Below are 57,671 nucleotides of genomic sequence, written 5' to 3' on the forward strand. Positions count from 1 at the left end.
TGATTTCTCAGTCCAACTAATGGGGAGCAGTTCAAAGTGGTTAAGAGCTCTTTTTGTATTGAAAGGGAGGAAAGGGGAGGGGAGGGCAGCGCAAACCGCCCGCTTACAGCAGGCCGGTGTTGCGCAGAGCCTGCTCCAGTCGGTCGATGTCAGCGTCCGTATGGAGCGCTGTAATGGTCAATCGCAACATTGCCTCACCACGGGGAACCGTCGGGTAGCGAATCGCAGGTATGTACACGCCTAGCTCCGCCAACCGTGCTGAGGCGTCCATCGCTTCGGCTTCGTCGCCGACGGGCAGCGGGATAATCGCAGATGCGGGGTCGGCCTGTGCACCAACCAGGGAGCGGACGCGCGCAATATTACGCTGCAATCGCTTGACGACGTCTCCAGCCTCCAACTGCTTCAACGCTGCACGGATAGCTGCGACGGAACCGGGGTTCATCGACGTTGAGTACACGAAGCTACGGGCTTGATTGCGTAACAGTTCGCCAACTGGTGCCGAGCAGAGAACGTATCCTCCTTCGACACCGAGAGCCTTGCTCGCGGTGCCGACCACAATGTCCGGGTGAATGCCCAGGTGCGATGCGGTGCCACGGCCTTGCTCTCCGATAACGCCGACGCCGTGGGCGTCGTCAAGCATCAACCATGCGTTGTGACGGCGACAGGTGCGCTCGAGTGCGGGGCCGTCGGTGACTTCGCCTGACATGGAGAACACTGAGTCGGAGATGACAAGCTTGTGGCGAGCGCTCGATGTTTCGAGGAGACGGTCGAGTGCCTGGTAGCCAGCGTGCGGAAAGACCGTGACTTTAGCTCGGGCATTGCGGCAACCGTCGATGATGGAAGCATGGTTGGCGGCATCGGAGAAGATTTCAACATCGGCGGTGGCAATGGCGGCGATGGTTGAGTGGTTCGCCTGGTAGCCAGTCGCAAAGAGAACGGCATCGTCGAAACCGAAGAACTGCGCCAGTTCATTCTCAAGTGCGCTGTGGATGCTAGTGCCGGTGGTCAGGCGAGAGCCGCCGGACCCGGTGCCGAAATGTCCAATTGCCTCGGTGGCAGCTGAGATGAGTTCAGGGTGCGTGGACAGGCCGAGGTAGTCCGAAGAAGAAAACAGTAGATAGTCGGTTCCGTCAATTCGGCTGTGTGGCAGTTGTCCGGTTTCGAAAGTGCGCAGTGTGCGGGCAAGCCCTTCAGCGGCCCAGGCCGAGTTCCTTTGGGCGGCGATTGCTGAGAGGTCGCTGTTGGGGGCGGTCACGTCCGGCGAGGAACTGGCGTCAGCTGGGAGCTCGACGTAGACCGGCGCGTTCTCCAGGTAATCGATTAGCTCGGGGATATCGGTGCCGGGTTCAACGATGAAGATGCGAGTACCAAGAGTGCTGCCGTGGTCCTTGATATTGGGGATACGGTGAAAGATTCCGTCCAGCGCCAGATATCCCCGCGTGTAAAAGGGGTCATCGGAGAGGCAGATTTCTGCGACGATACCCGGGGCGCTGTGAACCTTAGATGCGAGGATGAGCGCCTCGTGAAAATGATCCTTGGTGCAGTCCTTACTGGGGTGCGAGATGGCATCAAAAGTGGAAACCCGTACACCACGGGCAGGATTTGGGTCGAGCCGTTCACCGGAGGAGGCATCGATAAGAGCGGCACCGCGGAGACCTGTGAGTGAATAGGCCATTTCGACGGCGATGTCGGCTGCCTGTATGCCTGCAGCGTGTAGGCGTTGAGCAATGAGATTGCGTGCGTCCTCAGGGCTGGGGTTCGACTCTAGAAAGGGAGTCAACGCGGGCACGGTGCCGATAGCTGACTCTTCAACCTTGTCCACAGTGATGTGAATTGTGTCGGCTCGACCCTTGTCGTGGTGAAGTGCACGGCTAGTCATTGCAGAAGCCAGCTGAGGTAGTTCGACAACCGGTGCAAGACGCTCAGCGCCAGAGATATGGCAGCCATCGGCGCTGGATCGCATGCGGATACTGTAGGTACTCACAGAGCAAAACTTTAACACTGTTCAAGTTTTGTCTGGGAAAATTGGGTGGAGCACAGTGAGGGGCGTGGGCTCAGAGGGGAGGGGGCGCTGGGATCGTCGTCAAGCGAAAAGAGGTGATTGGCGGGGCGCTGTACTAACGGTGATATGGAGGTGTATTGCGACGATGTGGAGAAACGCTGGTAGACTCACTACGTCAAATACTGTCAATTAAAGGTTTGAGGAATACGTCATCCGCGTTGCTTAACTAAAACGGGAGACTACTGGCGGATAAGCGGGTAAGTCTTTCGGGAAAAGCGTGGGAGAAGCGGATTTCTTGACCTCGGGAGGATGCACGTGGCTTCCGGTCTCATTGCGGCGTTGCGCGATCCCGATTTGCGTAAGAAGATCTTCTTCACTCTGACGATGATCATTCTGTACCGAATCGGCTCGCAGATTCCAACCCCTGGTATCGACTACCAGTTGGTCAACGCGCAGCTCGAGCAGATTTCGAAAGATCAGTCCAGCGTTTACTCGCTGATTAACCTGTTCTCAGGTGGCGCTCTGCTGCAGATGGCGATTTTCGGCATCGGCATTATGCCGTACATTACGGCCTCGATTATCGTCCAGCTGCTCACGGTGGTGATTCCACACTTCGAGCAGTTGAAGAAGGAAGGGCAGTCGGGTCAGACAAAGATGACCCAGTACACCCGCTACCTCACAGTGGCGTTGGCGTTGCTGCAGTCTGCAGGCATTGTGGCCATGGCAGACCGAGGTGCCCTGTTGGGTGGCTCGCAGTCGCTGCTGGTTAAGGATGCGGGTGTCTTTGACCTCGTGGTGATGGTCGTTGTGATGACCTCCGGTGCCGTGCTGGTCATGTGGATGGGTGAGCTCATCACTGACCGAGGCGTCGGCAACGGTATGTCGCTGCTGATTTTCTCCGGTATCGCCGCTGGTATGCCGGCGCAGGGAGCGAACATTCTGCGCTCCACTACCGGTGTCGTGTTCGCCACCGTGATTGTTGCCGTGCTGATTCTCATCATCGGCGTTATTTTCATTGAGCAGGGACAGCGCCGTATTCCGGTGCAGTACGCAAAGCGCATGGTTGGTCGTCGCCAGTACGGCGGATCTTCCACCTACCTGCCGCTGAAGGTGAACCAGGCCGGTGTTATCCCTGTCATCTTCGCGTCCTCTCTGATTTACGTGCCGGTTCTGATTACCCAGATTGTTCAGTCCGGTCAGTCGAATCCGAACATGGACAACTGGTGGCAGCGCAATGTCATTCAGTACCTGCTGGCGCCGTCCAGTTGGCAGTACATTCTGCTGTTCTTCCTGATGATCATCTTCTTCTCCTTCTTCTACACCTCCGTGCAGTACGACCCGCACGAGCAGGCGGAGAACATGAAGAAGTACGGCGGATTCATTCCGGGCTTCCGCCCGGGCCGTCCGACTGCTGAATACCTGTCCTACGTCCTGATTCGCCTGCTGACTGTCGGCTCGCTGTACCTGGCGCTGATTGCTGTTCTGCCAAATGTCGCTCTTGATATGGGGCTTGGCGACGCGAACTCCGGTACAGGCGGTATGTTTGGAGGTACAGCCCTGCTGATTCTGGTCAGTGTTGCGCTGACGACGGTCAAGCAGGTTGAAAGCCAAATGATGCAACGTAACTACGAAGGGTTCTTGAAGTAATGCGACTCGTACTTGTAGGTCCTCCCGGTGCAGGCAAGGGCACTCAGGCAGCTATCCTCTCGGAGAAGCTCGGTGTCCCGCACATCTCCACCGGTGACCTGTTTCGCGCAAACATCGGTGAAGGCACTCCGCTCGGCATTGAGGCGAAGTCCTACATCGACGCCGGCAACCTTGTTCCGGACGACGTGACTGTGCGTATGGTCGAGTCCCGTCTGAATGAGGACGACGCTGCCAAGGGGTTCCTGTTGGATGGCTTCCCGCGCACTGTTGGTCAGGCAGAAGAGCTGAAGCGTCTGCTGTCCAACCTCGGCACTGAGCTGGATGCGGTCGTACAGTTCGACGTTTCTGAGGATGTCGTAGTCGAGCGCATGCTGGCCCGTGGTCGCGCAGACGACACTGAAGAGGTCATCCGCAACCGCATGCATGTGTACACCAATGAGACCGCTCCTTTGCTGGATTACTACTCGGAGAAGATCATCAAGATTGCCGCTGAGGGATCCGTTGAGGAGATTAACGAGCGCACGATGGCTGAGCTGGAGAAGCTGAACTAGGCTCCTGGCACACCGGGTAACTAGACGCTCTAGCTTTTTCGCTGGCTGGGGCCGATGGGTTTGCCGGTTGTAGATGGTTGTTGAAGCCGCCCTTTCGAACCGTTGAGGTTTGGAAGGGCGGCTTTTGTGTGTGGCTGTTGGGGCTGGGGTGGGGCAGGGGGCAGCCGATAGTGAGGGCTACTGGAAGTCCTGAATGATTTCGTCGATAAGCGGTTGTGCGGCCTCGGCGCCAATATTCGCGAAAACGAACTCTTGGTAGATGCGGTTATCCTCGTCGATAACCATTACGAAAGGGGACCCCTTGTTGATGCCGCTAAATGCGTGCTTGCCGGGTAGCTCGTATGGTGCGTAGTTTTCGACGGACTCAGCCTTTTCGTTAATGCGCTCGACAGTGGCCGGGTCCTCGGCCGTACTGAGCATTGCGGTGCCACCGTCGCCAACTGCCATTACGCAGGTGAAGCCATGTACGCTCTCGCTGCCAAAAATGACGGGTTTAGAGTCATCCGACTCGACGCAGCTGCCAATCGCCTCCTTAATTGCATCAGGTGTGAAGTTTTGGATCGACTCAGGCAGTGCAGAGGCGCCCATGAAACCCGAGGTGCTTCCAGGGGCCTCCGGCGATTCCGTGGCAGGGGAAGTGGAGGGGACAGTCGGCGCTGGCGACGGTTCGGGGTTGCTTGAGCATGCGCCAATCAGGAAAAGCGAGCTGGCAGCAATAACAACGCCCGCAGTCTGCGCGGACTTCAACAGTGAATGCATGCCAGTTATCGTAGGGCAGCTCATCTTTGGGTGTAAATTTCTCGGAAGTGGCAGCGATCCGAGCGGCGCCCTCGTAGGTGGCGGGGTACAGCTAGCCGGTGGTTCCCTTCTGGGGCAGAGTAGACTCAACCAGCGTGATGAGTTTTCGACGCCGCCGCAAAGTAGTTCCTGCCCGCACCGAGGGAGAATTGGATGCGATGCAAGCGGCCGGCGAGATCGTCGGTCGTGCATTGCTAGCCTGCCGAGACGCCGCTAAGCCAGGGGTCACCACGGCAGATCTCAATGAGATTGCGCACCAGGTCATTATCGATGCTGGCGCAACGCCGTCCTTCCTTGGCTACGAAGGCTTCCCGGCATCTGTCTGCGCATCAGTGAACGAAGTAATTGTCCACGGCATTCCGTCTTCGTCTACGGTTCTCGCCGATGGTGATTTAGTCTCAATTGACTGTGGCGCAATCCTGGATGGCTGGCACGGCGATTCGGCACTTACTTTCGGCGTCGGAAAGCTGAGTGACGATGTCGAAAAGCTGAACATTGCGACATCAGAGGTCCTCGCCGAAGGTATTAAGGCCATGGTGCCGGGCGCTCGCCTCACCGATATTTCGTATGCGCTTGAAATGGCCACCCGTGAGGCTGAACTGCGCCACGATATTGAACTCGGCATCGTCGATGGATACGGCGGGCACGGCATTGGGCGCGAGATGCACATGGATCCCTTCCTTCCCAACGAAGGCAAAGCAGGAAAGGGGCCCCGCATCGTCGAAGGCTCCGTATTGGCCATTGAACCGATGCTCATTCTCGGCGGCGAGTGGGGTAGTGATGAGCTTGACGACGGCTGGACGGTCGTCAGCGCCGATAGAATGCCGGCCTCCCATTGGGAGCACACAGTTGCCGCCACAGCGGACGGCCCCCGTATTTTGACTCCTCGAAATGAATAACTAGTGCGGGAGGGGCTACGCGAAAGGTCAGAATGTTGCCATAAAGGCTGCGATGAATTCTGAGCGCGGAGAGAGAGTCCGCCCGCCATCGCTTGCAGGCGGTCCCATAGTGGTCGTATTTGGTAAAAACGCAGGTCGCGTGTAAAGTTGGGCGATGGTGTGGGCGCAGTGTCGCTGCAGTGATGATTATCCCTGCACGGAACTGCTAAAACACCAGGCAGAGTAGAGATTTCCCAACTGGTGCCGGGATTGTCCCGGGTATCCGCCAGAGAGACGTGGAGGACATGGCTAAAAAGGAAGGCGCAATTGAGGTTGAGGGTCGCGTCGTCGAGCCCTTGCCGAACGCGATGTTCCGAGTGGAGCTGGACAACGGGCACAAGGTGCTCGCCCATATCAGTGGCAAGATGCGCCAGCACTACATCCGTATTCTCCCGGAAGACCGAGTCGTAGTGGAGCTTTCTCCGTACGATCTCGAGCGTGGGCGAATCGTCTACCGCTACAAGTAAATCGACCTGACCACTGTTGGTAGTGGTTATGGGCTTATTTACTAACTAGACAGAAACTCCACCGTCCTAGCTGCTTCTGGTGACGGCCGCGTGATGTTGAGACCTGGTGTCTCAGCAGTTCGGCGCGGCGGTTCTTTATGAAAGCTTTTCCACAGAAGTAAGCGAGAATACCTCCGGCAACGGTGGCTGGAGCCTTTCTATAACACTTGCGCGACTCGGCGTCCGACCGAGTAAGCCGGGTCTGGGAAGGATGGCAGTGGAGTAAACCACCGCATCAACCGGAAGGAAATTGCCGTATGGCACGCCTTGCTGGAGTTGACCTGCCACGCAACAAGCGTATGGAGGTCGCTCTTACTTACATCTATGGCATCGGCCCCGCCCGTGCCAATGAGCTGCTGGAGAAGACCGGCATCTCTCCGGATCTGCGCACCGACGCTCTCACCGATGAGCAGGTTGCTGCGCTGCGTGACGTGATTGAAGCTACCTGGAAGGTCGAGGGTGACCTCCGCCGCCAGGTTCAGGCTGATATCCGCCGCAAGATTGAGATTGGTTCCTACCAGGGTCTGCGCCACCGTCGTGGCCTGCCAGTCCGTGGTCAGCGCACCAAGACCAACGCTCGTACGCGTAAGGGTCCGAAGAAGACGATCGCCGGAAAGAAGAAGTAAAACATGGCAGCTCCGAAGTCCGCACGCGGCCGTCGTACCGGCCGTCGCGTTGTAAAGAAGAACGTGGCTCAGGGCCACGCATACATCAAGTCCACCTTCAACAACACCATCGTGTCCATCACGGACCCGAAGGGCGCTGTTATCTCGTGGGCCTCCTCTGGTCACGTCGGTTTCAAGGGCTCTCGTAAGTCCACTCCGTTCGCTGCTCAGATGGCCGCCGAGAACGCTGCTCGTAAGGCCATGGAGCACGGTATGAAGAAGGTTGACGTTTTCGTTAAGGGTCCGGGTTCGGGCCGCGAAACCGCCATCCGTTCCCTCCAGGCCGCTGGCCTTGAGGTGTCCTCGATCTCGGATGTGACCCCTCAGCCGCACAACGGCTGCCGTCCGCCGAAGCGTCGTCGCGTCTAGGAATAGGGTAAGGAGAGAACAGAAATGGCCCGTTATACCGGTCCCGCAACCCGTAAGTCCCGTCGTCTCCGCGTCGACCTCGTCGGTGGCGACATGAACTTTGAGCGTCGTCCCTACCCTCCGGGGCAGGCTGGCCGCGCTCGTATCAAGGAGTCGGAGTACCTGCTCCAGCTCCAGGAGAAGCAGAAGGCACGTTTCACCTACGGCGTGATGGAGAAGCAGTTCCGTCGCTACTACGCCGAGGCTCACCGTCGTCCGGGCAAGACTGGCGATAACCTCGTCGTCCTGCTGGAGTCGCGTCTCGACAACGTTGTCTACCGCGCTGGTCTGGCTCGTACCCGTCGCCAGGCTCGTCAGCTGGTTTCCCACGGCCACTTCACCGTTAACGGTAAGAAGATCAACGTGCCGTCCTTCCAGGTAAGCCAGTACGACATCATCGACGTGCGCCCGAAGTCGCAGAAGATGATTTGGTTCGAAGAGGCACAGGAGAACCTGGTCGACGCTGTCGTCCCGGCATGGCTTCAGGTTGTTCCTGAGTCCCTGCGCATCCTCGTGCACCAGACCCCGGAACGCGCACAGATCGACATTCCGCTTCAGGAACAGCTGATCGTCGAGTTCTACTCGAAGTAATAACCAACTTCGCTTGCATCCATTCATTCCCTATGGCGTCATATAGCGGTCGCCACCTGGAGGATTTTCGAAAATGCTCATTTCCCAGCGCCCAACGCTGACTGAGGACTACATTGATTCCTCTCGCTCCCGGTTCGTTATCGAGCCGCTGGAGCCGGGTTTCGGTTACACCCTCGGTAACTCCCTTCGTCGTACGTTGCTGTCGTCCATTCCGGGCGCTGCAGTCACCAGCATCCGCATTGACGGTGTGCTGCACGAGTTCACCACTATCCCGGGCGTGAAGGAAGATGTCTCCGATATCATCCTGAACATCAAGGGTCTGGTGCTCTCGAGCGAGTTCGATGAGCCGGCTACCGTTTACCTGCGTCGCGAAGGTGCAGGCGCGGTGACCGCTGCAGACATTGAGTGCCCAGCAGGTGTGGAGATTCATAACCCGGACCACCACATCGCTACTCTCAATGATTCCGGTCGCTTGGATATTGAGATGATCGTTGAGCGTGGTCGTGGCTACGTGCCGGCGACCCCGAACTCCGGTGGCGAAATCGGCCGCATTCCGATGGACCAGATTTACTCGCCAGTTCTGAAGGTCAGCTACAAGGTGGAGGCTACTCGTGTTGAGCAGCGCACCGACTTCGACAAGCTGATCATCGATGTCGAGACCAAGAACTCGATCACCGCCCGCGACGCAATGGCGTCGGCAGGCAAGACTCTGGTTGAGCTGTTCGGTCTGGCACGTGAGCTGAACGAGGCTGCTGAGGGCATCGAGATTGGACCGAGCCCGCGCGAGGCTGAGGATGTCGCTGCGTACCAGACTCCGATTGAGGATCTGGACTTCTCTATGCGCTCCTACAACTGCCTCAAGCGTGAGGAGATTCACACTGTCGGTGAGCTCGCTGCTCGTACCGAGTCGGATCTGCTGGATATCCGCAACTTCGGTGACAAGTCCATCAATGAGGTCAAGGAGAAGCTCGCTGAGCTTGGCCTCGCTCTGAAGGATTCCCCGAACAACTTCGACCCGGCTGCTGTCGCTGATTTGGACGCTGCCTCGGGCGATGACGCTGACTGGACTGATGGCGCAAGCGCTGGCTACGACGAGTAGTTCACCGACGCGACTTCATTAAAACGAGGAGATACCTATGCCTACCCCTAAGCAGGGTTCCCGTCTCGGCGGCTCCGCTTCGCACCAGAAGAAGATTCTGGCCAACCTCGCGAAGCAGCTCATCGAGCACGGCAAGATTAAGACCACCGACACCAAGGCCAAGCTGCTGCGTCCGTACGTTGAGAAGCTGATCACCAAGGCAAAGCGCGGCACTCTCGCAGATCGCCGCAACGTTGCAAAGCTGCTTAACGACAACTACGCAGTTAAGAAGCTGTTCGACGAGATTGGTCCGCAGTTCGCTGATCGCGACGGCGGCTACACCCGCATCATCAAGCTGGGTAACCGCAAGGGCGACAATGCCCCGATCTCTCTGATTGCTCTGGTTGAGGAAGAGACCGCAACTGCTGAGGCAACTCGCGCAACTCGCGCTGCTGCTTCCAAGCAGGCTGAAGAGGCAAAGGCCGAAGAGGCTGAGGCTACTGAGGCTGAGGCTGCAGAGGAGGAGTAATTCTCCTCGCTGACGGCTTCTGACCGTCACAGCTTTGAACCCCCGTTGAGCAGTTCATATCTGAACGCTCTTCCGGGGGTTCTTTGTGCTTGACGACGGTGCATAGCGCCCGACTCCAGTTCTGCCTCCGGTTACACCGACGGATTACGCACCAACATTGAGAGCAATACGGAGACCCTGCGGTGGAAACTGCTGATTATCTAATCCGGGGTCCCGGCTACAATCTGTTAACCGTGACATCACTTACTCCAACGACTCCGGATACCCCGTGCGATTCTCCCGATCGAGCCGCTATGGGGAGCACCGACTCCGACCTGGTTCGGTTGCGTTTTGACATTGCCTATGACGGGACCGATTTCCATGGTTGGGCTGCTCAGCGCGATAAGCCTACTGGAGAACCGGTGCGGACTGTGCAGGCGACGTTGGAATCCACTTTGGAGAAGGTGTTGCGCACTCCCGTGCAACTGACTGTGGCCGGTCGTACAGATGCCGGTGTTCATGCCTCCGGGCAGGTGGCTCACGCAGATGTTCCTGTCTCCTGTTTAGACACACGTTCTATCGCAGGGGACCCGAGTAATTTGGTTCGTCGTGTAGCGCGACTATTGCCCGCGGACGTGACGCTTCGGGGCACCTCGTTTGCGCCCCCGGGTTTCGATGCCCGCTTTTCCGCGTTACGTCGGCACTATGTCTATCGCGTCACTAGTTGCGTCAGTGGCCCGCTTCCTACCCGTGCTCGCGATACGGCCCACTGGCGGCGGTCAGTGGACATCAACCGCATGCAGGTGGCGGCTGATGCCCTACTGGGGCTCAATGACTTTGCCGCTTTTTGTCGACACAAGCCACATGCGACGACCACTAGAGATCTACAGCGGTTCCAGTGGTTCGACGTATCTACGCGGGAAGAACCAGAGCTGTACGAGGCCCATGTGACTGCCGACGCGTTCTGCTGGTCTATGGTGCGCTCACTGGTTGGGGCCTGCCTTAGTGTCGGTGAGGGGCGACGTGCGGTTGGATTCACTGAACAGTTGTTGAGTGAAGAGAAGCGTTCCCCGTTGGTCCCGGTGGCAGAGGCGCGTGGGCTCAGCCTGGTAGGTGTTGATTACCCCGGCGATGCTGATTTGGCGGCCAGGGCGGAGCAGACCCGCGAGCGTCGTGATGCCCGGACAGATGTGGACGAGGCTTAAATGTACAAGCTCTCGGTAATATTCCCTGAAGAAAGTGACCGTAGGAGGAGTGTTCGGTAGTGGTGTGGGCAATTGTTAGCTTGGTTGCGCTGCTCGTAATCCCCGGCGCTGTTGTAGTGAGAGCCAGCGGCGTTCGTACTCCGTGGGCGCTGGCCCTCGGTCCTGCGGTGACGTTTGGTATCGCAGGTACCGCAGGGTGGGCGCTCGGCGCTATCGAAGTGCGCTTCACCTTGGTCAGTGCGTCTATCTGCTGGGCCGTGACACTACTTCTCGCGCTTTGCTGGAGTGGCGGCAGCGCTTTGATTCGGCGGCGGCGCGGTAGTGTCGATCGCTCAGTGTCGGCCGAGACGCAGCCGCCCGCCGCAAGTCGATGGCGCGAGTTGGGCTATGGGCTAATCGCAAGTATCGGAGTCATCATCGCAGCGGCGGTTCTCACGTGGACCGCTATCGGCCGCATCGCTTCAATGTCCGAGGGGATGGCGACCATCCAGCAAGGCTGGGACACACTCTGGCATGCAAGTGTGCTCCGTTCGATTACGGAAGACGGCATGGCCTCGGCCACTAGAATGGGCGAGATCCAGAATGTGGAAACTCAGGCGGTGTCCTACTATCCCGCCGCATGGCATGCGTTCGGTGCGCTTTGGATACTGATTGTCCGTCTACCAATCACCGAGGCAGTCAATTACCTCGGCATTATCATTCCGGCCGTGACCATACCCACGGCAGCTGCGGCGCTGACCTGGAGAATTATTGATCGCCGAAAGCTGTCCACCGCCGTTGCCGCGGGGGTTGCAGCGCTTGTTTCCGCAGCGCTTCCGGTATTGATGCCCGTCGGGGTCTTCGTGGGGGCCTGGCCGTACCAGGTCTCGATTGCACTAGCGATTACCGTTTTTGCCTTTGTTACGTCGCTCCCGCACGCACCTCAGCGCATCTTGAGCGCCGCGCTTTCGATAATCGGTATCGGAGAGCTCCATCCGGCATCGGTGCCTACAGTCGTTATGCTCGGTGCAATCTGGTGGTTGTGCTACCGCCTGCCGCGTCCCGCGCATCCTGAACTGGGTGCGGTTCGCGCCAGGCTTTACGACGTCGCGGTGATTGCAGCCGCCTTTGTGCCAGCAGTGGCAGTTCTCCTGCCGCAGTGGCTTACGGGAACTTCTCAGACCGAGGATGTGCGCGCGGTTAGCGCTGAAGTAGACGACCTCGATCGTTTCGATGCGTGGTATCGAGGTGCCACGATGTTGACTCGCCACACTGAGGAATTCCGGCCGTTCTGGCCAATCATCATCCTCGGTTTCATCGGGATGGCGTTTTTGGTTTTCGCAGGTACTTCGCGCCGACGGGTGTGGGTAGTACCGGCCTGGTTTGTTTCGGTGTTGATGACGACCCACGCGCTCAATCATTTTGGTGGCGTGCCGGGCGATATTCTCGCGCTGTATACGGATCTTCACTATTCGACGCCTCACCGGTTGGTGATGGTCACCGCGTATCTGTATTCCGCGTTTGCGGGTATCGCGGTGGCGTGGGGCTGCGCGTGGGCGGCTCGAATTAGTGAGTCAAAGGTGCCATCGACGGGGCGGGTTCTGGGGTTGAGCTTAGCGACGGTGAGCTCTGCTGTACTTGTGGTCTATGGAGTGGCGTCTAATGCTAGCGCTGCGGATTTCGCCTACAAGAGCCCTAGGGAATGGCAAATCATTTCCAAGGCTGACTTAAAGGCATTTGATTGGTTGGCCGAGCAGCCGGAGGCACATAAGTACCGCACGTTGACGAATCCGCCGGAGGGGTCCAGCTGGATGTACGCTCGCAATGACTTGCCGGTAGTGTTCCCGCACTATGATTGGCCAGTGGCGAATAAGTGGACTGCTACCTCAATGCTGTATTGGCACGCTGATTACCTCGGTTTTCCAGACCCCGATCGGCCGGATGGGGTGAACGATGTCGATCGCTCAGCCCGAAAGCTGAACGTGGGATTCATCTATTTGTCACCCCCGGGTATTTGGGATTCCAAGGAGGATTTAGAGTTTCCTGGTGAAGGGCTCTGGGTAGCTCCAGGGGTAACCCCTGTTTATCGAGATAGGGAAGTAACTATCTTCGCCTTCAATGATGTGATTACGCCAGAACGCATCGACGAGATGCGAGCTAGTTCTCCGGAAGTAATTCCTCCCTCGGCTACTAGGGGATGGAGCGATGGTCGGGTAGGTTAGGACACCATGCGGATGAATAAATTTATGGCAACGATCGCAGCCGGTGTGATGATGACTTTCGCGCTGGCCGGATGTGGAGACGACGAGCCGGCTAAGCCGGAAGTCTCGAATCGCTCCGTCAGTTCTTCCGCAAAGACCAAATCCTCGACTCCGCCGAAATCGACTGAGGAGTCGACGACACCGACAAAATCAGAGACGCCGACGGAAACTCCTGCAATCACCCAGGTCAATGATGCGGATTACACCCCGGCGGACGGCCCAAATACTCGACTCTTTCAGTTGGAGGATGGCACGACACGCTGCTTCCTCAACGATCTGAGCGGTGACGCCTACTTGGCCTGCCAGGTGAATCTTGCCAATCCTCCGATGGTCGATGACGGCACGGGAAACAAGGTTCCCGCCAATGCTGTGTCCTGGAACCCGGGGGGAGTTACTTACGAGGTCCTGACGTTCCCGCCGGCGGGTGAGATGAAGACGCTGCCAGCGAATTCTCAGTTGAGCGCATTCGGTTACAACTGCGCGGCCTATGGCCCGTCTACTCTGGAGTGCTCGGGACCAGCGGGCGCTGCCACTATCGACAATGGCAATGTCACTGGTGCACAGATGCCGAAGGAGGATGTGCCTCCTGCAGCAGGCGGTCAGCCGGGTGGCCAAGAAAATGGCGCTCCGAATGACCCGGCGCAGCAGGGTGAGCCTGACGGCTCCCAGGCGCCGGGCGGTCTGCCAGATTTGGGTGCGTTGATTCCGGGACTGAACCGCTAGTTGCCCGCATAGCTAGTGGCTGCAATTCATCGGTAGTGCGGGCGGTAGATAGCGTCCAGGTGAATTCGCCCATCGCCAGTCGAGGGCACGAAGCTGGCATTTCCGCTGCTTCCGTGGGCGAACCTGTACGACTGACCTCGATGATTCTGGCGATTCCAGTACACAGGTCGGGCTCATACTCTTCGACAACAACCACATCGACGGTGTCGTCTCCAGCTCGAGCGAGAAGTACTGCGCCCAAATCAAGAGCCACAGTATAGAAATGTGGACGGGACGTGCGAATTCCGACTCGATAGCCGAGCGAGAGCATTCCGATGAGCAGCTCACAAATGTCCTGATTGCCGCAGTCGACCTCCAATCGGGGGAGGTTCGCGGGACACATTGTGATGGTTTGTCCGCTGCTCCCGGCCCCTATGACCTGCGCCGGACCATTAGTGATAGCGATGTCACGTTGTCGGCTTAACCACAGGTGCGGTTTGCGTCCCAACGCCGCCACATGATGAGAGCGTCCAGTGCGGCGTAGCTGCACGACCTCCGCAGAGCTCTCAGTCAGAGCACATTCCGGTGCCGTCAATCGCCGTGCGCGAATACCAAGGGTTCCCAGCCGGTGGATGAGGAAGCGTAGGGCTTTGTCAGCGGAGGCTTCCACCGGAAGAGTTGCCACCAGATGTGTCCAGGGTTCAGGGGCTGTGCCGGAGCGCTCGGCTGCTCGGAAGTAGCGGTGCGCATGCTCTCCGCGGACTTCCGGCGCAATGTGATAAAAGCACAGCGCATCCAGGGTCACTGGGCTGTCGTCGGCAAGCGAGACGATATCCGCAGCGCTTAGCTGGCTGCGCAGGCCTGGCGTGAGACGTAGCCCGATGAGTTGTCCTGGTTCGGTGCGTCGCAGGCGGTCGCGAAGGCTGCGGCCGCGCACAGGGACATGCGCGCCTGCAGTGATGGTTATTGCTGTAATGAGCAGCCACAATGACAATGGCATGTGAAAATCCCCCCAATATGTTCCCCACTAAAATTCCCCTGGTCGCACAGTAGCGCGGCCTGGCTTACTCTGCAGGGTAGAGATTATTTGGGGGAATAGTTTTGGGGGAAACTCATGCCACGTACGCCGACTACGCCTAGCCAGGTCAGCGGTCATCGATTCTTGATTCGTCGGATTGAGCATGCGCTTGTGCGTGCGGATTCGCGAATGCTGCACGATCCTCTGCGCACGCGTACGCGAGCACTGTTTATCGGCTGTGCGCTGGTGGTTTTACTGGCCGCCGGCACTGCGGTGCTGTCGTTGGTGCGGCCGCAGGGCGGTTCGAGCTCCAATGAGCAGCTGATTGTCGTATCGGGGTCGGAGGGCCTGCATGTACGTGTCAATGGTCGATTGCATCCAGTCGCGAATCTCGCATCGGCGCGGTTAATTTTGGGCAATCCTGCTGAGCCGAAGCGGGTGCGCAGTAGCGAGTTGGACAAAGAGGACATCAGTTTTGCTGTCGGGATTGAGGGCGCACCAGCAGTTCCGGCCGCGCCGGCAGGCTCTGGTGCCTCGGGAGCTGCCAAGAGGGGCAGTGCAGGTGCGCCGGAGTTGGCACTGTCTTTATGCGAGCGGACGGTGCAAGACCTCGGGCAGCCGTGGATTGTTGCAGAGTCGCTTGCGCGTCTTGAAGAAGTCCGTGGGGAACCGCAGCAGCTTACCCGAACCCACTCGGACAGTGCCGTCGTTGCCGATGGCCAAAACCTCTGGCTGATTACGCAGGGCTACCGCTCGCGGCTGGATGTCAACCACCCGGAGCACGCCGCTGTTTCTCGAGCGCTGGGGTTGGAACGCGCCGCAGTCCGGCCTGTCAGCCCTGCGTTGCTCAGAACGATTCCGGAGGTTCCGATTCTGGCCGCGCCAGCAATCCCGAACCGCGGCGCACCCACGCACTTCGCCGCTCCATTCGACACAGTCGGCAATGTGGTTGAGGTCGGGCAGCGGCGCGTTATCGTGCTTGACGACGGTGCCGCGATTCTCTCCCCGGTGCTAGGAGAGCTATTAGCTGCGCATAGCCCAGTTCTGCAGGCCAGTGAGGGGCAGCTGGCGGCAGTTCCCGTTGCGAATGCGCCAGCAGTCCCGGGGCTACCTGAAAAGCCGCTGACGTTTGCCGATGCTGATGGCTGGTTGTGTGCCGGCCGGATAGCAGGACGGCCGCAAGCTCTCGTGCAGTGGTCGCAGCATGCTCCGGAGGGGCGGCACGTGGATTACCCGCATGCCGACGGTTCGGGTGCGGCCGTCGACGGTTTCGTGGATGGTCGCAGCCGTGAGCGCAGCTCGATTGCAGTAAGCGTAAATGGGGCCGTACACGTCATTTCGCCAGAGGGGATGCGCTTTGCTGTGCACGATCGCACGACGTTGGCTGCCCTCGGGTTTAATGCATCAACCAATGCCGATAGCGGTGGCACGCGACCAGTGGACTGGGAAGTGCTGGCCGCGTTGCGCGGAGGCCCTGAGCTGAGTAAGCAGGCGGCGCTAGGGCCGCTGTCTGGGGCGCGAGAGCAGCCAGGCACCTAGGCCCAGTGCGCATATCAGGAGCAGTCCAGTCGCCCGGAGCGGTGCATTGCGCTCCTGCGAAGAAAGCAGATCCGGTGGAGCCGGTGCGGCCGCGGGATTGGCTGCGTGCTGCGCAGCGGTGTCTACAGTGGTCCAAATCAGAGCGTCATAAGGTGCAATGATGCCGCGACCAAGGCCGAGCCCGGAACTAATTGGGCTCGCGGAATTAAGGATGATGTCGCGAACCTGTGCTGGGGAAAGCTCTGGGTTTCGTGCCAGCAGCAGGGCAGCTGTGCCCGACACGGTTGGCGTGGCAAAGCTGGTGCCGGCAATCTGTTGAGCTCGGGTGTTATCCCCGGACCCGAACACGTGGCGGTCTATGAGACCGGTGGGGGTGCGCGGATCGGGACCGAGTACGGGGCCGCCGGGAGCGGAGACATTGACCCATTGTCCCGTGATTGCATACTCCGCGGGTTGTGCTTGGCCAGCATCGTCGAACTGTACTGCTGATACTGCGATTACCTCCGGCAGAACTGCGGGCCACGCTACGGATCCGTCCTGACAGCTATCGCCCTTATTGCCTGCCGCTGCGACCACTACTGCGCCTGAGACTTCCGCGCGTGCGACGCTCTCGGCAACATCTGTTGCACCTTGGGGCATTACGCCTGCCGGGGCACACGATGTGAGCGAGATATTGATGACCCGCGCGCCCTCCGCGACGGCCCTGTCGATGGCTTGTGCCAGCGACTCCAAATTGCCTTCGCCATCGGCTGTTTGTCTTATCGACAACACGTGCGCGTCGGGCGCCAGTCCGGCGAAACCATCGGCACCGGGCCGGCCTGCAATAATGCCAGCTACTAGAGTTCCGTGACCGTCGCAGTCTACGAACCCGCTGTTGCCGTCGACAAAATCGCCACCGTCGAGAACCTCGCCCAGGCGCTCATTGGGTGAGACCCCGGTATCGATCACCGCCACCGTAATCCCCGCACCCGTCGTCAGTTGCCATGCTTGGCGAAACCGAAGCGCTTTTTCGATCACCGTCGGTTCATGCAGTGCGCTTTCCGACGACAGCATCGTGGCCACGCAGGCCTGGCTGTTCTGGGCAGCCGCTATTGGTGCGATGCCCGACGGTGCTGCTGCGGTGGCCGCCGTCAACGTCGAGATAAGCACTGTGGAAAGTGCGGCCGTGGCGATGAGACGAGTTTTTATGGCATTCATGAAAAGTGGGTTTTTCACTGGAAGAACCCACTTACGAACTCAGGGAATTCGGCAATGATGGCCGCAATGGGCAAAATAACGGCGATACTGCAGGCCTCGGTTAGCTCAGCTATGCGGCGCGTTGTAGGTGAGATGCGTGACGCGGGAAATGCGGCTAAGGCGGTGGCTGCAAGCATGGGGACGACCAGGCCAGCGGCGACTGGCCAATTGCCCTCGAACCACTGTTGAAAGGAAACGGCCACAATGACGGCAAGACCAGCTAAAGCAGTACAGGTGGAAGCTACTTTCCGGGCTTGGCCACGGGAGTGAATTGCACAAAAGACTATGACAGCAGCAGCCATGCCTAGAGGCCACCACTTGTTCGCATAGGCTCCGGAGAAAAGTACCACCAGGGTGAAGATGCTGAGACTTCCGGTGCCACTGCAGAGGATGCCATCGAGAATCCACCCCGCTCGCTTAGGTGCGTTGTGGGATATTTCGGGAGTTTCGCTGTCATCGAAGCTCTCGCCGGCGGCAGGGACTTTGGGTACGCGAATACCGGCAGCCTTGATAGCGATGGAAGGTGCCAGCAGTATCAGGATGACTGCACTAGCAGCGGTGAGCGCTCCTGATTGAACCGAGTTGTGGAAAAGTGCGACAGCCGCAGCGTAAATACCGAAGGTAACTGCAGCACTGAGACTCGCCGCGCCCAGGGTAACGGTGATGCGGTTGTCGCCGTCGCCGGTGTTGGAAATGAGAAAAATCAAACCGATGACGGCAAGCGCGACACTAATCGCAGCAGTCGGCGGCCAGTCGGTGAGTATGCGGTGTAGGTCGAGGCCAACGAAGCAGAGTCCCGAAGCGGTGCCCAGAATGAGCACTTGCAGCTCCAGGGACATGACAATCGCCGGTTTTGCGCTACGCAACAGAGCCAGGCGCAGTCCACCGGCTACTGCTAGTAGTGCGATGAAGCTGATTGCCGCGGCCAGTGTGGAATCGGTACTGCTCAAGCTCAGTGAGGCAGCTGCGATTGAAGCCGTGGCCACGAGGGCGGCGGTACAGCCAACAACCAAATCAGCCGTACCGATACCGTCGGTATAGGTGGTGTCGGTAATAGCATCGGCGGCATCGAAGAGCCGAGGTTTGGGCACGGGACCTGGGTCGTTGATAACAACCAGGCGTTCGCCTGGTGCAATACCGGCATCGTTCAGGGTGTCGTCGGCAAGCAAAATCGTGCCAGTGGCGGTCCGTAGCTGCCACTGTGCCAGCGGGAAGTCCGCAATGTCGATATCGAAAATTTGCAGGATATCCGGTACAAGTGCGGCGATTGCGACGTTGGTCGGTAACGCAAGGTCTGCGTGTGCTCGGTTGGTGTCTTCGGGCATGTGTGCGGCATCAATGCGCACGCGAATGAGTTCCCCCAGCATGTATTTCCCCCATGAATTCTGCATGCTTTAGTCCCTCTAGAGTGTCGTACAACTCGCTAGAGCGCTACTCGGAGTAGTAACTGCGCGTGCCCCCGCTATCAGTTTCGGTCATGCGCTGCGAGATTCCGGAGTGTGTTTTAAGCTATGCGTACACCGATTGGTCGGGGGATTGGCCGTCGAGTGAACACAAGGGGCGACACATAGCGGGGGGATTTTTGTGACTAGTGCACAGGCGGAGATTTCGGCTACCCGAAAAGCGGGGCTGCAGCCTATGACAGGCACAATCGCGCCGGATGCGCCACCGGAAGCGCCGGAACCACAGTCGGTGCCGCTGATGCGTGCACTCATGCCGTTAATCATGGTCGTGGCAGTGGTTGGCATGGTGGTGTTGATGTTTGTCTCTGGGGTGGGACGTAACCCGATGTCGTTTATGTTTCCGCTGATGATGGTGTTTTCCACTGTGGGCATGATGGTGTCGGGCGGGGCGGGAAATAAGGACATGGCACCGGTGCGGAAGGACTATCAGAGGCATTTGTCCAGTATTCGCCGCGCGGTGGCGAAAGCAGCGAGGATGCAGCGTGAATCGGCGCAGTTTATCCACCCTCGGCCTGGAACTCTGTGGCAGCTGGGGGCGATGGGGCGGGCGTGCGAACGCCGAAAGGGGGACCCGGATTTCTTGCAGCTGCGCATCGGGGTGGCAACGCAGCAGCCCGCAACGCCCGTAACACCACCGGCAATTCCGGCGCCGGAGAAACTGGATCCGGTTTCCGCCGTAGCACTGCGGGAAGTTATTCGATCGGCTCGTCAGGTTGAGGGCGTGCCCTTTGCCATAGATGTGTCAGCCTTTGAGATCATCGCGCTCACTGGAGATACCGCGGCGCAGGGGCTGGCTCGAGCAATGGTCGCCCAAGCTGCTGCGCTGCATCATCCGGAGGATTGCCTGATTGCAGTTGTGGGAGATGAGTGGGAATGGCTGAAGTGGACGCCACACCACGGACACCCCGCAGTTACTGATGCCTGTGGCCCAGCGCGGTTGCGGGCGGCGACGTGTGCGCAGCTGACTGAGCTGCTCACGGCTATCGACACACTGCCAGCTGCAGTGCTGATTGTGCTGGCGGATTCGAACGGACAGCACGATGTCACTGAACTGACACCGATTTTTGACGCGGCGGGGTCGGAGACCTCGGTAGTTTTGCTGACCGTCGTGGAAGCGCAGTCAACGTTGTGGGAGGCAGCGGTTCACCATGGCATCGCGCTGGTTGTTTCCGCTACTGCTGTGCATGCGGAAACTGCGTCCGGACGGGAGGAGATTGGCGTACCTGATCAGCTGAGTCCAGCAGAAGCGGAGGTGCTTGGACGGAGCTTGGCGCGTTTTGAAGTGCCAACAAGCGCAGATGATTCTGTTAAGACCTCGGAAGACCCGGTCATGGAGGAGCTCGGGCTGTACCCGCCTCCGACAACTCTGCGCTACCGACCGCGCTACGGCAGTGCTCGCCTGCGCATTCCTGTTGGAGCTGATGACGGTGGTGCTCCGGTCTATCTGGATTTTAAGGAGAGTGCTGAGGGCGGCATGGGGCCACACGGTCTGTGCGTTGGTGCCACAGGGTCGGGTAAGTCGGAATTCCTCCGAACGACCGTGGTAGGGCTCGCAGCTACGCACAGCCCGGATCAGTTGAACTTTGTGCTGGTGGACTTCAAAGGCGGGGCGACGTTTCTGGGACTGGATCAATTGCCTCATGTCTCGGCGGTGATTACCAACTTGGAGCAGGAGCTTATCCTGGTCAACCGCATGGAAGACGCACTGCGCGGTGAGATGACGCGGCGCCAAGAGCAGCTGCGCGCTGCAGGGAATTTCGCCGGTGTCAGCGATTATGAGCAAGCCCGGCGCGCTGGGCAGATAGATGCGCCACCCATGCCCGCGTTGCTGATTGTGGTGGATGAGTTTTCAGAGCTGCTCTCCGCACGCCCGGAGTTTGCTGAGCTCTTCGTTGCGATTGGTCGGTTGGGGCGCAGTTTGCACATGCATTTGCTGCTGGCCAGTCAGCGTCTGGAGGAAGGCCGCTTGCGCGGGTTGGAAAGCCATCTTTCCTATCGTATTGGGTTGAAGACCTTTTCCGTCGCGGAGTCCCGCAGCGTGCTGGGCGTTCCGGACGCCTATCATCTGCCGGCCATCCCGGGCATTGGATATATCAAATCTGCTGCCGCCGAGCCGGTGCGGTTTCGGTCGGCGTATGTTTCCGGCCCGGTGGTCCGTCCGCAGCCTATTGACGGTGCGACGGCTGGGGCAGAGCAGGGGCTGCAGGGCCAGGCCGTAGCTGTCGCTGAATTTACCGCTGAAAATTGGACGCGGGAGGCTTTCGGTGCGTCGTCAAGCGATGGTGGAATGGCCGATCCGCCTGCGCAGACATCGGAGCAGACGGTGCTCGGTGCCGTGGTGGCAGCGGTGTCGCACGTATCGACACGTGCGCATCGGGTGTGGCTGCCACCATTGCCGGAGGCCATCGAGCTTCAGCCCGACGAGCAGCTGCCGCGACAGCGATTGACCGGTGTGATTGGGCTGGTGGACAAGCCGCTGTTTCAGCGTCAGGACCCACTGCGTATTGACCTGCGTACGACCGGTGGGCACGTGGCAATCGTCGGAGCGCCGCGGTCAGGAAAGACCACTGCCGCACGCACAGCGATCCTCGCGCTAGCCGACGGTATCAGCGCTCGTGACCTGCATTTTTATATCGTCGATTGTGGTGCGGGCGGCCTGAGCGACCTGGCTGAGTTGCCGCATGTCGCGTCGGTTGCACACCGCGGAGACGAGGAGCTTATTCGCCGTACGATTGGTTTCTTGCGTCGTGAGGTAAGTCGTCGGGAACAGCTCTTTCGCACTAATGGATGGCTCTCTCCGGAAGCAGCACGGGCGGCGGGTCAGCCGGATTCGGTGTTGGTCATTGACGGCTGGGGTGCGTTCAAAACGGAGTTTCCGGCGCTGAGTGACGATGTGCAGGCGCTGGTTGCAGATGGATTGGCGGTGGGAATTCATGTCCTGCTCACGGCCTATCGCTGGACGGACATGAGACCTGCCGTTCGCGACCTGATTGGTACTCGGATTGAGCTGCGGCAGGCGGAGTCGATGGATTCAATGATTGACCGCAAGGCAGCGGAGCTGGTGCCGGAGAGCCCAGGACGCGGAGTCGCGCCGGGCGGGTTTGCGATGCTGGTAGCTCTCACCGGCGCTGCAGACACTAAGCGGATTGCAGAGACAGCGCCGCACGGTGAGCAGGCACCAAAGCTCCAGTTGTTGCCACGGCGGATTGATATTGCGCGTTTGCCGCGACCAGCGGCCGCTGCGAGAGGTGCGATTGCAGTGGGGCTTGAAGAAGCCGGTCTGGGCGCGGTGATATTCCATCCAGAAAAGGATCGCCACCTACTGATATTCGGTTCGGCGGGCAGCGGCAGAACCGCCGCGCTGAGGGGCATCGTTCACCAGCTGCGGTACTCCCAGTCGGACTCGAAATTCGTCGTGATTGACTACCGCCGTGGGCTAATGGAGGCCGTGCCCCAAGAGCGGCTGGCCGGCTATGCGGGCTCGGCTGCGGTGGCGACACCCATGCTGGCAGAGCTGGCAGAGGTACTGAAGGCTCGTCTCCCGCAACCGGATATCACCCCAGCGCAGTTGAAGGCCCGAAATTGGTGGAGTGGTCCAAGCATCAATGTCATCGTGGACGACTATGACCTCGTGGCTGGCTCGCGGGGTAACCCCTTGCAGCCGCTGGCGGAAGTCATCGCTCACGCCGCCGACATTGGGCTCAATATCTTTTTTGCCCGTCGAATCAGCGGGGCGTTGCGGTCCCTCCACGACCCGGTCATGGGTGCGGTTAAGGACCAGGGTGCCAGCGTCTTTGTTATGGACGGCACACGCGACGACGGCCCCATCCTCGGCGTAAAGCCCTGCGAGCAGCCGCCGGGCCGTGGCTATTGGGTGGCGCACGGCCAGAGTCCGCAGATTGTGCAGTTGGGTTGGTTGGATACCGCTGGTGACCAGGAGGACAGTTGATGATTCGGGTCGAATCTTCTTCCACCACCCAGACCCCGACGCTGCGCCACGGCACCTGGCACCTGTGGGGACTCGCGGCACCTGCAGACACCGCAGAACTGGCGGTGCATGGCCCTAGACCGCTTCTCGAGAGCATGCAAACAGTCATTGTGCCCAGCTATTGGGGTGCTGTGCGACAGTGCCGGTTGGCCTCCGCGCTATTGGCTGCTGAACTCAATCCGTACATCCTGACGCTTGCCGACGCCGTTGTGGAACTCGATGAGGCAACTGTGTCTCATAGCGTGTTGGTGGAAGTAGAGGAAACGCGTGTCTGTGTCACTCGTCTGAGCGGGGGCCACATTGCCAGTCGGATGACACATTTGGTCGGAGCGAACGACAGCGCACCATTGGTGGAAACAGTCATTGCGCTGGCTTATCAGCTGACCATGTATCCGGATGCGCCCCAGGGGATACCCGATGATGTGGAAGTTAGTGGTGGGCGCGGTATCACTGAGTATCCGCCCCGCTGGCAGGAGGATATTGAGTTCATCGTCGGCGAAGTTCCACCCGGGCTAGCGAACCCGCGGCGAGCTCTACTAGTCGATCGTCTGCGCGACCGTGGATTTTTAGTCTTCGACTGCCCAGCATCGCGGCTCGGGGAGTGCGTAAATCCGGCCTGGTTGAAAAACATCGGCGACGCTGAAGCCGGTGAAGTGGAGCCGTCGGAGGATTTCGCGGGGCGGCGTCCTGCAGCCAGGGCAGAAGTCAGCTCAGCGTCGAATCAAAGCACAGTTGTGTCAGTAGCTGCCGTTGGTTTGTTGACGGTGGTGGTTCTGATTGTTGGGATTGCTGCATGGCTCATTAGTGGCGGCATAGTTAGGGAGAACGAAGGGAGACAGAAGCAGCGTGAGACATCGCACGCACAGGCTCCTCCTGTAACTACGCCTCCTGTAACGACGCCTCCATCCACATCGAAACCAGTTCCCGATTCTGCTCCAATAGTCAAACTGACCAATGCGGGCGTGGAAGCTCGGTTTCCCGGCGGGTGGGAGCTTGACTCGGCAAGTCCGTTAGACCGTCTGATTGCGGTGGATGGCGGAGATATGCGCGTCTTGGTGCTCGCTAGCCCGCTTTCGCAGGACATGGCGCTTGAACATCTAGCCGCCGCTTTGAGCAGCTCCGTTGCCGGGGATGAGACAAAGTCCGCGCCGGAACGCAGACAAGTACTGGGCACCGATGTCGTAGTCGTAGAGGAGCGGCTGCCGTCAGGTAATTCGATAGTGCTCTGGCATCACAAAGTGATGTACGGAACTCAAGTCAGTGTGGGGTGCCAGTTCAGAGGAAGGACTATTGCGCCGGTACGGCCCGTATGCGACCAGGCAGTAGTAAGCGCTCGGCCGGTGCCGTAATACGCAAGTGGGGGCAACCTAGATAAGCACTGAACCCCGCTCATCAACTACTAGCGCTTCACCGTCTCTCAGCAAAAGAAGATTCCACTTTCGCCCGTACTCTTGCACAGTCCGACTAATGATGTCTATAGAATACGGACCGGTCGTTCCTTGGGCGTGAGGAACTACCACATATTTAGTGAGATTAAGTCCGGTGTAGTTCGCAAGCTCCGGAGCTGCTGAAGGATCATCCATCACCGTTGCTGGCTCAGTTGAGGGTCCGGCAACAATAGCCCCAGCAGAGCTTCCTGCATACAACTTTCCATTACGCACGGCGTCAGTAAGAAGCTGGTCCGCTCCGGTAGATTTCAGCGCCTGGAGCAAACGGAATGTTTCACCACTCGCCACATAAACGCAATCAGCTTGCTCAAGCTCATGGCGAAAAACACTCAGTGGTGTCTCTGACAAAGTAAGAGTCACCAGCGTTTCCGCCACATCGCTAACCGCTTTTAACTCTTCCTGAGCAAATGGAGCCTGTCGCATTTCGACTGCCGCGTCATCTATATAGAGAATTCTTCCAGTCAAATACATGGCGAGATCAGGATGCAGGTAAGAGAAAAGAAGTAACTTCATAGAACTCAAGTTATCGTCTAGCGTTTGCAGCTACTACCTTTAAATGGATGATTTCTAACAAACTTCGAAATTTGCTAGCTGAAGCAACTACTCATGTACAGCGCTACCAAGACGGAGGAGACCACACAGTAGCCGCAGCCCTCCTTACCGAGTCGGGCAAACACGTCCTAGGTTTGAACGCATTTCATTTCCTTGGTGGTCCTTGCGGCGAAGTCTCAGCTTTGGCCAACCATGCTGCTAGTTATCCAGAGGACCCCATCCAAGCAGTAGTCGCCGTATACGGACCTACTGGTCAAGTTGTTCCTCCTTGCGGTAAATGCCGCCAGGTGCTTTTTGATGTTAACCCGTCTATTCGGTGCATCGTGCGCGGAAGTAATGGACTTGAAGCACCTACCGTGGGAGAGCTTTTGCCGTTCGCATTTGACTGGCGGGACTTGGAAAAGGAACAGCGCATTTACATGTGGGAAGGCTACGAGGAATTAATTCGTAGCGGAGAAAAGCAACAAACCATTCGGGTAGATGATCCTTTTCGTGAAGGAAGCGCTCAAATTGTCTTCGAGAAAGAATCTGGAGAGGTCGTCACTATTCCTGCACAGGTCACGTCAGTTGTCTCCACCCGGCGAAGCGAATTGTCGGAGGAGCAAGCCAAAAATGACGGTTTTGGTTCCCTCACTGAGCTTCAGGAAGCGCTAGATACTCACTATCCCGGATTAGCTGCAGATGATGAAGTCGACATCGTAGAGTTTAAACTCCAGTAGTTCAAACAAATTAACTGCCTTCGGGGGGGGGCATCACCCCCGGATCATCTTCAGACAGGGGCGGGAATAAGCCATACCGAAGCCAGCGACTAGTTCCACTGTCCTTTCAGACGGAGGGAACGAAATTAAACATAACCAGCCCAATCGGGTGGACAGGCTATGAATCTTCGGCGCCCTGTGGTGGAACTGCTAACAACGTAATGGGCGTAGAGAAAGTGACTGGGGGATGGGCGGGGGTAAGCAGGGGTAAAGGTTGGAAAACCAAAATGGAACCGAATCGGGGTTTTTCGCGCCAAACAATATGACGGGTTTTTAACGCGGGAAGCTGGCTGGCTCGCGCGGGGAGGTAAAAATGCCGTCGTTAATCAGTCACTCAACACGAATAAGGGGGAAACAGTGGCAAACCTATTTGCAGCCGAATCAGATCAAATGACCACTACCGCGGGGGACGTCGATGGCGTCAACTCGGAAGTACAGGGCGAGCTGGGTCGCATTCGAGGCGTCGTGGACGGTCTGGCGGGGGAATGGAAGGGCCAGGCTAAAGACAGCTTCGATGATCTGATGCTTCGTTGGGATGACGCAGCTATGCGTCTGTCCAATGCGCTGACGGATATCGCGGACAACATCCGCGCCAATTCCAGCAGCTTCGATGCGGGCGAGGACGAGGGGGCGTCGTCGTTCAAGCAGGTGGCAGCAGCGGGTGCGTCGTTGCTGAACCTCTAAACGTTTTATCGAATCGCACAACCACAACACTGAATCACACAACACACATCACCTTTTGGGGAAAGGGTTCTTAATGCAACCAATTAGGTACAGTTTTGGCGGCATCGACGGTGCTGCCGATGACATTCGGTCCACTTCTGGCACCATCAACGGGCTGCTCGGAGATTTGAAGAAGCGCATCGCGCCGATGGTCTCTACGTGGGAGGGTGACTCTTCGGATTCTTACCAGGAGGCTCAGCGTGAATGGGACACAGCAGCGGAGGAGCTCAATATGATTCTCACGACTATCGCGGATACGGTCAGCGCAGGTAGCCAGCGAATGGCGGATATTAACCGCCGCGCGGCAGCTAGCTGGGGGTAGCTTGGTTCCTGATTGAGGCACTTTTGATTGAGCTATGTAACCGGGGGAGGGGAGGACATTGCTCAATTGAGATCTTCAGTTAGGTATCTGCCTTTGAAGTATTCTTGCTAGCAGCACTCCAGGGGGGGAAAGGCCAGTCTCAGCAGTTTGCGGCTGAGACTGGCTTTGGCATTTTTTGTTCTAGTGCCATCTCAAGGTAGAGTAGGCAAACTGTGTGCGCACACGTGAATGTTGCCTCGGGTCTCCACCGGCCGCCGGGGAATAACAACAGTGTGCACAGTGGCTGGCAAATCTACACGGACCCTAAAAGGAGTCATGTTGTCTACTTTCCATCCGAAGGACGGTGACATCGAGCGCAAGTGGTACGTCATCGACGCTACCGACGTTGTTCTCGGCCGTCTGGCTACTCACGCCGCAGACTTGCTGCGCGGTAAGGGCAAGGCTTACTTCGCCCCTAACGTCGACTGCGGTGACCACGTCATCATCATCAACGCCGATAAGGTGCACGTCTCCTCGAACAAGCGGGAACGTGAGATGCGCTACCGCCACTCGGGCTTCCCGGGCGGCCTGAAGTCGATGACCCTGGGTCGTTCCCTCGAGGTTCACCCGGAGCGTGTTATCGCTGAGGCTATTGAGGGCATGATGCCGCACAACAAGCTTTCGCGTGCGTCCATCAAGAAGCTGCACGTCTTCGCCGGTTCCGAGCACCCGTTCGCCGGTCAGAAGCCTGAAAACTACGAGATCAAGGCGGTGGCACAGTGACCAACCCACAGGACGTCAATGAGAACCAGAACGTAGAGGCCACCGAGGCTTCCTACGATGATGTTCAGGCTGCCGCTGCTGCTGCCACTGAAGAGTTCACCTCTTCCATCGGCGACGCAGTTGCTACCGAGACCGAGGCTGAGGCTGCTCCGGCTGCACCGCTGACCCTGGATCGTCCGATTCAGACTGTCGGTCGTCGTAAGCGCGCTGTCGCCCGCGTCGTTCTGACCGCTGGTTCCGGCAAGATTGTCTGCAACGGCCGCGAGCTCGAGGATTACTTCCCGAACAAGCTGCACCAGCAGGAGATCAAGGATCCGCTGGTCCTGGTCGAGCGCGAGAGCCAGTTCGACATCAAGGCCAACATCAACGGTGGTGGCCCGTCCGGTCAGGCCGGTGCTCTGCGCCTGGCTATCGCTCGTGCCTTGAACGAGTTCAACCCGGAGGAGCGCAGCGTTCTCAAGAAGGCTGGCTTCCTCACCCGCGACGCTCGTGCTGTCGAGCGCAAGAAGGCTGGTCTGCACAAGGCCCGTCGCGCACCGCAGTACTCCAAGCGTTAAGCTTTACTGCTTCGAAAAGCACCTCAGTTTGCGTATTACACGCAAGCCGAGGTGCTTTTTTGGTTAAAGTCCGCAGTGACCAGGCATGGCTGCATTTTTGGGACAAGCCCCGTACGTTAGACTTTTATCCGTTAAAAACTGCCACGAGAATCGTTTATCGCGGTGCGATTGCAGTGCGATGAAAGTGCGATTGCAGTGCGATGGGAAGAAGGAAATCGTATGGCGGTGAGCACCACAGCCACCAAGACCTCCGACGCGAAGAGCTCCTCTAGCTCGTCGTCGGTGGCGAAGCATCCCTTCCGCATTCGACGCGTACCAGGCATTGATGGGCTGCGCGGTCTGGCCGTTGCCACAGTGGTGATCTACCACTACTTCGATAATGTGCTGCCCGGTGGCTACATCGGTGTGGATATCTTCTTCGTGCTCTCCGGATTTCTTATCACCTCGCTTCTGGTGCGCGAACGCGCGGTCACTGGGCGCATCGATCTAAAGGACTTCTGGCTCCGTCGACTGCGCCGCATCGCTCCGGCTGCGATGTTCGTGTTGTTTATTTCCATCGCCGTCGCAGGTCTGGTCGGCGGGGATCCCGCTGTTGGCTTGTCGACGCAGTTTCTCGGCACGGTCTTTTTCGTCAATAATTGGACGCAGATTGCGGGCTCTCAGTCCTATTTCGCGGATTCCGGAGTGCAGCTGTTAGCGCACTACTGGTCACTGTCGGTGGAGGAGCAGTTCTACTTGCTCTGGCCATTGATCTTTGTGGCTCTTCTCGCCCTGAAGCTGGCATCTCGCAAGCTGGCAGCAGTGGCGGGCATTGGGGCGGTTGCTTCTTTCGTGTGGATGGTCTCGCTCTACGATCCGAAGGTTGACCCCACGCGGGTCTACTACGGCACCGATACTCACGCCTTTGGACTCCTGTTTGGCGCGGCCCTCGCATTGTGGTTGACGTCGACGTCGTCACGCGCGGAAGCGGACTCCTGGCCACGCACAGAACCCCTGCTGCGGGACTTCTTTGGCAGTTCTGCCCAAGCTTTCGTAGTGGCCTCGCTGCCGCTGATCTTCCTTTCGTTGGTTTTGCTGATGATGTCGGATACCGCGTCGGCGACTTACCGCGGTGGGTTGGTGTTCGCCTCGTTGCTGTCGGTGGCGATTCTCTATCTTGTCGTTCGCGGTGTCTCACCCGTGCGTCAGATTTTTGAGTTCAAGCCACTGTGCTGGCTGGGAAAGATTTCTTTCTCGCTGTACCTGTGGCACTGGCCGGTCATCGTGCTCATCCGCGAACTGCTGGAGCGCAGTGAGGCCATGCAGTATGAGAACCTCGCTGCCTGCGCAGGTATTGCGCTATCGCTGCTTTTGGCGAACTGGTCATACAAGAATGTGGAATCGCCAATTCGCCGGATGGGTTACCGCCGTTGGATGGCGCAGTTTTCGGGCACGCAGTTTGCCGGTTCCTGGAAGCCGCGCGTTGCAGCAGGGCTGGCGCTGGTCGTCGTGGTTGGTGCAGTTGTGGGAATGGCTACGGCGCCGAAGATGACACGTCTGGAGGCGCAGCTACAGGAGGCAGCTGAGCGCCGTGCGCAGGCTCAGAAGGCGGAGGAAGCCGAGTTGGCCAAGCGCGTTATGCCGCGTGGTGACCAGATCACCGCTATCGGCGACTCTGTGATGCTCGCCTCGGCGTCCGCGTTGGAAGAGAAGCTGCCCGGTATCTATATCGATGCGGCTGTTTCCCGTGGTTATCCGGCCGCCCCGGAGATCATCGCGAGTATGAAGGCGGCGGGTACGCTCGATCCATTCGTCGTGCTGGGTCTTGGTATCAATCAGTCGGCTGCGGCATCGGACGAACACCTGTTGGATGAGATCCTCGATTCGCTGGGTGAAGACCGCATCATTGTCCTAATCAACCCGTACGGTGATCGTGTGTGGATGCCGCAGTCGGAGAGGGAAGTCCTCGACGCGGCAAAGAAGCGCGACAATGTCTATGTGGCTGACTGGTGCCATGGTGTGCGTGATGATTTGTCCAAGCTGCGCGCGGACCTTATCCACCCGACCCCGGATGGTGCCGAGGTCTATGCCAATGCCGTGGTCGATGCTTTCCAGCAGTATGCGAAGTACAAGAAACGCATTCCGGACACCTGCGGAATCTAATAAAAATCTAGTTAGTAGTGTTTCCACGGTAAAGTAAGTGGCTGTGGCCAAACAAAAGTCTTCCTCCAGTCACCGTGGATTAAAGATTTTCCTCGGCATCGTCCTCGGTATCTTCGCGCTCTTCGGTGTGTTTTACGCTGTCGATTACGTGCTGAACAAGGACCATGTCCCGCGCGGGTCTACCGTTGCGGGTATTGACATCAGCACGCTGAGCGCGAATCACGCTGAGGCGAAGCTCGAAGAGCAGCTCGGTGATCTTTCCACTCATCCAGTGGCGTTTCGTGCCGGCGAACGTACGGCGGAGGTTCTGCCCGAGGAGGCGGGGCTGAGCATCGCCTGGGAGAAGACGGTCGCGCAGGCGGGTAAGCAGACGGCGAACCCAGTTACCTGGGTGCGCAGTTTCTTTACTACCCGTGAGCTGGATTTGGTCAGCGATATCGATAGCTCTAAGTTCGAGCCGCAGGTCGACCGTCTCGTCGGCGAACTGACTATTGCTCCCGTCGATGGTGAGGTCAAGCTTGTCGACGGCCGCGTGGAAACAACTCCACCGGTCATCGGCCAAGATGTCGACCGCAATGCGGTCAGCGGGGATTTGGCCGCCAAGTGGTTGTCGCCGGAGGGCATCGATGTAGAGACCACCGCGCACGACCCGGCTATCGGTGAGGATCAGGTCCGTGAGGCAGCTGAAGGAGAGGCCGCCGATGCGGTGTCGGGTCCCATTGTTGCCAAGGGCCGTGATGGCAAAGATGGTGTAATTCCGCCGGAGCGCATGGCTGAAATCATCAGCTTTGTGCCGCGCGACGGTGGATTGGCCGCCGATATTAATGTCGACCGCGCACGCGAGATCCTCGAGGAGGGGCTGGCTGCTTCCGAGGTTGATAAGCGCAATGCGTCGATACGCTTCAGCGGTGGTTCGCGTGAAGTGGTCCCCTCGGTTGATGGCGTAGCCGTGAAGTGGGATGAAACTATGAAGGACTTCGCCGAGCGTGTGACTTCGACGGATAAGCGCGAGTTCGATGCGGTCTACGAGGACAAGCCCGCCACCTACACCACCGAACAAGCGGAAAGTGCCACCTTCGATGATGTCATTGGTGAGTTCACCACCGGTGGCTTCAGCTCGGCATCGGGCACAAACATTGCCCTGGTGTCGCAGATGGTCAACGGCGCATTCGTGGCACCGGGCGATACATTCAGCCTGAACGGCTACACGGGTCCGCGCGGTACTGCGCAGGGCTTTGTCGAGTCGGGCATCATCCTCAACGGCCATGCGGATAAGGCTGTCGGCGGTGGCATTAGCCAGTTCGCTACCACTTTGTACAATGCTTCGTACTTTGCGGGCATGGAGGATGTCGCGCACACTCCGCACAGTTACTACATTTCGCGTTACCCGGCCGGCCGTGAGGCGACGGTGTACGAGGGCGCAATCGACCTAGCGTTTAAGAACAGTTCCGACACTCCGATTCTCATCGAGGCCGTTACTACTGGCTCCGACGTCACTGTGCGCATCAAGGGTGTGAAGAAGGTCAACGTTGAGTCCATCAATGGTGGCCGTTGGGCATACACGCAACCACAGCGTATGCAGGTCAGTGGCAGCTCTTGCCAGCCGTCGTCGGGTGCGCAGGGCTTCACCACTTCCGATACACGCGTCATTCGGGACCTCTCGGGCGCGGAAATATCGCGTGAAACTCAGACTACGGTTTATGACCCGCAGCCAATTGTGTCCTGTGGCTAGTCTGGATTCGCCTGCGCGACCGGCTAAAGTAATACAGCATTGACAATGCAATAGTCCGCGATACCAAAACTCATAAAACCCCCAAGGAGTGGTCTAGCAACAATGGCACGTCTTTTCGGAACTGATGGCGTCCGCGGTTTGGCGAATAAGACTCTGACCGCACCGCTGGCAATGCGGCTGGGTGCTGCTGCGGCCACTGTGCTGACTAGCGGCACGAATCCGTCGGGGCGTCGTCCCCTGGCCATTGTTGGCCGCGATCCGCGTGTCTCCGGTGAGATGCTCGCCGCAGCGCTGTCTGCCGGCATGGCTTCCCAGGGCGTCGACGTTTTGCGTGTCGGCGTGCTGCCCACTCCGGCTGTCGCTTTCCTCACCGACGACTACGGTGCCGACATGGGTGTGATGATTTCGGCTTCTCACAACCCCATGCCGGACAACGGCATCAAGTTCTTCGCCGCGGGCGGCACCAAGCTTGACGACGCGGTGGAGAAGGAAATCGAACACGCTCTCCACAACCTGCCGGAGACCGGCCCCACGGGCACCGGAGTGGGTCGTGTCATCGAGGAGGCCCCAGACGGGCTCGACCGCTACCTGTTCCACCTCTCCCGTGCGGTCAGCACCAAGCTCGACGGCATTCGCGTCGTAGTGGATTGTGCAAATGGTGCTGCTTCGCAGGCCGCCCCCATGGCGTACGCGGCCGCCGGTGCCGACGTCGTCGCTATTCATGACAAGCCGAACTCCTACAACATCAACGACAACTGCGGTTCCACCCACATTGAGGTTTTGCGCGCGGCAGTGCTGGAGCACGGCGCGGATCTGGGGCTGGCTCACGATGGCGATGCCGACCGCTGCCTGGCTGTGGACTCGCAGGGCAACATCGTCGATGGTGACCAAATCATGGCCATCCTGGCCGTCGCCATGAAGGAAGAGGGGCTACTGCACCACAACACGCTGGTGGCCACTGTGATGAGTAACCTCGGCCTCAAGCTGGCGATGGAGGAAAACGATATCGCCCTGCGTACCACCAAGGTCGGCGACCGCTATGTGCTGGCTGATTTGAACGCTGGCGGTTACTCGCTCGGCGGTGAGCAGTCGGGACACGTGGTCATTCCGGATCATGCCACCACTGGTGACGGCACCCTCACGGGTCTGTACCTCATGGCGCGGATGGCACGCACCGGTAAGTCTCTGGCTGAGCTGGCCTCCGTAATGAAGGTGCTGCCGCAGACTCTTATCAACGTGCCGGTGTCCAACAAGGCCGCAATTCTGGAGTCTGATGAGGTCAAGGCCGCCATCGATGCAGCCGAGGAGAAGCTGGGTTCCACCGGTCGCGTGCTGTTGCGCCCGTCCGGCACCGAGGAGCTCTTCCGCGTCATGGTGGAGGCCGCCGATGCGGAATCGGCCCGCAAGATTGCCGGGGAGTTAGCTGCGGTTGTGGCCGCAGTCTAGAGTCGGGAGTGTGGAAATGAATGACGCGCCAGAGGACATTAAAGCCCGCTTTGCCCCGGGTGAAGCCGACATCCAGGTAGAGGTGGTCGATCGTGACGGTCGGGTTCTCGGTACCGTCGGCAAGCTTGAAGCACACGTTCCGCCGGGAATTTTGCACCGTGCTTTTTCTCTTTTCCTCTTCGATGAGCAGGGACGCATGCTGCTGCAGCGCCGTGCGGAGTCGAAGTATCACTCACCACTGCTACTGACGAATGCGACCTGCTCGCACCCACTGCCGGGGGAGCCGGTGGCCGATGCCGTTGAGCGTCGTGCGAAGGAAGAGCTCGGTGCGGATGTCTCCCAGTTGGAGGAAATCGGCATCGTTATCTACCAGGTCATCGATAATCGTTCGGGATTGGCAGAGCACGAGTACAACCACGTGTACGCCGGCATCGTCGATCCGAAGTCGGTGGATATCAACCCCGATGAGGTCGATGAAGTGGTGTACGTGACCCCGCAGGAGCTCGCAGAACGTCGCGCGAACGAACCGATGACGGAGTGGTTTAACCACGTCTGGGGTGTTGGGGCGGAGAAGTTCTCCAAGTACGGTTTCGACATTGCGGGTGTGCCGGGTATCCATGGCCCAGCGGAGGCGCAGGCTGCCGCACAGTCGGTTTCGGAAAAGGATGTGTAGCTTCGTGACCAGCGTAGAAAACGCCAGCGTCGACGACTTCGGCCTCGACAAGTCCGAGGAATTGGAGACCGGGGAGTTCTATGCCCTGGCCAATGAACAGGGTGCCGCATTCGGTGAAGGCCATGCCAAGTCGATTTTGTTGGGCGAGCACTCTGTCGTCTACGGCAAGCCGGCTATCGCGCTGCCGGTGACGTCGCTGCGCACGATGGCGTGGATTGACCGCGTGGAGGATTCTCCCGTCCTGTTTTCCATGGACGGCGAGGTCATCGACATCGACGAGCTGCCGGAGCGCTTTGCCTCCATCGCCGCTGCACTCCGCGCTGGCCTGCGCACCTTCGGTATTCCCGAACGCGACCTGCTGGTTCGTCTCCGCTCCGGTATCCCACCCGCTGCAGGGCTGGGTGGTTCTGCCGCAGTGGCACATGCGCTTATCGACGCAGTGCGTGACCTCGCCGATGGCACTTTGACCGAGCGTCAGCGCTTTGACCTGGTGCAGGAAGCTGAGCGTCTGGCGCACGGTAACCCCTCTGGCCTGGATGCCACGGTTGCCCGCGCATCGCGTCCGGTTTACTTCAAGCAGGGTGAGTTCCATCCGCTGAAGGTGGCCAAGAAGATGTGGCTGGTGCTGGGGGATACCGGTGTGCGTGGTTCGACGTCGCTGGCCGTTGCCCGCGTGCGTGGTTTCGTCGATTCCCACCGAGTCCACGGCCAAGAGTTGTTGGACCACTTGGGGCAGCTGGCCGATGGCGCGGTGCACAACCTGGCCAAGGGTGATTTTGCCCGTCTGGGACATCGCATGGACTCGGCGCAGGAAGCGCTAGAAGAACTAGGTGTTGGGCATGAGTCCATCACTGATCTCGTCACTGCCGCGCGTCTGGCAGGTGCCCACGGTGCAAAGCTAACTGGCGCCGGTTGCGGTGGCTGTGTGATGGCGCTGGCAGAGTCCGCCGATCACGCGGAACTGATTAGCCATGCCATGATGGGCGCCAATGCTGTTGCTACTTGGACTGTGGAGGTAAATCCCTCGTGACCACGACCGCTACCGCCGTCGCTCATCCCAACATCGCCCTGATTAAATACTGGGGCAAGCGCGATGAGGCCGTGCAGCTGCCGGCCACAGGTTCGCTGTCCCTTACTCTGGGCATCGCTCCGACGACGACCACGGTGTCGCTTATCGACGATCCCAGCGTCACCGCCGACTCGGGCACTCTGAATGGCCAGGAGATGGTGGGCAAGGACCTCGTCCGTGTCCAGAAGTTTTTGGATTTGGTCCGCGAGCGTGCGGGCAGCACTAGCTTCGCAGAGGTGACCAGCACCAACGAGATTCCGACGGGTGCGGGTCTGGCGTCGTCCGCGTCGGGTTTTGGCGCTCTCGCGCTGGCCGCGGCGAAAGCCTACGGCCTGGACTACACCCCGGAACAGCTCTCGGCTCTGGCCCGTCGCGGTTCGGGCTCGGCCTGTCGCTCTATTTTCGGCGGCCTCGTTGAGTGGCTGCCCGGCGATGACGATGCTTCCAGCCACGCAGTGGCTCTGCCGGATTCCGGCCTGGATCTCTCCCTGGTCGTGGCGGTTTTGGCCCCGGGGCGCAAGAAGATTGACAGCCGTGCCGCCATGCGTCGCACGGTCGAGACATCACCGTTCTTCCCGGCCTGGGTGGAGCAGGTGCCCCGTGATATCGAGGACATGAAGGCCGCCATTGCCGCTGCGGACTTCACTGCGGTCGGCGAGCTTGCCGAGGCCAATGCCATGCGCATGCACGCCACTATGCTGGGGGCTCTTCCTCCGGTGCGGTACTGGAATCCGGATTCGGTGGCGGCTCTCGATCTCGTCGCTACGCTGCGTGACGAGGGCACCGAGTGCTACGCCACCATGGATGCCGGGCCGAACGTGAAGGTGCTGTGCCGCAGCGGCGATGCCGAGACCATCGCGGATCGTTTCCGCGCAGAGTTCGAGGATATTGACGTGCTGGTTTCCGGCTCCGGCCCCGGCGCATACCTGGTGTAGCTGGGGGAGTAGTTGAGCAACGCTAAAGGCGGACCTATCGAAGGTGAGTCCATCGGCCGTGGCTGCGGCAAGCTGTACCTCACCGGTGAGTATGCGGTGATGGATGTCGAGGGGCTGGCCGTCATCGCAGGAGCCAACCGCTATGTGACGGTTCGGTGCCACGATGCCGACCCATCGCAGCCGGTCTCTCGCGTGTACTCCAGCTATTACGGCCCGCAGGGGCGTGTCATTGATATCGATGCACCAGATGACATCGCGACCCATACGATTTCCCTGGTCTATCGCATTGCTGCGGGCGAGCTGGAAAACACCCCAGAGCGTCCCATAAATATCGTCATTGAATCAAACCTCGATGACGCCGACAGCGGTGCGAAGTATGGCCTGGGGTCCTCCGGGGCTGTCGCTGTGGCTGTGACTCGTGCGCTGGGGACGCACCTGGGTCTGGAGCTGGATTCACTGGACGTGTACAAGATTGCGATGGTGGCCACGCTTCTGGCTGGTGCAGCTGGTTCCGGCGGCGATATCGCGTGCTCCGCGCACGGCGGGGTGGTGCTCTATCGCCGGCCGAATCCGACGGCGCTCGCAGAGCTCGTGGCGGCTGATCCTGTCGCTGCCGTGGCGGCACCGTGGCCGAATCTTCGCATTGACGCCCGTGCCGACCTCGGTGGACTACAACTGTTGGTCGGCTGGACGGGCAGTCCGGTGAAGACGGACTCGCAGTTGAAGAAGGCCGGTGGCGCAGACCGTGATTTTGTGCGCGGGGTCTCGTCGATAAGCGAAAGACTCTGGCAGGCGCTTGCCGACGGCGACCACACCGCGGCGTTTGCCTGCCTGCGTGAGAATCGGACGCTGCTGCAGGACTATGAGCGTGAGCGTGCTGTGTGCATCGAGACGGAGAAACTGAAAGCGCTTGCCGACATCGCCGATGGCGCGGGGGCCGCGGGCAAGAGCAGTGGCTCCGGTGGTGGTGACTGCGGAATCGCGCTGGTGGGAGTCTCAGATGGTGTCGATGCCGAGGAGACTGCCGCGGACATCACCGCGCGCTGGCAAGCAGCTGGCATCCGGCCGTTGCCGCTGAAGCTGGCCGCTCAACTTTGACCACAGTTTTTTGACCGTAGAATTTAAGACAGCTGAAATTTACAGAAGCTGGGAACCGAAGCTGCATGCAGCTAGAAAGGGTCGCTTAGGACAATGGCTGAAAAGAGCTCGCACGACCTGGAATATGCACACGTACCACTGAGCTGGATTGGTCCGGTGCGCATTAGTGGCAACGTCATGAATGACGAGGTGAAGATTCCGCTGGCGACTTACGAGACCCCGCTGTGGCCGTCGTGTGGTCGCGGTGCGAAGGTCTCCCGCATGATCGAAGGTGGCATTACCTGCACTTTCGTCGGTGAGAAGATGACCCGCTCGGTGATTTTCACTCTCGATTCGGCAGCTGATGCCGTCATTGCGCGCGACAACATCCTGTCTCGTTATGACGAGCTGAAGAAGGTCGTGGAGTCCTCTTCGCGTTTTGCCAAGCTGGTAGATATTCACTTCCAGATCGCATCGCGTCTTCTCTTTGTCCGCTTTGAATTCTTCTCCGGTGATGCCTCGGGCCACAACATGGCCACGCTGGCGTCTGAGCGTTTGATGTCCTACCTGATGGAGCAGATGCCAGAGTTGGGCTATGGCTCCATCTCGGGCAACTACTGCACCGATAAGAAGACCTCCGCCGTCAATGGCATTCTGGGCCGCGGTAAGTACGTGATCGCCGAGGCCGTCATTCCGGAGCCGGTTGTCCGCGAGCGTCTGCGCACTACCGCCAAGCGCCTGGCTGAGCTCAACGAACGCAAGAACCTCGTCGGCTCCATCATGGCCGGTTCGCTGCGCAGCGGTAATGCGCACTACGCCAATATGCTGCTGGGCTTTTACCTCGCTACCGGTCAGGACGCTGCGAATATCGTCGAAGGCTCGCAGGGGCTGACGCAGGTAGAGGCGCTTGACGACGGCTCCGTGCGCTTTAGCTGCACCCTGCCACATTTGATCGTCGGTTCCGTGGGCAACGGCAAGGGCTTGGACTTCGTGGAGAAGAATCTCACGGCGCTGGGCTGCAAGGAGGACCGTGAGCCGGGCGAGAATGCCCGTCGTCTAGCAGCGTGCTGCGCGGCAATCGTCTGGTGTGGTGAGCTTTCCCTGCTCGCGGCACAGACGAACCCGGGTGAGCTGATGGAGGCGCACGTTTCTATCGAGCGTGCGAAGTAGTGGTTTGTGAATAGTCGTTTGCGACAATTCGCAAAACCTAAGACAAATCTCAGGTAAACGCGCTAGATTTCTGTAGTAGGCAATTAACATTTTGTGGGCAAAATATCCCGTGGTCTGATGACTGCTCTGATGACATGGGGATGTTTCGTTGCCCGTTATTTCTTAAAAATCTGTAGAGGTAGTGAAGGCACGGTTTTGATGACAACAAGCAATGTGACCCCGATCGGTATTGATGACATCGCCTTTGCGACGGGTTCGTACTGCATTGACCTCGCCGATATTGCGCCCCGACTCGGAGCGGAACCGGCAAAGTACCACAAGGGCCTGGGGCAGGAACGCTCCAGCGTGGTTGCCTCTGATGAAGATCCGGTGACGATGGCCGCGGCCGCGGTGAAGAAGATCGTTGACCGCCACGGTATCGACGGCGTGCGCACCATCATGTTCGCCACTGAGACCGGTATCGACCAGTCGAAGGCCGCTGCTGTCTATGTGCATGAGTTGGTCGGTCTTGACCCGCACGCGCGATCTGTCGAGCTGAAGCAGGCTTGCTACTCCGGTACCGCGGCGCTGCAGTTCGCGTGCGCTCTGGTGGCCCGCAATCCGGAGGAGAAGGTCATCGTTGTCGCCTCCGACATTGCCCGCTATGACCTGGACTCCGCTGCGGAGCCGACCCAGGGCGCAGGTGCTGTAGCCATGCTGGTGACCGCTAATCCGCGCATCCTGGCTATCGATGCGGCTTCGGGCGTCTTTACCCGCGAAGTTATGGACTTCTGGCGGCCGAACCACCGCAGCCAGGCGTTGGTGGAGGGCAAGCTCTCTATTAGTGCTTACATCGACGCTGTTCAGGGTGCTTACGAGGACTACCGTGCCCGCGGCGGTGTGGACTTCAGCGAGATTGACTACTTCAGCTACCACCAGCCGTTTACCAAGATGGCCTACAAGGCGCACCGGCAGCTTTCGGCCAATAACGGTGTGGAGCTCACCGCAGAGGACGAGGCCCGCCAGCTCGGCCCAACCACTGAGTACAACCGCATCATCGGTAACTCCTACACAGCATCGGCCTACTTCGGCCTGCTCTCGCTGCTGGACACCGAGAAGGACCTGGCTGGTAAGAAGGTCGCTGTTGTCTCCTATGGTTCCGGCTCGGTTGCTGAGTTCCTCACCGGCAATGTGGTCGAGGGCTACGAGTCCCAGCTGCGCGCCGAAGATAATGCTCGTGAACTGGATGAACGCGTAAAGCTCGATGATCCGACCTACTACCGCCACGCTCAGGTGACGCATGAAGATCCGGGTGAGTACTCAAACCTGGGAGACGACGCACTGATTGGCACCGGTCCATTCAGCTTCACCGGTGTTGAGGGTTGTAAGCGCATCTACCGCGCTCGTTAGCCCCGGGGGCACCCGCGCTAGTACTTAGACGGAACCGAATCCTCTTTTTTCGCGCCTAACAGTAATAAGAACTGTTTTTCGCGGGGAAGGGGATTTTTCGTGTCCGCACGTTTTACTGGAGGCAGTGGCGGAGGCTTGCTGCACTTTTCGGAAGATGCAGTGACAGCGGCTGCCCGAGAGATCGAGCAGCGCGGCTGTGAAGGCCATGAGCGGTGGGGAAGCGCTCCTGATATTTCCGCAGCAGACTGTGGCCAGGGTTTTGCCGCCCAGGGGCGCCGTCTGCAGCAGGCGGCAGCGAGGCTGCGTGAGCACGGGCAATCGATGTACGCGGGACTTGGCAATCATGCTCCGGCAGTGCGGGAACAGTGGCGTGTCTTTGCAGGCTGTGACAGCGACGGGAGCGCCGACCTCGGTGGAATTGAGGTAGTGGACTGATGCCATGGGTTGCTCGAATTCTCCCGATATTGGTGCGTGTTATTGGCCGTGGAAGCCGTATTGGAGCCAAGCGCGGGGTTGGCGGCATCGGCAAGAATCTGCCCAAAGTCTTGGATAAGGTGCGACGCGCTGACGGCTGGAAGGGCAGCGCCCTATCCAAGTTCTCTAACTCCGTGGGGTTGATAGCCTCCGCGATAACTATTGCTATGGCTTTCGATTGGGGCGGTTTGAAAGGCGATGCCGCCGACGCCGCCAAGGAACGCTGTGATAAAGCCGCGCAGGACTGTGCGAATCAGGATGAGCAGTCCGCCAATGGCGCGCAGAGCGTCGGCGAGTGCGGCAAGAAAGTCGACGAGGTCCTTGAGGATTGCGAAAAGCAGGCCGAAGATATGGCCGAGCAAACCGACGGCGTCCTCTCTCAGTGCGAAGCGCTTGTCGACGATCCGGAGGTCGGCGCCGAAGCAGCACAAGTGGCCCAGCAGGTGTGTAACAGTCTCGTCGACTCCACTGGTCAGCTCTACGATGCTCGCAATGCCTGCATCGAGCAATGTCTTGAGCAGGCAGCGTGTGACACTGAGGCCGCGGTGGTCGCCACCCCGCCGCAGCCTCCTACTGTCCCTGCCAGTTCGGGTGCTACCTCGGCGGCCTGTGCAGAGGTGGCTGAGTCTGTGAGTGGCGAAGGAGCTACTGTAACCGGTGGCAACGGTGCTATCGCTGGTGGAATTGGGGTCGTTGCCAACGTTGATACTGGGGTAGAGGCAGGCGTTGCTGCTGGGATATCCGTTGGAGGTGCCATTGGCGCTGCCGGGGCGGCCAGTATCGCTGGAATTGCGGGGGCTGTGGGTGTTGCGGGCAGTGTCGCGTCCTCACTGCTCAACTTAGACATGTGCACGGAGACGGAAGAGCCAGTGTGCGAACAGGCACCTGCGCCAGCACCAGCACCAGCACCAGCTCCTGCGCCGGAGGACTGTGTGCCGGAACCCGAACCAGAACCCAAGCCCGAACCTGAACCCAAGCCCGAACCTGAACCCGAGCCCGAACCTGAAAATGTTCCTGAACCGCCTCCTCCAGCTGAGAAACTAAAGCACTTGGGAATCGAGCTGCCACAGGAGCCGCAAGCAGAACAGCGAGCGGAACCGCAGCCAAAACCACAAGCAGAGCCGCAGCCAGCACCAGCCCAGGATTCGGCAGCATCAGTGCAGGAATCTGCTTCCGCTGTGCCCGAGCCCCCTGAGCAGCCCAACGCCCAGGAGCTTGTGGGCGCGGTCAATTCGCCAACGGCAGGTGAGTGGTAGTGGGGAGTAAGCATGCCGCGAAATATGACCGGATTGGGCAGGACTATTACGACGCTGCTGCAATGACCAGGCAGGAGTTCGATACGGCGATACAGAGGGCACAGAAAGAATTGCAGGGTTTGGAGGAGCGTCGTAAAGCACGCGAAATTAAGGAGAGGGAGGTGGCGGCGGGCGTCGAAAAGCAACAAAAAACCGCCCGACCGAAGGGAACCGTTACGCGGTTGTTCGGGCGGGCGGGGAAAGGGACGCCGACGGTGAAGTCGATTCGGGGCGTGTCCTGAAGCGTGGCCTAGTGACTACTTGCCGGGAATCAGCGAGTGCTCCGGGTTTTCCGGCAGCTCCTTGATGAGCCACTCCATGTCGCGGTTAGTTGTGCCCTTGATAGTGGCGGTCGGGTCTGCGAAATCCGAGTACTTCTTGTCGTCACCGACCGTGGCCAGCAGGAAGCCTGTGAGTGCGGCGCGCGCGACCTCCTGGTACTTCACCTTGGAGGAAGAGAAGCCCGCTAGACGACGGAGAAGAGTTGTTTCCGAGAAGCTGCCCTGGTCAGCCTTGTCTACTTCGCGGTAAACGACATCGCCCTTCCACTGAACAGCCAGGCGAGCTGGGTTGCCGCGATCGAGCCACTGATCCTCGCCAGGGGCCAGGACGAGGCCCGGGGCCGAGACATTAGTTGCAGCGGCGCTGGAGGAAGGCGCGGTAGTTGCGGGGAAGACGCAGCCAACGCCGGAGATGAGGTCGTGACCAGCGGCGGCGAGGACGGCTACGCCAGCGCCCATGCCGTGGCCGGCAACGCCGAGTTTCTTCGGGTGGACGACGACCTTGCCCTCTCCGAGGCGGACACCAGCGAGAATCTGGAGCGCTGTCTCCAAATCGTTGGCGAGACCACGGTGATCTGCCACGATGCCATTTTCGGTGTCCGGAGCAGCGACCGCGATGCCCCACGAAGCTAGGTGACGCAGCGTGGCGTGGTACTCCTCAATCGGTGTGCGCCAATCGTGTGCGAAGGCGATACCGGGGATGCCATTGCCCTCGGCAGGCGTGTAGACCTTTCCCGGCAGGCCAGTAAAAGCGAGATCACCGACCATGACGCGGTGCGGTCCACGCTTGGAAAGATTAGATGTCAGAGTCTTCAAGTTGTCAGCCACAGTGAATAGCTTAACTATAAGGTGCATACCTTTGCTGAAAAAGTGCCAGGATGAGCGAGAATGTCTATTTCGTTATGACGATTTTCCGCTTCGCGGGTTATTCTGTAGGACATGTGTGGAATCGTTGGATATGTGGGCCATCAGCCCGCCCTGGATATTGCTGTCGATGCGCTACGACGCATGGAATACCGTGGCTATGACTCCGCGGGGGTTGCCATTGTCGACAATCAGGGGCATATCACTGTAGAGAAGAAGGCCGGTAAACTCGCCAACCTCGAGGCTGCCCTTGATGCGGATGGGCGCGACAAAATCACTGGAACCACCGGAATTGGGCACACCCGCTGGGCTACCCACGGTCGCCCAATTGATGAGAATGCCCACCCACACCAGTCCTATGACGGCAAGGTGGCTATCGTCCACAACGGCATTATCGAGAACTTTGCTCCGCTACGTCAGGAGCTGGAGGATGCCGGCATTGAGCTGAAGTCCGAAACCGACTCCGAGGTCGCCGCGCACATGCTCGCCCGTGCCCTGGACGGTTCCGACGGCGGATCTACCGCTGGTGATTTCGAGGCCTCTGCGCTGTCCGTGCTCAACCGCCTCGAGGGTGCTTTTACGCTGCTGTTTACTCATGCAGACCACCCGGATCGCATCATCGCTGCTCGTCGCTCCACTCCGCTGATTGTCGGGGTGGGCGAAAACGAAATGTTCCTCGGCTCCGATGTTGCGGCTTTCATCGCGCACACCCGCGAGGCCGTGGAGCTGGGGCAGGACAACGTCGTCATCATCACCGCAGATGACTACCGCATTCTGGATTTCGCCGGCAACGAGCAGCAGGGTCGACCATTCACCATCGACTGGGATCTCGCCGCAGCCGAAAAGGGTGGCTATGACTCCTTCATGATGAAGGAAATCCACGAGCAGGCTGCCGCCGTCCGCGATACGTTGGCCGGTCACCTCGTTGACGGCCGCATCGTTCTCGACGAGTCTCGCCTGAGTGACCAAGATCTGCGTGACATCGAGAAGGTCTTCGTCGTCGCCTGTGGTACCGCATACCACTCTGGTTTGTTGGCCAAGTACGCCATTGAACACTGGGTTCGCATCCCGGTCGAGATTGAGGTCGCGTCCGAGTTCCGCTACCGCGATCCGGTGCTGGACCGCCAGACGCTGGTGGTCGCTATTTCGCAGTCGGGTGAGACTGCGGACACCCTTGAGGCCGTGCGACACGCAAAGAGCCAGGGCGCCCGCGTGCTGGCTGTCTGTAACACCAACGGTGCACAGATTCCGCGTGAGTCTGACGCCGTGCTCTACACGCACGCCGGCCCGGAGATCGGTGTTGCTGCAACCAAGTCGTTCCTGGCGCAGGTTGCCGCAAACTACTTGGTCGGATTGGCTCTGGCCCAGGCACGCGGCACTAAGTACCCGGATGAGGTCACTCGCGAGTTTGAAGAGCTGGAGACCATCCCGGCACTGATTGACAAGGTCGTCGCTAAGGGCGATGAGTTCATCGACATGGCCAAGGAAATCGGTGCTATTCCGACGATGCTCTTCCTCGGCCGTCACGTTGGTTTCCCAGTCGCACTTGAGGGTGCGCTGAAGCTCAAGGAGCTTGCCTACATTCACGCAGAGGGGTTCCCGGCAGGCGAGCTCAAGCATGGCCCAATTGCACTCATCGAGGATGATCTTCCGGTCGTCGTCGTAGTGCCATCGCCGAAGGGGCGCGCCGTGCTGCACTCCAAGATTGTCTCCAACATCCAGGAGATTCGAGCCCGAGGTGCCAAGACCATCGTGATTGCCGAAGAAGGGGATCAGTCGGTGGTTCCTTTTGCGAACTACCTGATTGAAATCCCGGAGACGTCCACGCTGCTCCAGCCGCTGTTGTCTACGATTCCGATGCAGTTCCTGGCAGCTGAGATCGCTCGCCAGTGCGGTAACGAGGACATCGATAAGCCGCGCAACCTGGCTAAGTCAGTCACCGTCGAGTAGTTCGTCCTGCTTTCGTCGGTACTGCTCAATCTCCGCATCGAGTTCTTCATCCGTGAGGGACTCGATGCGTTTTTCTTCCTCCTCTGTTAGCTCCCAGACCTCGTCAGGTACGTCGCAAAATGACAACATCCAATCGAGGTTGCGTTTCTGAATCGTCTTCATCTTCCGTGTCACGCGCTGATGAAAAGTTTGCTTGCCGACGTTCTTTAGCGGCCCAACCGGAACGCTAGTCGCGGTGTCTCCATCACGGGAAGTCCACACTTCTGTTCCGTCGGGGTACCTGTCGATGTCCCAGCCCTCGTGCGTTTTTAGGTTGTGGTGTCGGCGGCAGAGACAGTGCAGATTCTCCGTGTCAGTTGGCCCGCCCTGCTTGGGATTGTCGTGGTTGTACGGCTGAATATGGTCCAGGTCGCACTTGGCTGCCGGGACGTCGCAGCCGGGGAAGCGGCAGGTACCGTCACGCCCACGGACGCGAGCCACCTGGCTCTCGGTGGGGCGGTAACCATCCACCTTGCTATCGGCGGAGATACGGATGTGAGTTGCGCGAGCAATCCATTCTTCGGTGGCTACCTCGCTCAACCAGCCGACGCCATCAATCCATGCTGGCCCACCGCCGACCTCGCGGTAGACATTGATGACAATCTCGGCATTGGTCGAATTCTGTGCCAGCTGTAGTAGCGCTTCCGCCTGCGTGCACTGTTCACCGCGATTGATTGCGGTGTTGCGAATCCCCTGGATTCTTGCCATGAGCTCGGTCGCGCGGTCGTTTTCAAGGATTGCTGTGACCTTTTTGTGCTTGCCATCGCCCGTGTCGGCGAGTGCGACCGCTTCGCCTTCTGGAACCCGTTGGGTGCCGTCGTTGCGGGCGCAGTCGTTGTACTCAGAAACCAAGTCGCCGATTAGACGAGACAGCGTGTAGACACCAACCATTGCTTGTCGAGGTCGCGTCGGAGTGAGCATTTCCAAAAGATGGGGCTCTACCGTGTCGAACTGATCTGGTGACAGCCCGGCAACGCCATTGGCGATGGCGCGGAGATGGGCTAACGAGAAACAGAAGGTGGATTCGATGAGAGCCCGGACTTTTGGTAGGCGTTCGAACATCAGCGCAATTTCGCACAGCGTAGAACACTTGCCGCGGCTAAGGCCGGTTCGAATGCTTATGCGGGCAAGATGGTGATTGACATCGACCTCGTCACCGGGAGCGCAGATATCGATGAGTTGAAGGTCTGCGGCGTTGATGGCACGGGCCGCGATGCTAATCGGGTCGTCGGATTGCTGGTTGGCCCATGAGGGCTTTTGACCTGGTGCTGGAAGTTCTGTGGGCGGCGATGACATTGGTTATCCCCCCTGATTACTACGTGTCCGCCGGAGAATTGAAGATTGTGTTCTGTGGTGGAGAGAAGCGTGGTGGAGGCTGTTTCAACCAGTCCCGCCGACTTCTGTGCACCAGACAAAGAACTTTCGCTTACAAATTTTCCCTACAACCCAAATCGTACACCTGTTTGAAAAACTGTCAATAGAATTCTGGAAATACGTTCTAAAATTCTGTGCTGAATTAGATCCGGTCCCTCCGTCCGAGACCCCACCGCCCGAGACTCCGCCGCCCGAGACCTGTCGGCAGAGCGCCGTACATAGGCAGGACTCGCTGTCGCGGATGATGCGGGACATCACCAGCTTCAGCGCCATCCAGTTCCTCCAAGAACTCGTGAATGCGTTCGAGAGTATTGGGGGAGTAGAGCAGTGCGAGGTGATCAGACCAGTCGCCACCGCCAGTGGCATTGTTGACGTTCGTAATGTGGTGACCCTCTTGTTCGGGCAAAAAGGCGCCGGTCCACGGGCGAACCACGGTGTCGAAAGGGGTGCCGATATTCAGGTAGTGCGGACCACGTCGGGTAATGCCACGCGCTGCGCGGTTCAGAGTCGCAATGTAGTCAGAGTCCAGCAGCTGTTGAATGCAGGCACGGCCGACAAGGCGGTCGACGAGTTTGTGCATCGGTAGGCCGCATCGCTCAAGGGCACTGAGCCTTCGGCGCATGCCCCACGCAGTAGTGCCTCGGTGGTTTCCCGCAAGAGAGATGACTGCCCGCACGGGGCTGTTGTCGGAGGCGTACTGCTCGGCTGCTTCTTCGTTGAGGCCACGGTTCAGAGCTTCGTCGTAAAGCGAATCGATGCTCGCGTTGGCGTAGCTGCGGCAGTGTAGACCGCCCTGGGAATGACCGATGAGGTCGATGCGGGGTAGGGAGAGATGGGCACGGAAGCGGTCGAGAAGGTCGGTGACTTCAGCGAGCGCATCGCTCAAATCGGTGGTGGCTTTGACGCTACGGAGACGGCTGACCAGCGCGGCGGGGTCGGAGCCGTAATCGAGTGAGAATACGGGGCGATTCCGGGCGAGGAACGGCCCCAACATGGCGAAGGAGTTGAACGAGTTCATCCAGGTGCCGTGAACCAGGACAATTGGTGTGCGACCGTTGTATCTGTCCAGTTCAGGAGTGACTTTGCCGTCGAGGATTTCGCGAACGTCCTGCACGCCGTGGGGGATCCATTCGGGATGATGCAACGAGCGCAGGTATGCCTGCGGAAAGGCGCGCAGTAGAGGGCCGAAAACTCGCGTGCTCGGGGAGTAGTCATCCATAGGGGCTAATCGTAGGCTGGGGTTATGACGTACTGCTACACAGCTGCCGAAATTCGCGTCGCGGAACAGCCCTATCTGGATGCACAAACGCGTGACGACGAACTCATGCGCCACGCAGCCGCCGCTGTGTCGGAGGTGGCGGATCGGATGCTCTCAGAGGCATCTCCGGAGCCTGGTCGCGGTCGCGTGCTGCTGTTGGTTGGATCGGGAGGCAATGGTGGCGATGCACTCTATGCTGGCCGAAACTTGTCCTCGGATGGGCATGGCGTGGATGCGGTTTTGCTGGGCTCGAAGCCGCATGAACGGGCGCTGAAAGCTTTTGAACTCGCAGGTGGGCGGGTGCTGCCGTTGGGGTGTGACCGGGAGACGGATTTATCGAAGATTCTGTGGTCGATTAGTGAAGACTACGCACTGATCATCGACGGCATCGTGGGGCTCGGAGGTCACGGCGCGCTGCGTGAAGAGGCCGCGTGGTTGGTGCGCGAAGCGCGGTTGGGCAAAGTTCCCATTCTCGCGGTTGATGTGCCGAGCGGCGTAGAAGCCGATACTGGGCGTACTTTTGACCCGTCTGCCCAGACCATCAATCCAGACCCTGATCTGGAGGAAGGACAGAGCCCGTACCTGCCATCCCACGTCGAGGCCACGACAACGGTGACTTTCGGCGGTCTGCGCTACGCGCACTCGCTGTCCGAATCCTGTGGCACCGTCGAATTACATGAAATTTCCCTCGACTCCTTCTCCCTCGAACTTCCAGGACTGGGGCAGACGCTCTATGAAAACGGTACCTACAATGCCGTCCACCACCAGACTCCGACCGTGGAGTTCTACGAAGCCCTAGGCGGGAGCTTTCCGGCACCACTTGGCGCGATGACCCCGCTCGAACCCGGTGCTGCAGACCACAAGTACTCCACTGGAGTTACAGGAATCGCCGCTGGTAGCGAGGCGTATCCCGGCGCAGGTCAGCTGTGCGCCACCGCTGCCGTGCATGCGACCAGTCCCGCGGTCATCTATGTCGGCGACGCGGCCGCACGCAACCGCATCACCGCAGCCTTGCCGACGGTCATTGCGCAGCAGGACTCGGTGGATCGCAAAGAGGTACGCGTCGATGCCTGGGTCGTCGGTCCCGGTCGGGGCACTGATGAGAAAGCCGCCGAGGAACTGCGAGACATTCTGGCCACTGACAAACCAGTGGTCATCGACGCTGACGCACTGACACTGCTGTCGAAGCATGAGGACATCCGACAGCTCATTCGTGAGCGCGGCCAGGAGCGCAACCTGCGCACTGTTCTCACGCCGCACGCCGGTGAATTCGAGCGCCTGACCGGGCACGAGGTCACTAACCCCATCGCAGACGCCCGTGAACTTGCCGAGCAGTTCTCCTGCGAAGTGTTGCTCAAGGGGCGCCGTACCGTGATTGCCAATCCGGCAACGCAGCGCACAGTCGTGGTTGACGCGGGTAGCTCCTGGGCAGCCACGCCGGGCTCTGGCGATGTACTGTCCGGGCTCCTCGGTGCCTGGGTAGCGCGTGGCGAAGCCCTCTATGTACCAGCAATTATTCATGCGCGCGCCGCATTTTTGGCCGCGCAGACAGAGTTCGGACCAGCACCCTGCAGCGCCCAGGACATCGCCGAATCCATCCGAGATGCCACCGCATGGTTCACCAACGAAGGCAGCAGTGGCAAAATACGGCTATGACTTCCTCGGCACCAGCCATCCTGACCCATACCGTTAATCTCGACGCGATCACCCACAATGTGAAGACCGTCAAGGCCATCGCAGGGGTGTCGGAATTCATGGCCGTCGTCAAGGCGGACGGCTACTCGCAGGGTGCGCTGCAGACCGCGCGTGCCGCGCTGGCCGGCGGGGCAACACAACTCGGTGTCGCAACAATCGACGAGGCGCTCTCCCTCCGCGAGGAACTCCGCACCACGCTTGACGACGGCCACACCATCCCCATCCTCGCCTGGATCTGGGACGCAGCAGCCACCTCGTTGGTGCAGCGCGCTGTGGCTGCAGATATTGACCTCGGTCTGCCGTCGATGGCGCATGCGCTGGCCGTGGCCAATGCCGGGCGGGCGCTGTCGGTGACACCACGTGTGACGGTGATGGTCGATACGGGTTTGGGCCGCTCGGGATTCTCTATGGCCAATGGGGACTTTGAGCATGCGGTCGCTCAGCTGGTTGAGCTGCACAAGATCGGTGCTCTGAACGTCACCGGTGCTTTCACGCACTTTGCGTGCGCGGATGAGCCGGGCCACGAGAGCGTCGATAAGCAGGCACAGAATTTCCGTGCTGCGATTGCGGCACTGCGTGAGGCGGGGCTGGACGAGCTGATTAACCATGCGGCGAATTCGCCGGCATCGTTGTCGCGTCCGGACCTGGCCTTCGACATGGTGCGCCCGGGTCTGGCGATTTATGGTGGGGAGCCAATTGTGGGTGCCACCCATGGATTGCGTCCGGCGATGCGGTGGGAAGCGTCGGTCATATTGGTCAAAAAGCTACCGGAGGGGCAGTCGGTGTCCTACGGCCAGACGTGGACAGCTGACCGCGACACCACCATCGGCATCGTGCCCTGCGGCTACGCCGACGGTATGATGCGCTCGGCATCCGGGCGTTTCGAGGTCAGTATCAATGGCACACGCTACCCGCAGGTAGGACGGGTGTGTATGGATCAATTCGTCGTCGACCTGGGGCCCGACACCGATGTCGAGGCCGGCGACACTGCGGTTATCGTCGGTGACCCCACACTGGGGGAGCCCGGTCTCGATGACCTCGCGGAGGCATCCGGCACCATTAACTATGAAATCCTCACCGCGCCGAAGGGGCGTAGCGAGCGAAAGTGGGTGCGCAGCCGGCTCGCGCCAACCGCAGAGGACATGCGTGACCTCGGCGAGGAGATTGGCCGGGAGTTGGCAGCTGGGGATCTGGTGATTCTCGATGGCCCACTCGGCGCGGGCAAAACGACCCTCACGCAGGGCATCGCCCGTGGCATGAACGTGCGCGGTCGCGTGACGTCGCCGACGTTCACCATCGCCCGCGAGCACCGTCCGCTTGCAACCGACGGCGTCACCCTCATCCACGTCGACGCCTATCGACTCTTTGGCGAAGAGGGCCCCGGCTCCGATGGCGAGGCCTTCGATGCGCTGGACTCGCTCGATTTGGATACCGACCTTGAGGACAGCGTCGTGGTCGCCGAGTGGGGAATGGGGCTCGCCGAGGTGCTCTCCGAGCGCTATCTGCAGGTGAGCATCGATCGTTCGCGTGACGACGATGCCCGCGTCGTCACCTGGAAGTGGAGCAAGTAGCTTCAAGTCGGTTCAAGTAGGTTACTGAGTATGAACATTTTGGCCGTTGACACATCGACTCCACAGGTCACCGCGGGAATTGTCCGCGATGGTGAAACCGTGGCCGAGCAGCTGCACCTGGATGCCCGCGCGCACAACGAGGTGCTGGTACCACTGATTCAGCAGTGCCTCGCCGACAGTGGCGTGGCCGCGACCGAACTAGACGCCGTGGTTGTCGGCTGTGGTCCGGGGCCGTTTACGGGCTTGCGCGTTGGTATGGCCACCGCAGCCTCCTTCGCCGACGCTCTGGGAATTCCCTGCTACGGCATCTGCAGCCTGGATGTGCTCGCGGGTGGCGTTGGCGATGAACTGGTCGTCACCGATGCCCGCCGCCGCGAGGTGTACTTCGCCGCCTACCGCGATGGCCAGCGGGTTTTCGGTCCGGCAGTGGCCAAGCCAGCCGACGTCATGGAGCTGCTCAAGGAAGAACTTGCAGCAGAAGCCGCCGACTTCGCGCCGAGCCAGGCCCGCGGCAGTCTCAGCCACATCGAGCAAATTGCCGGGCTTGAGGTTGCTGCCGAACAAGTCTTTCCCACTCCGACAGCCATGGTTGAAGCGGTCGACTTTGACTCCGCGCCGGGCCCACTGGTGCCGCTGTACTTGCGCCGTCCGGATGCCGTTGTCCCGAAGGCTATGAGATGAGCGTCGTCAAGCTAGTGCGTCTCGGGCCTCCTGCGGCCAAGGCGTGTGCGGCGATTGAGGCGGAGCTGTTTGCCGGCGACGATCCCTGGCCGGAATCGGCCTTTATGGCAGAGCTGGCCGCGCCGAACAATTTCTACGTCGGGCTGATCGCAGAGGCGGACGGGGACGAAGAACTGTGCGGCTATGCGGGGATTACCAAGCTGGGGCCTGCGGGGGCCGCCGAATACGAGATTCACACCATCGGGGTGGGGCAGAAGTGGCAGCGCCGGGGCTTTGGGGCGCAGCTGATGGACGCGCTGATGGCAGCTGTGGAGGAGGATCCGGGCCCGGTGTTTTTGGAAGTTCGCACAGATAACGAACCCGCAATCGCCATGTATCGGCGCTATGACTTCGAGAATATGGGGCTGCGAAAGAACTATTATCCGGGCTCTGGGGCGGATGCGTACACGATGTGTCGGCCTGAGTTGGCCAGCTAGATGTTGACGTATTGACTAATCTGCGTTAAACCAGGCACATGGCTAAAACCTTTGCAAAACAGCTCGTAGAAACCCTAGAGAAGCAGGGTGTCAAGCGAATCTTCGGACTCGTTGGAGATAGTTTGAACCCCATTGTCGACGCTGTGCGCGAGTCCTCCATTGAGTGGGTGCACGTTCGCAACGAAGAGGCTGCCGCCTTCGCCGCCGGCGCGGAGTCCCTGGTCACCGGCGAATTAGCAGTGTGTGCGGCCTCCTGCGGCCCGGGTAATACCCACCTCATTCAGGGCCTGTATGACTCCCACCGCAACGGCGCAAAGGTGCTGGCGCTGGCATCGCACATTCCTTCCCGCCAGATTGGCTCGAACTTCTTCCAGGAGACCCATCCGGAGTTCATCTTCAACGAGTGCTCCGGTTACTGCGAGATGGTCAACTCCGCTGAGCAGGGTGGCGTCGTTTTGCATCACGCTATCCAGTCGACCATGACTGGCCACGGTGTTTCCGTGCTGGTTCTGCCGGGCGACATTACAACGCATGAAGTGGAAAATGATGAGTTCGTCACCTCCACAATCAGCAGCGGTCGCCCAGTCGTATTCCCTGACGCCGGCCAGGCCGCCGCGCTTGCCGACGCAATCAACGAGGCTAAAACCGTCACGCTTTTCTGTGGCGCAGGTGTGAAGGACGCCCGCGAACAGGTGCTCAAGCTTGCGGAGAAGATTAAGTCGCCGGTGGGACATGCGCTGGGTGGCAAGATGTACATCCAGTACGACAACCCCTATGACGTCGGTATGTCCGGCCTGCTGGGCTACGGCGCCTGCCACGATGCCTCCAACGATGCTGATCTGTTGATTCTGCTCGGTACTGACTTCCCCTACAACGACTTCCTGCCGACTAAGAACGTCGCACAGGTCGATATCGATGGTCGTGCCATCGGTCGTCGTACCACGGTGAAGTACCCAGTCGTCGGCGATGTGGCTGCCACGATCGAAACCATCCTGCCGCACCTGGATGAAAAGACCGACCGTTCCTTCCTGGACAAGCAGCTGCGGAACCACGAGCGCCTGCTCAGCCACGTCATCGAGGCATACACCCACGACGTTGAGAACATGCGCCCGATTCACCCGGAGTATGTGGCCGACCTGATTGATAAGTACGCCGATGACGATGCCGTCTTCACCGTCGATACCGGCATGGGCAATGTCTGGGCTGCGCGCTACGTCACGCCGAATGGCAAGCGAGAGCAGATTGGTTCCTTCCGTCACGGCACTATGGCCAACGCACTGTCGCAGGCCATTGGTGTGCAGGCTGCTGACCGGGACCGTCAGGTCATTACCTTCAACGGTGACGGTGGCCTGTCAATGCTGCTCGGTGAGCTCATCACCGTGAAGCAGGAGCAGCTACCCATCAAGATGTTTGTGTTCAACAACTCCTCGCTCGGCATGGTCAAGCTGGAAATGCTGGTTCAGGGGCTGCCGGAGCACGAGACCGATCACGACGCAGTGGACTACGCCGGAGTCGCAGAGTCGTTGGGTATCAAGGCCATCCGAATTGAAGATCCGGCCGATGCGCCTCGCCTGATTCAGGAGGCGCTGGCATACGACGGCCCGGTGTTGGTGGACATGATCACCGACCCGAATGCCCTGTCCATCCCGGCAAACATCACCTGGGACATGCTGATGGGATTCTCCAAGGCCGCTACTCGCACCGTCTTCGGCGGCGGCGTTGGTCAGATGATCAACATGGCACGGTCGAACCTCCGCAACATCCCGCGGCCATAGTGGGGGTAGCGCTCTCGAGATGCGGGAGCGGGTGCGGTGCGGTACCTCTGTTTCCATGATTAAAGGTTTTCTGGTGAACCCTGACCTGACGCATCGCATCGTCGAATTTGAGTTGGAGGCCGCTGCTACATTCCTCGGCGGAGTTTCCTCCGACCGTGTTTCGGTGGCGTTTCAGGAAGACGGCGCCGATTACGCCGCTCTCTACAACCCGACGGCCAAGGCTGAGGGCGCTGAACCGAATCCGGTCGCGTCCCTCGGCCGCAATGAGGCTGCTACGGGCAACTCGGCTTTCTTTACCGACCCCACCACCGCAATTTGCGGAACGGTCGTATTTGTCGACGCCGAGGGCAAGGATATCGGCGACGAGGAAATCGAGCGTATTAAGCACGGTATGCGCGCCGTGCGTCACTACCGCGATGACTACCCAGAGGAATACGCTCTCTGGCGTGCCGCTGTGCGGAACCTCGGTCGCCTCGAAATTTAAACTCGGTCGCTGGTAAGTGACCCGGTGGTGCGCTAGTACCATGACTGCTATGACCGAGTTGACCCTGCTGGCAATCGAGAGTTCCTGCGATGAGACTGGCGCTGCAGTGATGCGTGTGCGCTACGACGACACCGACACCAGCACCCCCGCCATTCCCGAGGTGGAAGTGCTTGCCGACGTCGTCGCATCCTCCATGGAACAGCACGCCCGCTTCGGTGGTGTGGTCCCGGAGATTGCTTCCCGCGCTCATTTGGAAGCCCTGCAGCCAGTAGTCTCCGAGGCGCGCGCGCAAGCAGCTGCCAAGCTCGGTACCGATACTTTTATCCCAGATGCCGTCGCCGCTACCGTGGGACCCGGTCTCGCCGGTGCGCTGCTGGTCGGTTCGGCAGGCGCGAAGGCTTATGCCGCCGCCTGGGGTGTGCCTTTCTACGGCATTAATCACCTTGGTGGCCACGTTGCTGTCGGAGCTCTCGACGGCGCGGATTTGTCCAACGCCGTGGCGCTGCTAGTTTCCGGCGGGCACACGCAGTTGCTGCGCGTACAGGGGGTTGGTCGTCCGATGGAGGAGCTCGGATCGACGCTTGACGACGCAGCCGGAGAGGCATACGACAAGGTTTCGAGGTTGCTTGGGTTGGGTTACCCGGGCGGCCCGATTATCGATAAGTTGGCTAAGCAGGGAAATCGCAAGGCCATCGCGTTTCCTCGCGCCATGATGCGCCAGCAGGATGCGCGCCATGACTTCTCCTTCTCCGGCTTGAAAACCGCCGTGGCCCGCTATGTCGAAGCGGCAGAGAAGGAAGGTCGTGAATACTCCGTAGAGGACGTCTGTGCTTCCTTCCAGGAGGCGGTCTGCGATGTATTGACCAAGAAGGCCGTTCGCGCAGCTCAGGATGTGGGGGCCACTACGCTGCTGCTCGGTGGTGGTGTGGCTGCGAACTCGAGGTTGCGTGAACTCGCAGCGGCGCGAGCTACCTCGGCAGGAATTACGCTGCATGTGCCACCGATTAAGCTGTGCACCGACAACGGAGTCATGATTGGCGCAGCTGCCGCCTACCTCATTGCCGCGGGGGTCAAGCCCTCTGGCTACGCCTGCCCGACCGACCCCTCCATGCCTGTGGAAGATCCTCTAATGCAATAAGCAGTGATTGCCCCCCGGATCCATGTTAAGTTTCGTTAACTGACTTTGACTTGTTTCTCTGCCATGGATCGCAGGACAATTACAGGAAAGCGCTTGCCCAAAAATGAGTAAAGACTACAGCGAGTGGGAACTTCAGCCATCCGATAATTCGCATAATCAGACTGAGCTGTTTGCGCCGCAGGGTGAACTGCAAACAACGCAAGCACCGCAAGTTGAACTCCAGCGCGGTCGTGGTCGGGGAGTGTTATGGGCAGTCGTCGCGCTGTTGCTTGTGGTGATCGTCGCTGTGGCAGCGGTGCTTTACCTAGTTGCGAGTGGTCGAGGTGAGCAATGGTTTGGTGCAGGTGCCAAGGATGAAGTAACGCCGAAGCTCACTGTTACTGCGACTGCGACAGAGACCGTGAAGGTGTAGTCGCCGGAGAAAACCAAGACGAGGGAAACCACGAGTACGGCTACGCCCGATCATCCGATCAGTGGGGATTGCGAGGCATCGGCGTTCCCGACTACGGAGGAAAACTTTACGATCGTCGCCTGTGACGGATGGTGGGCGCTGGGTGGGCGCGCAAACAGTGGTGGACTGGCGGTTTACCAATGGGACGAAGGTGCCTGGCAAAGGAGGGAGCCAGACAGTAACTACACAACCGGTTCTGGTGGCCCGTGCTTTAGCGATGAGTACATCAAGGAACACGGAATGACGGTTACTGTGTTCGGTCGTATGGCGTGTAACCCCGACAAGCTGACCAATTAGCATTAGCGCTCACTATTGTTGAGTGTTAGCACTTGCAGGGGTAGAGTGCTAACGAAGGTTGTTTGACACACAGTTGTTCACCCGCGACGACGGCTGTGCACGGCAGACCAACCGGCACAAGAACATCACATCACCGCATGTATGGAGGAATTCATCGTGGCGAACGTCAACATCAAGCCGCTGGAGGACCGCGTCCTCGTCCAGATCAACGAAGCAGAGACCACCACGGCTTCTGGCCTGGTTATCCCGGACTCCGCTAAGGAGAAGCCGCAGGAGGCTACCGTTATCGCAGTTGGTCCGGGTCGTTGGGCCGATGACGATGACCGCATTCCTATGGACGTCAAGGAGGGTGACATCGTCATCTTCTCCAAGTACGGCGGCACTGAGCTGAAGTACCAGGGCGAAGAGTACCTGCTGCTGTCGCAGCGTGACATCCTGGCTGTTATCGAGAACTAAAGGGAGGACGTACCCACACATGGCGAAGCTTATTGCTTTTAACGAAGAGGCTCGCGAAGGCCTCAAGCGCGGTGTGGACACGCTTGCCGACGCAGTCAAGGTCACGCTTGGCCCGAAGGGTCGCAACGTTGTCCTGGACAAGGCCTTCGGCGGTCCGCTGGTCACCAATGATGGTGTGACCATCGCCCGCGACATCGACGTTGAGGATCCGTTTGAGAACCTCGGCGCGCAGTTGGTTAAGTCCGTTGCGGTCAAGACCAATGACGTTGCCGGTGACGGTACTACTACCGCAACGCTGCTGGCACAGGCGCTGGTCCACGAGGGTCTGCGCAACGTTGCAGCCGGCGCAAACCCGATTTCGCTGAACCGCGGTATTCACGCTGCATCCGACAAGGCAGTTGAGCTGCTGAAGCAGCGCGCCACCCCGGTCAGCAGCTCTGCTGCCATCGCACAGGTGGCAACCGTTTCCTCGCGCGACACTGAAATTGGTGACCTGGTTGCAGGTGCCATGGACAAGGTTGGCAAGGACGGCGTCGTCTCTGTGGAGGAGTCGCAGTCGATTGCCACCGAGCTGTCCGTGACCGAGGGCGTGTCCTTCAACAAGGGCTTCCTCTCGCCGTACTTCATTACCGACGTTGAGGCTCAGCAGGCGATTCTCGACGGTGCACAGGTGCTGCTGGTCCGTGAGAAGATTTCCTCCCTGCCGGAGTTCCTGCCGATTCTGGAGAAGATTGCCGAGTCCGGCAAGCCGACTCTGATTATGGCTGAGGATATCGAGGGCGAGGCGCTGTCCGCACTGGTCATCAACGCTATGCGCAAGACCTTGAAGGTTGCCGCAGTGAAGGCACCGTACTTCGGTGACCGTCGTAAGGCGTTCATGGATGACCTGGCAGTTGTCACCGGTGCAACCGTCGTTACGGCTGACACTGGCATGCAGCTGAAGGACGTTGGACTTGAGGTGCTGGGTAACGCACGCCGTATCACCATTACCAAGGACGAGACCGTTCTGGTTGACGGTGCCGGCACCGCTGAGGCTGTGGAAGAGCGTCGTAACCAGATTCGTGCCGAGATTGAGCGCACTGACTCGGACTGGGACCGCGAGAAGCTGGAAGAGCGTCTGGCGAAGCTCTCTGGCGGCGTGGCTGTCATTAAGGTCGGCGCTGCTACCGAGACCGAGGTCAACGAGCGCAAGCTGCGTGTCGAGGACGCCATTAACGCTGCTCGTGCGGCAGCTCAGGAAGGCGTCATCGCCGGTGGCGGTTCCGTACTGGTGC

51 protein-coding genes and 1 pseudogene (1 of these 52 running past the window's edge) are annotated in these 57,671 nt (G+C 59.4%); 42 read left to right on the forward strand and 10 right to left on the reverse strand.

Features of this window, described 5'->3' with window-relative positions:
• Positions 1–103: 103 nt before the first annotated feature.
• Both HMPREF2857_RS11400 and HMPREF2857_RS11405 read right to left on the reverse strand, forming a co-directional pair.
• Positions 104–1,255: an aminotransferase class I/II-fold pyridoxal phosphate-dependent enzyme gene (locus HMPREF2857_RS11400; protein WP_371441563.1), complete on the reverse strand. Its 1,152-nt coding sequence runs from the start codon at positions 1,253–1,255 to the stop codon at positions 104–106.
• Between the two features lie 48 nt (positions 1,256–1,303).
• Positions 1,304–1,963 (reverse strand): annotated as a pseudogene (locus tag HMPREF2857_RS11405) (6-carboxyhexanoate--CoA ligase); the annotation flags it as partial.
• A gap of 348 nt (positions 1,964–2,311) precedes the next feature.
• Here HMPREF2857_RS11405 and secY point away from each other — a divergent pair.
• Both secY and HMPREF2857_RS04085 read left to right on the forward strand, forming a co-directional pair.
• Positions 2,312–3,649 carry a preprotein translocase subunit SecY gene (gene secY / locus HMPREF2857_RS04080; protein WP_048731466.1) on the forward strand — a complete coding sequence of 446 codons (1,338 nt, stop codon included), beginning with the start codon at positions 2,312–2,314 and terminating at the stop codon, positions 3,647–3,649.
• A complete protein-coding gene (locus tag HMPREF2857_RS04085) occupies positions 3,649–4,200 on the forward strand; it encodes an adenylate kinase (RefSeq protein ID WP_005509947.1) in 552 nt (183 codons plus the stop codon). The genes secY and HMPREF2857_RS04085 overlap by 1 nt, the downstream gene beginning before the upstream one ends.
• Positions 4,201–4,377: 177 nt before the next feature.
• Here the strand turns inward: HMPREF2857_RS04085 and HMPREF2857_RS04090 are convergent, their stop codons facing one another.
• Positions 4,378–4,959, reverse strand: a complete 582-nt coding sequence (locus HMPREF2857_RS04090; RefSeq protein ID WP_070438098.1) for a hypothetical protein — start codon at positions 4,957–4,959, stop codon at positions 4,378–4,380.
• A 137-nt stretch (positions 4,960–5,096) separates the two neighbouring features.
• Here HMPREF2857_RS04090 and map point away from each other — a divergent pair, with 137 nt between their 5' ends.
• From map to HMPREF2857_RS04135, 9 genes are all read left to right on the forward strand, one after another.
• Positions 5,097–5,897, forward strand: coding sequence for a type I methionyl aminopeptidase (gene map / locus HMPREF2857_RS04095; protein ID WP_070642851.1), 801 nt, complete (start codon positions 5,097–5,099; stop codon positions 5,895–5,897).
• 284 nt (positions 5,898–6,181) lie between these two features.
• Positions 6,182–6,403 (forward strand): translation initiation factor IF-1, encoded by a 222-nt coding sequence (infA, locus tag HMPREF2857_RS04100; protein WP_016422077.1) that lies wholly within the window; start codon positions 6,182–6,184, stop codon positions 6,401–6,403.
• Positions 6,404–6,699: 296 nt separating this feature from the next.
• A complete protein-coding gene (gene rpsM, locus HMPREF2857_RS04105) occupies positions 6,700–7,068 on the forward strand; it encodes a 30S ribosomal protein S13 (protein ID WP_005509836.1) in 369 nt (122 codons plus the stop codon).
• Between the two features lie 3 nt (positions 7,069–7,071).
• The gene (gene rpsK / locus HMPREF2857_RS04110) at positions 7,072–7,476 is read left to right on the forward strand and encodes a 30S ribosomal protein S11 (RefSeq protein ID WP_016422078.1); all 405 of its coding nucleotides are present in this window, start codon (positions 7,072–7,074) and stop codon (positions 7,474–7,476) included.
• 24 nt (positions 7,477–7,500) lie between these two features.
• Positions 7,501–8,106, forward strand: a complete 606-nt coding sequence (gene rpsD, locus HMPREF2857_RS04115) for a 30S ribosomal protein S4 (protein ID WP_005509964.1) — start codon at positions 7,501–7,503, stop codon at positions 8,104–8,106.
• A gap of 73 nt (positions 8,107–8,179) precedes the next feature.
• Entirely contained in the window at positions 8,180–9,205 is a 1,026-nt protein-coding gene (locus tag HMPREF2857_RS04120) for a DNA-directed RNA polymerase subunit alpha (RefSeq protein WP_016422079.1), read from the forward strand.
• 37 nt (positions 9,206–9,242) lie between these two features.
• Complete coding sequence (gene rplQ, locus HMPREF2857_RS04125) at positions 9,243–9,713, forward strand: 50S ribosomal protein L17 (RefSeq protein ID WP_016422080.1); 471 nt, start codon at positions 9,243–9,245, stop codon at positions 9,711–9,713.
• 293 nt (positions 9,714–10,006) lie between these two features.
• Positions 10,007–10,897, forward strand: coding sequence for a tRNA pseudouridine synthase A (locus HMPREF2857_RS04130; protein WP_070642852.1), 891 nt, complete (start codon positions 10,007–10,009; stop codon positions 10,895–10,897).
• A gap of 59 nt (positions 10,898–10,956) precedes the next feature.
• Positions 10,957–13,098 (forward strand): DUF6541 family protein, encoded by a 2,142-nt coding sequence (locus HMPREF2857_RS04135; protein WP_070642854.1) that lies wholly within the window; start codon positions 10,957–10,959, stop codon positions 13,096–13,098.
• 589 nt (positions 13,099–13,687) lie between these two features.
• On the opposite strand, the gene HMPREF2857_RS10885 is transcribed toward HMPREF2857_RS04135, so the two are convergent.
• Positions 13,688–14,839, reverse strand: coding sequence for a hypothetical protein (locus HMPREF2857_RS10885; protein WP_083310505.1), 1,152 nt, complete (start codon positions 14,837–14,839; stop codon positions 13,688–13,690).
• Between the two features lie 114 nt (positions 14,840–14,953).
• Here HMPREF2857_RS10885 and eccB point away from each other — a divergent pair, with 114 nt between their 5' ends.
• Entirely contained in the window at positions 14,954–16,396 is a 1,443-nt protein-coding gene (eccB, locus tag HMPREF2857_RS04145; protein WP_049190399.1) for a type VII secretion protein EccB, read from the forward strand.
• Here eccB and mycP read toward each other — a convergent pair.
• The gene (gene mycP, locus HMPREF2857_RS04150) at positions 16,355–17,593 is read right to left on the reverse strand and encodes a type VII secretion-associated serine protease mycosin (RefSeq protein WP_246819604.1); all 1,239 of its coding nucleotides are present in this window, start codon (positions 17,591–17,593) and stop codon (positions 16,355–16,357) included. The genes eccB and mycP overlap by 42 nt on opposite strands.
• Positions 17,594–17,607: 14 nt before the next feature.
• Positions 17,608–19,023 carry a type VII secretion integral membrane protein EccD gene (eccD, locus tag HMPREF2857_RS04155; protein ID WP_246819605.1) on the reverse strand — a complete coding sequence of 472 codons (1,416 nt, stop codon included), beginning with the start codon at positions 19,021–19,023 and terminating at the stop codon, positions 17,608–17,610.
• A 193-nt stretch (positions 19,024–19,216) separates the two neighbouring features.
• On the opposite strand from eccD, the gene eccCa reads away from it, so the two are divergent.
• Positions 19,217–23,044, forward strand: a complete 3,828-nt coding sequence (gene eccCa, locus HMPREF2857_RS04160) for a type VII secretion protein EccCa (RefSeq protein WP_141752728.1) — start codon at positions 19,217–19,219, stop codon at positions 23,042–23,044.
• On the forward strand, positions 23,044–24,432 hold the full coding sequence (locus HMPREF2857_RS04165) for a type VII secretion-associated protein (RefSeq protein WP_070642860.1): 1,389 nt from the start codon (positions 23,044–23,046) through the stop codon (positions 24,430–24,432). Before eccCa ends, HMPREF2857_RS04165 begins: the two co-directional genes overlap by 1 nt.
• 18 nt (positions 24,433–24,450) lie before the next feature.
• Here HMPREF2857_RS04165 and HMPREF2857_RS04170 read toward each other — a convergent pair whose 3' ends face one another.
• Positions 24,451–25,044, reverse strand: coding sequence for a Type 1 glutamine amidotransferase-like domain-containing protein (locus tag HMPREF2857_RS04170; protein WP_070642862.1), 594 nt, complete (start codon positions 25,042–25,044; stop codon positions 24,451–24,453).
• Positions 25,045–25,091: 47 nt separating this feature from the next.
• Between HMPREF2857_RS04170 and HMPREF2857_RS04175 the strand changes: the two genes are divergently transcribed.
• The 17 genes from HMPREF2857_RS04175 (at position 25,092) to HMPREF2857_RS04255 (ending at position 41,849) form a co-directional block, all read left to right on the forward strand.
• Positions 25,092–25,802 carry an ASCH domain-containing protein gene (locus HMPREF2857_RS04175; RefSeq protein ID WP_070642864.1) on the forward strand — a complete coding sequence of 237 codons (711 nt, stop codon included), beginning with the start codon at positions 25,092–25,094 and terminating at the stop codon, positions 25,800–25,802.
• A gap of 396 nt (positions 25,803–26,198) precedes the next feature.
• Positions 26,199–26,525: a WXG100 family type VII secretion target gene (locus HMPREF2857_RS04180; protein WP_005510029.1), complete on the forward strand. Its 327-nt coding sequence runs from the start codon at positions 26,199–26,201 to the stop codon at positions 26,523–26,525.
• Positions 26,526–26,598: 73 nt separating this feature from the next.
• Positions 26,599–26,886, forward strand: a complete 288-nt coding sequence (locus HMPREF2857_RS04185) for a WXG100 family type VII secretion target (protein ID WP_016422090.1) — start codon at positions 26,599–26,601, stop codon at positions 26,884–26,886.
• 318 nt (positions 26,887–27,204) lie between these two features.
• Positions 27,205–27,648 (forward strand): 50S ribosomal protein L13, encoded by a 444-nt coding sequence (gene rplM / locus HMPREF2857_RS04190; RefSeq protein ID WP_005509852.1) that lies wholly within the window; start codon positions 27,205–27,207, stop codon positions 27,646–27,648.
• Positions 27,645–28,205 carry a 30S ribosomal protein S9 gene (gene rpsI / locus HMPREF2857_RS04195; protein ID WP_016422091.1) on the forward strand — a complete coding sequence of 187 codons (561 nt, stop codon included), beginning with the start codon at positions 27,645–27,647 and terminating at the stop codon, positions 28,203–28,205. The genes rplM and rpsI overlap by 4 nt, the downstream gene beginning before the upstream one ends.
• Before the next feature lie 219 nt (positions 28,206–28,424).
• Positions 28,425–30,347, forward strand: a complete 1,923-nt coding sequence (locus HMPREF2857_RS04200) for an acyltransferase family protein (RefSeq protein WP_070642865.1) — start codon at positions 28,425–28,427, stop codon at positions 30,345–30,347.
• 43 nt (positions 30,348–30,390) lie between these two features.
• A complete protein-coding gene (locus HMPREF2857_RS04205; RefSeq protein WP_070642867.1) occupies positions 30,391–32,079 on the forward strand; it encodes a VanW family protein in 1,689 nt (562 codons plus the stop codon).
• A 102-nt stretch (positions 32,080–32,181) separates the two neighbouring features.
• Positions 32,182–33,525 carry a phosphoglucosamine mutase gene (gene glmM, locus HMPREF2857_RS04210; protein WP_016422094.1) on the forward strand — a complete coding sequence of 448 codons (1,344 nt, stop codon included), beginning with the start codon at positions 32,182–32,184 and terminating at the stop codon, positions 33,523–33,525.
• 16 nt (positions 33,526–33,541) lie between these two features.
• Positions 33,542–34,198: an isopentenyl-diphosphate Delta-isomerase gene (idi, locus tag HMPREF2857_RS04215; protein WP_070642868.1), complete on the forward strand. Its 657-nt coding sequence runs from the start codon at positions 33,542–33,544 to the stop codon at positions 34,196–34,198.
• A 4-nt stretch (positions 34,199–34,202) separates the two neighbouring features.
• Positions 34,203–35,228, forward strand: coding sequence for a mevalonate kinase (mvk, locus tag HMPREF2857_RS04220; RefSeq protein WP_101687816.1), 1,026 nt, complete (start codon positions 34,203–34,205; stop codon positions 35,226–35,228).
• Positions 35,225–36,202: a diphosphomevalonate decarboxylase gene (mvaD, locus tag HMPREF2857_RS04225; RefSeq protein ID WP_070642870.1), complete on the forward strand. Its 978-nt coding sequence runs from the start codon at positions 35,225–35,227 to the stop codon at positions 36,200–36,202. Before mvk ends, mvaD begins: the two co-directional genes overlap by 4 nt.
• A gap of 12 nt (positions 36,203–36,214) precedes the next feature.
• Positions 36,215–37,300, forward strand: coding sequence for a phosphomevalonate kinase (locus tag HMPREF2857_RS04230; RefSeq protein ID WP_070642872.1), 1,086 nt, complete (start codon positions 36,215–36,217; stop codon positions 37,298–37,300).
• A gap of 93 nt (positions 37,301–37,393) precedes the next feature.
• Entirely contained in the window at positions 37,394–38,449 is a 1,056-nt protein-coding gene (locus tag HMPREF2857_RS04235; RefSeq protein WP_048731505.1) for a hydroxymethylglutaryl-CoA reductase, read from the forward strand.
• A 198-nt stretch (positions 38,450–38,647) separates the two neighbouring features.
• Entirely contained in the window at positions 38,648–39,838 is a 1,191-nt protein-coding gene (locus tag HMPREF2857_RS04240; protein WP_070606739.1) for a hydroxymethylglutaryl-CoA synthase, read from the forward strand.
• Positions 39,839–39,937: 99 nt separating this feature from the next.
• Complete coding sequence (locus HMPREF2857_RS04245) at positions 39,938–40,273, forward strand: hypothetical protein (protein WP_070642874.1); 336 nt, start codon at positions 39,938–39,940, stop codon at positions 40,271–40,273.
• The gene (locus tag HMPREF2857_RS04250; protein ID WP_070642876.1) at positions 40,273–41,568 is read left to right on the forward strand and encodes a hypothetical protein; all 1,296 of its coding nucleotides are present in this window, start codon (positions 40,273–40,275) and stop codon (positions 41,566–41,568) included. Before HMPREF2857_RS04245 ends, HMPREF2857_RS04250 begins: the two co-directional genes overlap by 1 nt.
• Positions 41,568–41,849 carry a hypothetical protein gene (locus tag HMPREF2857_RS04255; protein ID WP_070549712.1) on the forward strand — a complete coding sequence of 94 codons (282 nt, stop codon included), beginning with the start codon at positions 41,568–41,570 and terminating at the stop codon, positions 41,847–41,849. Before HMPREF2857_RS04250 ends, HMPREF2857_RS04255 begins: the two co-directional genes overlap by 1 nt.
• Before the next feature lie 15 nt (positions 41,850–41,864).
• On the opposite strand, the gene HMPREF2857_RS04260 is transcribed toward HMPREF2857_RS04255, so the two are convergent.
• On the reverse strand, positions 41,865–42,716 hold the full coding sequence (locus HMPREF2857_RS04260; RefSeq protein WP_049169967.1) for a dienelactone hydrolase family protein: 852 nt from the start codon (positions 42,714–42,716) through the stop codon (positions 41,865–41,867).
• A 111-nt stretch (positions 42,717–42,827) separates the two neighbouring features.
• On the opposite strand from HMPREF2857_RS04260, the gene glmS reads away from it, so the two are divergent.
• Positions 42,828–44,702 carry a glutamine--fructose-6-phosphate transaminase (isomerizing) gene (gene glmS, locus HMPREF2857_RS04265; protein WP_005509815.1) on the forward strand — a complete coding sequence of 625 codons (1,875 nt, stop codon included), beginning with the start codon at positions 42,828–42,830 and terminating at the stop codon, positions 44,700–44,702.
• Here the strand turns inward: glmS and HMPREF2857_RS04270 are convergent.
• Positions 44,685–46,037: an HNH endonuclease signature motif containing protein gene (locus HMPREF2857_RS04270; protein ID WP_070642878.1), complete on the reverse strand. Its 1,353-nt coding sequence runs from the start codon at positions 46,035–46,037 to the stop codon at positions 44,685–44,687. The genes glmS and HMPREF2857_RS04270 overlap by 18 nt on opposite strands.
• Positions 46,038–46,257: 220 nt before the next feature.
• Entirely contained in the window at positions 46,258–47,334 is a 1,077-nt protein-coding gene (locus tag HMPREF2857_RS04275) for an esterase/lipase family protein (RefSeq protein ID WP_070642880.1), read from the reverse strand.
• Between the two features lie 24 nt (positions 47,335–47,358).
• Here HMPREF2857_RS04275 and HMPREF2857_RS04280 point away from each other — a divergent pair, with 24 nt between their 5' ends.
• The 10 genes from HMPREF2857_RS04280 to groL form a co-directional block, all read left to right on the forward strand.
• Positions 47,359–49,029: an NAD(P)H-hydrate dehydratase gene (locus tag HMPREF2857_RS04280; RefSeq protein ID WP_070642882.1), complete on the forward strand. Its 1,671-nt coding sequence runs from the start codon at positions 47,359–47,361 to the stop codon at positions 49,027–49,029.
• Positions 49,026–50,639 (forward strand): alanine racemase, encoded by a 1,614-nt coding sequence (alr, locus tag HMPREF2857_RS04285; protein ID WP_070642884.1) that lies wholly within the window; start codon positions 49,026–49,028, stop codon positions 50,637–50,639. The genes HMPREF2857_RS04280 and alr overlap by 4 nt, the downstream gene beginning before the upstream one ends.
• 30 nt (positions 50,640–50,669) lie before the next feature.
• On the forward strand, positions 50,670–51,320 hold the full coding sequence (tsaB, locus tag HMPREF2857_RS04290) for a tRNA (adenosine(37)-N6)-threonylcarbamoyltransferase complex dimerization subunit type 1 TsaB (protein WP_070642886.1): 651 nt from the start codon (positions 50,670–50,672) through the stop codon (positions 51,318–51,320).
• Entirely contained in the window at positions 51,317–51,796 is a 480-nt protein-coding gene (gene rimI / locus HMPREF2857_RS04295; protein ID WP_070642887.1) for a ribosomal protein S18-alanine N-acetyltransferase, read from the forward strand. The genes tsaB and rimI overlap by 4 nt, the downstream gene beginning before the upstream one ends.
• Before the next feature lie 38 nt (positions 51,797–51,834).
• Positions 51,835–53,571, forward strand: coding sequence for a pyruvate dehydrogenase (locus tag HMPREF2857_RS04300; RefSeq protein WP_016422112.1), 1,737 nt, complete (start codon positions 51,835–51,837; stop codon positions 53,569–53,571).
• A 55-nt stretch (positions 53,572–53,626) separates the two neighbouring features.
• Entirely contained in the window at positions 53,627–54,055 is a 429-nt protein-coding gene (locus HMPREF2857_RS04305) for a hypothetical protein (protein WP_042388422.1), read from the forward strand.
• 58 nt (positions 54,056–54,113) lie between these two features.
• The gene (gene tsaD, locus HMPREF2857_RS04310) at positions 54,114–55,193 is read left to right on the forward strand and encodes a tRNA (adenosine(37)-N6)-threonylcarbamoyltransferase complex transferase subunit TsaD (RefSeq protein ID WP_070642941.1); all 1,080 of its coding nucleotides are present in this window, start codon (positions 54,114–54,116) and stop codon (positions 55,191–55,193) included.
• Between the two features lie 103 nt (positions 55,194–55,296).
• Positions 55,297–55,605: a hypothetical protein gene (locus HMPREF2857_RS11300; protein WP_246819607.1), complete on the forward strand. Its 309-nt coding sequence runs from the start codon at positions 55,297–55,299 to the stop codon at positions 55,603–55,605.
• Between the two features lie 492 nt (positions 55,606–56,097).
• Positions 56,098–56,397 (forward strand): co-chaperone GroES, encoded by a 300-nt coding sequence (gene groES, locus HMPREF2857_RS04320; RefSeq protein ID WP_005510054.1) that lies wholly within the window; start codon positions 56,098–56,100, stop codon positions 56,395–56,397.
• 19 nt (positions 56,398–56,416) lie between these two features.
• Positions 56,417–57,671, forward strand: partial view of a chaperonin GroEL gene (gene groL / locus HMPREF2857_RS04325; RefSeq protein ID WP_049190355.1) — the 5' portion only. It continues 350 nt past the right edge of the window; the window shows 1,255 of its 1,605 coding nt (coding positions 1–1,255); it begins with the start codon at positions 56,417–56,419; its stop codon lies beyond the right edge, outside the window.

It is taken from the genome of Corynebacterium sp. HMSC076C10 (genome assembly GCF_001812455.1).
Classification (GTDB): Bacteria; Actinomycetota; Actinomycetes; order Mycobacteriales; family Mycobacteriaceae; genus Corynebacterium; species Corynebacterium jeikeium_D.

Excerpts from the sequence above, each read along its gene's own strand:
- secY (WP_048731466.1), top strand. The coding sequence starts at position 2,312 with ATGCACGTGGCTTCCGGTCTCATTGCGGCGTTGCGCGATCCCGATTTG.
- HMPREF2857_RS04085 (WP_005509947.1), top strand. The coding sequence starts at position 3,649 with ATGCGACTCGTACTTGTAGGTCCTCCCGGTGCAGGCAAGGGCACTCAG.
- HMPREF2857_RS04090 (WP_070438098.1), bottom strand. The coding sequence starts at position 4,959 with ATGCATTCACTGTTGAAGTCCGCGCAGACTGCGGGCGTTGTTATTGCT.
- map (WP_070642851.1), top strand. The coding sequence starts at position 5,097 with ATGAGTTTTCGACGCCGCCGCAAAGTAGTTCCTGCCCGCACCGAGGGA.
- infA (WP_016422077.1), top strand. The coding sequence starts at position 6,182 with ATGGCTAAAAAGGAAGGCGCAATTGAGGTTGAGGGTCGCGTCGTCGAG.
- rpsM (WP_005509836.1), top strand. The coding sequence starts at position 6,700 with ATGGCACGCCTTGCTGGAGTTGACCTGCCACGCAACAAGCGTATGGAG.
- rpsK (WP_016422078.1), top strand. The coding sequence starts at position 7,072 with ATGGCAGCTCCGAAGTCCGCACGCGGCCGTCGTACCGGCCGTCGCGTT.
- rpsD (WP_005509964.1), top strand. The coding sequence starts at position 7,501 with ATGGCCCGTTATACCGGTCCCGCAACCCGTAAGTCCCGTCGTCTCCGC.
- HMPREF2857_RS04120 (WP_016422079.1), top strand. The coding sequence starts at position 8,180 with ATGCTCATTTCCCAGCGCCCAACGCTGACTGAGGACTACATTGATTCC.
- rplQ (WP_016422080.1), top strand. The coding sequence starts at position 9,243 with ATGCCTACCCCTAAGCAGGGTTCCCGTCTCGGCGGCTCCGCTTCGCAC.
- HMPREF2857_RS04130 (WP_070642852.1), top strand. The coding sequence starts at position 10,007 with ATGGGGAGCACCGACTCCGACCTGGTTCGGTTGCGTTTTGACATTGCC.
- HMPREF2857_RS10885 (WP_083310505.1), bottom strand. The coding sequence starts at position 14,839 with ATGCCATTGTCATTGTGGCTGCTCATTACAGCAATAACCATCACTGCA.
- eccB (WP_049190399.1), top strand. The coding sequence starts at position 14,954 with ATGCCACGTACGCCGACTACGCCTAGCCAGGTCAGCGGTCATCGATTC.
- mycP (WP_246819604.1), bottom strand. The coding sequence starts at position 17,593 with ATGAATGCCATAAAAACTCGTCTCATCGCCACGGCCGCACTTTCCACA.
- eccD (WP_246819605.1), bottom strand. The coding sequence starts at position 19,023 with ATGCAGAATTCATGGGGGAAATACATGCTGGGGGAACTCATTCGCGTG.
- HMPREF2857_RS04165 (WP_070642860.1), top strand. The coding sequence starts at position 23,044 with ATGATTCGGGTCGAATCTTCTTCCACCACCCAGACCCCGACGCTGCGC.
- HMPREF2857_RS04170 (WP_070642862.1), bottom strand. The coding sequence starts at position 25,044 with ATGAAGTTACTTCTTTTCTCTTACCTGCATCCTGATCTCGCCATGTAT.
- HMPREF2857_RS04175 (WP_070642864.1), top strand. The coding sequence starts at position 25,092 with ATGATTTCTAACAAACTTCGAAATTTGCTAGCTGAAGCAACTACTCAT.
- HMPREF2857_RS04185 (WP_016422090.1), top strand. The coding sequence starts at position 26,599 with ATGCAACCAATTAGGTACAGTTTTGGCGGCATCGACGGTGCTGCCGAT.
- HMPREF2857_RS04200 (WP_070642865.1), top strand. The coding sequence starts at position 28,425 with ATGGCGGTGAGCACCACAGCCACCAAGACCTCCGACGCGAAGAGCTCC.
- glmM (WP_016422094.1), top strand. The coding sequence starts at position 32,182 with ATGGCACGTCTTTTCGGAACTGATGGCGTCCGCGGTTTGGCGAATAAG.
- idi (WP_070642868.1), top strand. The coding sequence starts at position 33,542 with ATGAATGACGCGCCAGAGGACATTAAAGCCCGCTTTGCCCCGGGTGAA.
- HMPREF2857_RS04235 (WP_048731505.1), top strand. The coding sequence starts at position 37,394 with ATGGCTGAAAAGAGCTCGCACGACCTGGAATATGCACACGTACCACTG.
- HMPREF2857_RS04240 (WP_070606739.1), top strand. The coding sequence starts at position 38,648 with ATGACAACAAGCAATGTGACCCCGATCGGTATTGATGACATCGCCTTT.
- HMPREF2857_RS04250 (WP_070642876.1), top strand. The coding sequence starts at position 40,273 with ATGCCATGGGTTGCTCGAATTCTCCCGATATTGGTGCGTGTTATTGGC.
- glmS (WP_005509815.1), top strand. The coding sequence starts at position 42,828 with ATGTGTGGAATCGTTGGATATGTGGGCCATCAGCCCGCCCTGGATATT.
- HMPREF2857_RS04270 (WP_070642878.1), bottom strand. The coding sequence starts at position 46,037 with ATGTCATCGCCGCCCACAGAACTTCCAGCACCAGGTCAAAAGCCCTCA.
- HMPREF2857_RS04275 (WP_070642880.1), bottom strand. The coding sequence starts at position 47,334 with ATGGATGACTACTCCCCGAGCACGCGAGTTTTCGGCCCTCTACTGCGC.
- HMPREF2857_RS04280 (WP_070642882.1), top strand. The coding sequence starts at position 47,359 with ATGACGTACTGCTACACAGCTGCCGAAATTCGCGTCGCGGAACAGCCC.
- alr (WP_070642884.1), top strand. The coding sequence starts at position 49,026 with ATGACTTCCTCGGCACCAGCCATCCTGACCCATACCGTTAATCTCGAC.
- tsaB (WP_070642886.1), top strand. The coding sequence starts at position 50,670 with ATGAACATTTTGGCCGTTGACACATCGACTCCACAGGTCACCGCGGGA.
- rimI (WP_070642887.1), top strand. The coding sequence starts at position 51,317 with ATGAGCGTCGTCAAGCTAGTGCGTCTCGGGCCTCCTGCGGCCAAGGCG.
- HMPREF2857_RS04300 (WP_016422112.1), top strand. The coding sequence starts at position 51,835 with ATGGCTAAAACCTTTGCAAAACAGCTCGTAGAAACCCTAGAGAAGCAG.
- HMPREF2857_RS04305 (WP_042388422.1), top strand. The coding sequence starts at position 53,627 with ATGATTAAAGGTTTTCTGGTGAACCCTGACCTGACGCATCGCATCGTC.
- HMPREF2857_RS11300 (WP_246819607.1), top strand. The coding sequence starts at position 55,297 with ATGAGTAAAGACTACAGCGAGTGGGAACTTCAGCCATCCGATAATTCG.